General features: G+C 38.5%; 41 protein-coding genes, 2 pseudogenes and 1 other annotated feature (1 of these 44 running past the window's edge). Of the genes and pseudogenes, 30 read left to right on the forward strand and 13 right to left on the reverse strand.

What is annotated here, in order from left to right; genetic code table 11:
• Positions 1 to 80 precede the first annotated feature (80 nt).
• The 9 genes and pseudogenes from QOS06_RS03310 to QOS06_RS03350 form a co-directional block, all read left to right on the forward strand.
• Positions 81 to 332, forward strand: a pseudogene (locus QOS06_RS03310) (Zn-dependent alcohol dehydrogenase); the annotation flags it as partial.
• A gap of 305 nt (positions 333 to 637) precedes the next feature.
• Positions 638 to 1,324: a matrixin family metalloprotease gene (locus tag QOS06_RS03315; protein WP_283595488.1), complete on the forward strand. Its 687-nt coding sequence runs from the start codon at positions 638 to 640 to the stop codon at positions 1,322 to 1,324.
• A 59-nt stretch (positions 1,325 to 1,383) separates the two neighbouring features.
• Positions 1,384 to 1,633, forward strand: a binding site (T-box leader).
• A gap of 78 nt (positions 1,634 to 1,711) precedes the next feature.
• Positions 1,712 to 2,188, forward strand: a complete 477-nt coding sequence (locus tag QOS06_RS03320; RefSeq protein WP_003664767.1) for an S-ribosylhomocysteine lyase — start codon at positions 1,712 to 1,714, stop codon at positions 2,186 to 2,188.
• A gap of 115 nt (positions 2,189 to 2,303) precedes the next feature.
• Complete coding sequence (locus QOS06_RS03325) at positions 2,304 to 3,167, forward strand: MetQ/NlpA family ABC transporter substrate-binding protein (RefSeq protein WP_078010082.1); 864 nt, start codon at positions 2,304 to 2,306, stop codon at positions 3,165 to 3,167.
• 250 nt (positions 3,168 to 3,417) lie between these two features.
• Positions 3,418 to 3,543 carry a hypothetical protein gene (locus QOS06_RS03330; RefSeq protein WP_003664763.1) on the forward strand — a complete coding sequence of 42 codons (126 nt, stop codon included), beginning with the start codon at positions 3,418 to 3,420 and terminating at the stop codon, positions 3,541 to 3,543.
• Positions 3,544 to 3,737: 194 nt separating this feature from the next.
• Positions 3,738 to 17,870, forward strand: a complete 14,133-nt coding sequence (locus QOS06_RS03335) for an MBG domain-containing protein (RefSeq protein WP_283595490.1) — start codon at positions 3,738 to 3,740, stop codon at positions 17,868 to 17,870.
• 393 nt (positions 17,871 to 18,263) lie between these two features.
• Entirely contained in the window at positions 18,264 to 19,373 is a 1,110-nt protein-coding gene (locus QOS06_RS03340; RefSeq protein WP_085679085.1) for a PTS sugar transporter subunit IIC, read from the forward strand.
• Positions 19,374 to 19,632: 259 nt separating this feature from the next.
• Positions 19,633 to 20,190, forward strand: coding sequence for an elongation factor P (efp, locus tag QOS06_RS03345; RefSeq protein WP_003664757.1), 558 nt, complete (start codon positions 19,633 to 19,635; stop codon positions 20,188 to 20,190).
• A gap of 191 nt (positions 20,191 to 20,381) precedes the next feature.
• On the forward strand, positions 20,382 to 21,425 hold the full coding sequence (locus QOS06_RS03350) for a hypothetical protein (protein WP_085679082.1): 1,044 nt from the start codon (positions 20,382 to 20,384) through the stop codon (positions 21,423 to 21,425).
• 48 nt (positions 21,426 to 21,473) lie between these two features.
• On the opposite strand, the gene QOS06_RS03355 is transcribed toward QOS06_RS03350, so the two are convergent.
• From QOS06_RS03355 to QOS06_RS03370, 4 genes and pseudogenes are all read right to left on the reverse strand, one after another.
• Positions 21,474 to 21,938 carry a low molecular weight protein-tyrosine-phosphatase gene (locus QOS06_RS03355; protein WP_085679079.1) on the reverse strand — a complete coding sequence of 155 codons (465 nt, stop codon included), beginning with the start codon at positions 21,936 to 21,938 and terminating at the stop codon, positions 21,474 to 21,476.
• Positions 21,939 to 21,955: 17 nt separating this feature from the next.
• Positions 21,956 to 22,393 (reverse strand): zinc-binding dehydrogenase, encoded by a 438-nt coding sequence (locus tag QOS06_RS03360; RefSeq protein ID WP_085679076.1) that lies wholly within the window; start codon positions 22,391 to 22,393, stop codon positions 21,956 to 21,958.
• A 17-nt stretch (positions 22,394 to 22,410) separates the two neighbouring features.
• Positions 22,411 to 23,193 (reverse strand): annotated as a pseudogene (locus QOS06_RS03365) (type I phosphomannose isomerase catalytic subunit); the annotation flags it as partial.
• Positions 23,194 to 23,329: 136 nt separating this feature from the next.
• A complete protein-coding gene (locus QOS06_RS03370; protein ID WP_003671533.1) occupies positions 23,330 to 23,860 on the reverse strand; it encodes a GNAT family N-acetyltransferase in 531 nt (176 codons plus the stop codon).
• A 115-nt stretch (positions 23,861 to 23,975) separates the two neighbouring features.
• Here QOS06_RS03370 and QOS06_RS03375 point away from each other — a divergent pair, with 115 nt between their 5' ends.
• Positions 23,976 to 24,770, forward strand: coding sequence for a hypothetical protein (locus QOS06_RS03375; RefSeq protein WP_283595493.1), 795 nt, complete (start codon positions 23,976 to 23,978; stop codon positions 24,768 to 24,770).
• A gap of 382 nt (positions 24,771 to 25,152) precedes the next feature.
• Positions 25,153 to 25,548 carry a hypothetical protein gene (locus QOS06_RS03380; RefSeq protein ID WP_143449318.1) on the forward strand — a complete coding sequence of 132 codons (396 nt, stop codon included), beginning with the start codon at positions 25,153 to 25,155 and terminating at the stop codon, positions 25,546 to 25,548.
• Between the two features lie 86 nt (positions 25,549 to 25,634).
• Here the strand turns inward: QOS06_RS03380 and QOS06_RS03385 are convergent, their stop codons facing one another.
• Positions 25,635 to 26,345, reverse strand: a complete 711-nt coding sequence (locus QOS06_RS03385) for a winged helix-turn-helix transcriptional regulator (RefSeq protein ID WP_085679065.1) — start codon at positions 26,343 to 26,345, stop codon at positions 25,635 to 25,637.
• A gap of 125 nt (positions 26,346 to 26,470) precedes the next feature.
• Here QOS06_RS03385 and QOS06_RS03390 point away from each other — a divergent pair, with 125 nt between their 5' ends.
• From QOS06_RS03390 to QOS06_RS03425, 8 genes are all read left to right on the forward strand, one after another.
• Positions 26,471 to 27,343, forward strand: coding sequence for a phosphate ABC transporter substrate-binding protein (locus QOS06_RS03390; RefSeq protein WP_165929373.1), 873 nt, complete (start codon positions 26,471 to 26,473; stop codon positions 27,341 to 27,343).
• A 4-nt stretch (positions 27,344 to 27,347) separates the two neighbouring features.
• Positions 27,348 to 28,247: a phosphate ABC transporter permease subunit PstC gene (pstC, locus tag QOS06_RS03395; protein WP_085679059.1), complete on the forward strand. Its 900-nt coding sequence runs from the start codon at positions 27,348 to 27,350 to the stop codon at positions 28,245 to 28,247.
• Positions 28,247 to 29,128, forward strand: coding sequence for a phosphate ABC transporter permease PstA (pstA, locus tag QOS06_RS03400; RefSeq protein ID WP_085679056.1), 882 nt, complete (start codon positions 28,247 to 28,249; stop codon positions 29,126 to 29,128). The genes pstC and pstA overlap by 1 nt, the downstream gene beginning before the upstream one ends.
• Positions 29,129 to 29,138: 10 nt before the next feature.
• The gene (gene pstB / locus QOS06_RS03405) at positions 29,139 to 29,894 is read left to right on the forward strand and encodes a phosphate ABC transporter ATP-binding protein PstB (protein WP_085679053.1); all 756 of its coding nucleotides are present in this window, start codon (positions 29,139 to 29,141) and stop codon (positions 29,892 to 29,894) included.
• Positions 29,895 to 29,904: 10 nt separating this feature from the next.
• Positions 29,905 to 30,609, forward strand: a complete 705-nt coding sequence (gene phoU, locus QOS06_RS03410; protein WP_029507504.1) for a phosphate signaling complex protein PhoU — start codon at positions 29,905 to 29,907, stop codon at positions 30,607 to 30,609.
• Between the two features lie 1,169 nt (positions 30,610 to 31,778).
• Positions 31,779 to 32,642 (forward strand): efflux RND transporter permease subunit, encoded by an 864-nt coding sequence (locus QOS06_RS03415; RefSeq protein WP_085679050.1) that lies wholly within the window; start codon positions 31,779 to 31,781, stop codon positions 32,640 to 32,642.
• Positions 32,643 to 32,784: 142 nt separating this feature from the next.
• Positions 32,785 to 34,098, forward strand: a complete 1,314-nt coding sequence (locus QOS06_RS03420; protein ID WP_085679047.1) for a glycosyltransferase family 2 protein — start codon at positions 32,785 to 32,787, stop codon at positions 34,096 to 34,098.
• Positions 34,099 to 34,112: 14 nt separating this feature from the next.
• Complete coding sequence (locus tag QOS06_RS03425; RefSeq protein ID WP_085679044.1) at positions 34,113 to 35,252, forward strand: glycosyl hydrolase family 8; 1,140 nt, start codon at positions 34,113 to 34,115, stop codon at positions 35,250 to 35,252.
• Here the strand turns inward: QOS06_RS03425 and QOS06_RS03430 are convergent.
• Positions 35,249 to 36,010, reverse strand: a complete 762-nt coding sequence (locus tag QOS06_RS03430) for an NADPH-dependent oxidoreductase (RefSeq protein ID WP_283595497.1) — start codon at positions 36,008 to 36,010, stop codon at positions 35,249 to 35,251. The genes QOS06_RS03425 and QOS06_RS03430 overlap by 4 nt on opposite strands.
• A 77-nt stretch (positions 36,011 to 36,087) precedes the next feature.
• Complete coding sequence (locus tag QOS06_RS03435; RefSeq protein ID WP_085679041.1) at positions 36,088 to 37,860, reverse strand: oleate hydratase; 1,773 nt, start codon at positions 37,858 to 37,860, stop codon at positions 36,088 to 36,090.
• A gap of 154 nt (positions 37,861 to 38,014) precedes the next feature.
• On the opposite strand from QOS06_RS03435, the gene QOS06_RS03440 reads away from it, so the two are divergent.
• Genes QOS06_RS03440 through QOS06_RS03450 form a run of 3 tightly spaced genes read left to right on the forward strand, consistent with a single transcriptional unit; the run spans position 38,015 to position 40,583 of the window.
• Positions 38,015 to 39,358: a TrkH family potassium uptake protein gene (locus tag QOS06_RS03440; RefSeq protein ID WP_085679038.1), complete on the forward strand. Its 1,344-nt coding sequence runs from the start codon at positions 38,015 to 38,017 to the stop codon at positions 39,356 to 39,358.
• Positions 39,351 to 40,019 carry a potassium channel family protein gene (locus QOS06_RS03445; protein WP_085679035.1) on the forward strand — a complete coding sequence of 223 codons (669 nt, stop codon included), beginning with the start codon at positions 39,351 to 39,353 and terminating at the stop codon, positions 40,017 to 40,019. Before QOS06_RS03440 ends, QOS06_RS03445 begins: the two co-directional genes overlap by 8 nt.
• Before the next feature lie 18 nt (positions 40,020 to 40,037).
• On the forward strand, positions 40,038 to 40,583 hold the full coding sequence (locus QOS06_RS03450) for a class I SAM-dependent methyltransferase (RefSeq protein ID WP_085679030.1): 546 nt from the start codon (positions 40,038 to 40,040) through the stop codon (positions 40,581 to 40,583).
• Between the two features lie 268 nt (positions 40,584 to 40,851).
• Here the strand turns inward: QOS06_RS03450 and QOS06_RS03455 are convergent, their stop codons facing one another.
• Positions 40,852 to 42,156 (reverse strand): Nramp family divalent metal transporter, encoded by a 1,305-nt coding sequence (locus QOS06_RS03455; protein WP_085679027.1) that lies wholly within the window; start codon positions 42,154 to 42,156, stop codon positions 40,852 to 40,854.
• 2 nt (positions 42,157 to 42,158) lie between these two features.
• Entirely contained in the window at positions 42,159 to 43,091 is a 933-nt protein-coding gene (hemH, locus tag QOS06_RS03460) for a ferrochelatase (RefSeq protein ID WP_152719107.1), read from the reverse strand.
• A 449-nt stretch (positions 43,092 to 43,540) separates the two neighbouring features.
• On the opposite strand from hemH, the gene QOS06_RS03465 reads away from it, so the two are divergent.
• Both QOS06_RS03465 and QOS06_RS03470 read left to right on the forward strand, forming a co-directional pair.
• Entirely contained in the window at positions 43,541 to 44,455 is a 915-nt protein-coding gene (locus QOS06_RS03465; protein WP_085679021.1) for a PLP-dependent cysteine synthase family protein, read from the forward strand.
• A 194-nt stretch (positions 44,456 to 44,649) separates the two neighbouring features.
• Positions 44,650 to 45,189 (forward strand): flavodoxin family protein, encoded by a 540-nt coding sequence (locus QOS06_RS03470; RefSeq protein WP_085720086.1) that lies wholly within the window; start codon positions 44,650 to 44,652, stop codon positions 45,187 to 45,189.
• Between the two features lie 82 nt (positions 45,190 to 45,271).
• Here the strand turns inward: QOS06_RS03470 and QOS06_RS03475 are convergent, their stop codons facing one another.
• Positions 45,272 to 46,300: a YeiH family protein gene (locus QOS06_RS03475; RefSeq protein WP_085719326.1), complete on the reverse strand. Its 1,029-nt coding sequence runs from the start codon at positions 46,298 to 46,300 to the stop codon at positions 45,272 to 45,274.
• A 179-nt stretch (positions 46,301 to 46,479) separates the two neighbouring features.
• Between QOS06_RS03475 and QOS06_RS03480 the strand changes: the two genes are divergently transcribed.
• The gene (locus tag QOS06_RS03480) at positions 46,480 to 47,196 is read left to right on the forward strand and encodes an alpha/beta hydrolase (RefSeq protein ID WP_283595502.1); all 717 of its coding nucleotides are present in this window, start codon (positions 46,480 to 46,482) and stop codon (positions 47,194 to 47,196) included.
• A 207-nt stretch (positions 47,197 to 47,403) separates the two neighbouring features.
• Here QOS06_RS03480 and abc-f read toward each other — a convergent pair whose 3' ends face one another.
• Both abc-f and QOS06_RS03490 read right to left on the reverse strand, forming a co-directional pair.
• A complete protein-coding gene (gene abc-f / locus QOS06_RS03485) occupies positions 47,404 to 48,873 on the reverse strand; it encodes a ribosomal protection-like ABC-F family protein (RefSeq protein WP_152709213.1) in 1,470 nt (489 codons plus the stop codon).
• Positions 48,874 to 49,136: 263 nt separating this feature from the next.
• Positions 49,137 to 50,081: a Dyp-type peroxidase gene (locus tag QOS06_RS03490; protein ID WP_011953543.1), complete on the reverse strand. Its 945-nt coding sequence runs from the start codon at positions 50,079 to 50,081 to the stop codon at positions 49,137 to 49,139.
• 134 nt (positions 50,082 to 50,215) lie between these two features.
• Here QOS06_RS03490 and QOS06_RS03495 point away from each other — a divergent pair, with 134 nt between their 5' ends.
• From QOS06_RS03495 to gtfA, 4 genes are all read left to right on the forward strand, one after another.
• Positions 50,216 to 51,733 carry a YfcC family protein gene (locus tag QOS06_RS03495; protein ID WP_283595504.1) on the forward strand — a complete coding sequence of 506 codons (1,518 nt, stop codon included), beginning with the start codon at positions 50,216 to 50,218 and terminating at the stop codon, positions 51,731 to 51,733.
• A 12-nt stretch (positions 51,734 to 51,745) separates the two neighbouring features.
• Entirely contained in the window at positions 51,746 to 53,080 is a 1,335-nt protein-coding gene (locus tag QOS06_RS03500) for a dipeptidase (protein ID WP_003670741.1), read from the forward strand.
• Between the two features lie 296 nt (positions 53,081 to 53,376).
• On the forward strand, positions 53,377 to 54,594 hold the full coding sequence (locus tag QOS06_RS03505) for an MFS transporter (protein ID WP_228340886.1): 1,218 nt from the start codon (positions 53,377 to 53,379) through the stop codon (positions 54,592 to 54,594).
• A 26-nt stretch (positions 54,595 to 54,620) separates the two neighbouring features.
• Positions 54,621 to 56,078: a sucrose phosphorylase gene (gene gtfA / locus QOS06_RS03510; RefSeq protein WP_003668877.1), complete on the forward strand. Its 1,458-nt coding sequence runs from the start codon at positions 54,621 to 54,623 to the stop codon at positions 56,076 to 56,078.
• 151 nt (positions 56,079 to 56,229) lie between these two features.
• Here the strand turns inward: gtfA and QOS06_RS03515 are convergent, their stop codons facing one another.
• Positions 56,230 to 57,027 carry a serine hydrolase gene (locus tag QOS06_RS03515; protein WP_099979686.1) on the reverse strand — a complete coding sequence of 266 codons (798 nt, stop codon included), beginning with the start codon at positions 57,025 to 57,027 and terminating at the stop codon, positions 56,230 to 56,232.
• 193 nt (positions 57,028 to 57,220) lie between these two features.
• On the opposite strand from QOS06_RS03515, the gene QOS06_RS03520 reads away from it, so the two are divergent.
• Positions 57,221 to 57,671, forward strand: the 5' portion of a protein-coding gene (locus QOS06_RS03520) for a D-alanyl-D-alanine carboxypeptidase family protein (RefSeq protein ID WP_098046620.1). Its footprint extends 794 nt past the window's final position; 451 of the gene's 1,245 nt are visible here — the first part of the coding sequence; the start codon lies at positions 57,221 to 57,223; its stop codon lies off the right edge, out of view.

A 57,671-nucleotide genomic window follows, 5' to 3' on the forward strand; every position in this document is an offset into this window, starting at 1 on the left:
AGTCCTTGGCACGCTCGTGAATACTTCGCCCCAATTGGCCAGCCTTCCCGCGGCGCTCGACATAGCCATTCGGGTGCTGCTTACCTCATACCCCAAAGATGGACATGACGGTGCCATTCTACAACAACACTATTGTCGGCGGTGGTCCAGCATCAGTAACCACTTACGACAAGGACGTATTGTTGAAGGCTGTTCTTGATGGTGACATTAACCCTGGTAAGGTCTTTACTAAGAGTTTCGACCTTGACCAAATTCAAGAAGCTTATGAAGCAATGGATAAGCGTGAAGCAATCAAGTCTTACATTATTATGGATGGCTTTGAACGCGATTAATATTTAAAACTGATTGAAACAATAGGGGCCGGGTGAAAATTTTTGTTTTCTCTCAGCCTCAACTACTTTTATGAACAATAGAAAGATAACGTGGAAAATAACCACAAGGCTTGAGTCTAGGTACGAACGATAATCAGCTCGTGCCGTGCTAATCATCGTCCTAGCTTAGCCAATCGCCTTGTCGAGGAGGTTATTTCTCACTCTCTTTTGCATACTTACAAAAATTAAGGACAAGATAAACGCATGAAATCAATAAGCGTGCTAAAATACTGTGATAGAGAATAAGCGTAAACGGGATGATAAAAATGCGTCGATTTTTAGTAGCACTCTTAGTCGCGGGGATGGTTGGAATTAGCGATTATCATGTCCATGCTGATGTAGATGCGCCTTCCCAACCTTTCCAATCATCATTTTTTAGTCAGGATTCTTCTGATAGTAATGATTTTCAGTTTTCTAATGGCGGCCAACGACCAAATGCAGAACGGTTAAGAATCCCAGAAAATACACCGACACCTCTTGAAGGATTTAGGTGGAAGAAAAAGAATATTACTATTTACATGGAAACTGCTGATCCAAAATTAAAGTGGGCTTTTCGTGATGCGGTCAAAAAATGGAATAAGACGAAAGCAGTTCATATCCGCTGGACTAAGAACGAAGATAAGGCCAATATTATTACGGCTGATGGTGATCTAGCACGAAATAATACGGGAAACAATGGTGTTGGCTATACAACATCTGAACTCGGCTCAACCCGGACGGAATATGATCCGACTACGAATACCTTGCATAAGGCAACCTCAACTTTGGACCCTAATCAGTTAGACTATACTAATAAAGAGTTTCGAAGTGAGGTTGCACAACATGAACTGGGACATGCTCTTGGGTTAGCCCACGCTCCAGAGTATGAGCATAGTGTGATGATCCCACGAAACATCAAAAACGGAATAACTAAAAATGATGCTAAAACGTTAAGAACGTTATATCGGGAATAATTTTGAAATAGGTGTTGACAATTAGTAAGGATAAGGATATTATAATTACAATTAAATTAGAAATTGCTTAGAAAAGATGAGTAATTATTTAATGCCATTACAGAGAGCTAGGAAAGATGAGAACCAGTATGGTAACGAATAATGAAGATGGTCTTGGAGCAGACTGATGCTGTGAGCATACGTGTTAGCAGCAAGCGATTAGCACCCGTTACCATGCTGGAGTATTTTTATGTACTTCTTGCGGGTCTTATTGTGAGATAAGGCTAAATTAGGGTGGTATCACGTTAATGAATATTAAACGTCCCTAGGAATTGGTTGGATTGCCGTTCCTAGGGATTTTTTAGTTCCAAGATTCATTCTCATCAGGCAGAAAAGGAGAGATTTATTATGGCTAAAGTTGAAAGTTTTACATTAGATCACACAAAGGTTAAGGCACCTTACGTTCGTTTAATTACCGTTGAAGAAGGGGCAAAGGGAGATAAGATTAGCAACTATGATTTACGGTTAGTCCAACCAAATGAAAATGCAATTCCAACTGCTGGTTTACATACGATTGAACACTTACTTGCTGGCTTGCTTCGTGACCGTTTGGATGGCGTGATTGATTGTTCCCCATTTGGCTGCCGGACTGGTTTCCACTTAATTACGTGGGGTGAACACTCAACTACTGAAGTTGCCAAGGCCTTGAAGTCCTCACTTGAAGAAATTGCCTACAAGACTAAGTGGGAAGATGTTCAGGGAACAACGATTGAATCTTGCGGTAACTACCGTGATCATTCATTATTCTCTGCTAAGGAATGGTCAAAGAAGATTCTTGATGAAGGGATTTCAGATAAGCCATTTGAACGCCACGTGGTTGACTAATAATAATTTTGGTAAACGCTGACTAAGGATTTCTCGAGAATAACGACATGTCGGATCCCGTTGGCTATTGCGACTAGTTATGACGAATAGCAAAAACAAAAGTAAAGGGGTAGTTATGATGAGAAAGAAAAAGCATACCGGATGGTGGATTGTTGGTATTGTAGTAGTGATTTTAGTTGCAGCTGGACTTAGTGTGGGCGCTAATGGTGGTTTTACCCGCAACGATGAGATTACTGTTGGAACGATTGGCCCAGATGTCCAGGTTTGGCAACACATTGCAAATAGTAAACAGGCCAAAAGTGAAGGTTTGAAGATTAAGGTCAAGAGCTTTACTGATCCCGTAGCTTTAAACCGGGCGACTGCTAGTGGTGAAATTGACGTAAATGCTTTCCAATCATGGTCATATCTGCAAGCTTATAATAAGGAAAATAAGAAAGCACAATTAGCGGCGATTGGAACTACCTATTTAGAACCAATGGGCTTATATTCAGATAAGTATAAGAGTGTTAAAGACATTCCAGATGGTGCCACAGTTGCGATCGCTAATAACCCAGCAAACACGGCGCGTGGTCTCTTGCTCTTACAAAGTGCAGGCTTGATAAAATTGAAGCCGGGCTTTGGGGCAACAAGTGGAACCAATGAGATTGCGGCTAATCCAAAGAACCTTCAATTTAAAGAAATTGATGATACCACCGGACCACGAGTATTAAAGTCAACTGATTTAGTATTAATCGGTAATACGATTGCTTTAACTGGTCATTTAAACGTGTTGAAAGATTCTATTTATCACGAACAAGTTGATCAAAGCACGAAGGATAACATTAATGTTTTAGCAACTGCTAAGAAGAACCGTGATAATAAAGAATATAAGAAGTTAGTCAAGCTTTACCATAATAAGCAAATTCAACAATGGATTGCTAAAAAGTATCAAGGAACAAAGGTTAATGTTGATAAGCCATTAAATTATCTTGAAAATTAATAATAAAATTATAATTAGCTAAAAGATGACATTGTAGTAATTTAAAGCCCCTTTATTCGTAACTATCGAATGAAAGGGGCTTTTTACACGTTTATATTGATGAATTGAAGATTATTATGAAAATTAATAATTTTATTCAATATTAGGACAAAAGATTCTATTAAACAAATTAATAAGAAGCGAGTATAATTAAAGTGGTAGAAGCTTAGGTTTAACTACAAGGCATGATTTAAGTAAGGGAGCTAAAATTATGAAATGGGTAAGAAAACTTGCACAAAGCGTAGTAACGATTGTTTTACAAGCACTGGTTGCCCGACTCGTGTATCACTTATTTGCAAAGAAGCAACCGAAAGAAACAACGAAAAGCAATGACTAATGTATTGTGGTAGCGGATGGGATTAAGCGTAAAGCGACTATTCGTTTTTTTTTTATTAATTTTGTTTTTAACAATGCCAAGGATAAATTTTGTTGACCTTTAAATTAATAGGATGATAAAAAAATTAATTTAAAAGAATTTGTATTGGATTATAATTATAGATGGATAAATGATTAAGAGACGGGGGAGATCTTATGGGTAAAAATAATCCTTTACGGAGCATGACTCCAAAAAATAAGAATTATAAATTATACAAAGCAAAGAAACAGTGGATTACTGCCTGTGCTACTTTTATGCTGGCTTTTGGGGCAACGGCAGTAGTAAATGCTAGTGTCCAAGTAGATACGACTACCCCGGCAACAACTCAAGTAAGTGGCAGTACTGCAACTGTAGCTGCATCGGCGCAACCGCAAAGTTCCGTGCCTGAGAGTGCTCAACAATCTGGTGAAACGAAGAAAAATGTTGTAGCTAATACTTCTATAACCAGTGAACAAAATATTCCAGCTGCTCAGGCTACTGAAAATTCAAGTTCCGCTTCTTCTGTAAATAAAACTAATAGTAGAGTACCAAATTATGCTAACGTTGTTGTCCACTTAGTTCATAAAACACAAGACGTAACTAATACTGATCCAGCTGCACAAGAAACACGCACTGTTACCGTAAATTACGTTAAGACAAAAGTTAATGAAGACGGTACTTACACCGAGGATGGTAATGCCTTTACTTCTGCGGTTTTATATGTTTACTATACTAGGCAAGCTACAAAAGATTTGGTAACTGGAACTGTTACGTATGGTCCATGGCAATGGAATACTAAAAAAGGTGATAGTAATACACCTGGTTATCATGTAGTATCTGGTACTTGGACTAATTTACCGCAAGAATGGGCTAGAGTAACTGCTGATGTACCAACCTTAGATGGATATACAGCTTACACTGGTGGTCCTGCTACAAATACTAATAAAGTTCCAGCTAATCAATTTGTTTTCCCTACTTGGAATGGTAGTGATGGCGATACCAGCGATATTTCTAAAGGCTCAACTGCATATACTACGGCTGCACCTCTTTATGAAGCTCAACCTGTTCATACTATTTTCTATGTTCCAAATAAAACTGAAGCTAGAACAATAACCGCTAAATTTGTGTATGCAGGTGGTGATAAGAATGGCCAATCAGTTGCACCCGACGCGCAGATTCAAGTCTTCTTCAAACAAGTTGGGACTATTAATGCTTCAACCAATAAAGTGGTTTATGGAGGTTGGACTTGGGATAAGACGGTTGGTGATGAGAACAACTTAGGTTTCCATGTGATTTCTGGAAAGTGGAATATAGCACAAGATGGACAATGTACTGTTACTACTCCCGATGCTGGCAATGACTATGTAGTAGCAAACATAAATTCTACAGGCACATATACTACTGTAAATTTTGCTACTCCAAATTATTATTCCAATACAGTATTTACTACTAATAATGCTCCTCAATGGTATGTTCGTAACGAATTGACGACTTACTATGTACCTAAATCATTGACGCAAAAAACTATTAACCGTGTAATTAACCTCACGCCAGTTAACAAACCAGGAACTCCTTCAGTTACCCAAACTACGACACAATCAGCTACGATTACTAGACCTGTTAAAGTAAATGCTGATGATAGCGGAGTAGTATTTGATGGCTTTGATAGGAGTGGCTGGAATACAGGTAAGTGGGGACGCTACAACAATATACCGGTTCCTAATGGTTATACGAAAGTCATTAAACAAATAGTTACTCATCCTGATGGGACAACTACTGAAACAACATTAAATATTCCAAACAGGGGACCTATTCCAGCTCAAACTGTTACTATCGATACACTTCCGACTGTAATTAATATAACCTATACGGCAACTGCAACAGCATTTTTGGCAGGTACTAATGAGTCAACTTACACTGGCAGTCCAATCACTCTTGATGACCTTAATTATGGGAATGGTGACGATCGAATCCATGTTAGAATTACAGGGCCAACTCAGAATGTCTATAAGTTACAAGCTGGAGATGTTGAATTTTCATCTGATAATGGTCAAACTTGGACGACCGAAATGCCAACTAATACAGGCACCTATAAGTTACGTTGGTCGGAACCAGGTAAGCAGGATATTATAAAAGAATTTGGTAATAACAGTATTAAATGGGTAGATGCTCAGGGTAATTCAACCTTTACCAGTACTGCAACCTATATTATTAATCCTAAACCAATTACTAATGTTACTGTTTTAGGGGATCAAAGAAAAACTTACGATGGGCAAGGAGCTAGTGTAGATGGTGCTGGCTTAACAATTAGTGGTACTGGTAGTACACTAACAGCCAAAGGTCTTGTTGCTAGTGACTTTGATTGGTATACCTTTAAGGGCAATAAGCTTAACGCTATTCCAACTGATGTGGGTAGCTATGAAGCTCGGTTGAATTCTACTGGTCTTAAGAAGTTACAGACTATTAATTCAAATTACAGCTTTAATACTGCAAGTGGCACGATTAAGTACACTATTGATAAGGCAAAAGCTATTGCGACTATCGGCGGTAGTTATGAACGTGATTACAATGGTCAACCAATCAATGGTACAAGTATTTATAATCAGATTACTTGGGCAGGAAGAGATATAAGTAATAGCAAAGACTTTAATTTAAATCACAGTATTACTGCCAATGACTATGCTTGGTACACCAAGAGCGGCGACCAATATATCAAATTTCAAGGTCAACCAGTGAATGCAGGGGTTTACTATTTGATTTTGAACAATGACTCTATCACCACACTTGATAAAGAAAATCCTAACTATGATATTTCAAAAGTTGGAGCATTTGTTTACACAATCAATCAAGCTCAAGCGGGTTCTGTTACCTTTAATGCTAGTGTTCAAAAGACCTACGATGGTTCAGCTGTTTTAAACAATGCTAGTTTTAATACTGCGCCATCAATTGTAATTAAAGGTGTAGATGGCAAGCCGCTTGCAGGATTAAACAATTATACTTTTCAATCTGGCGACTTTGAATTTGTAGACTCAACAAGTAAAACTGTTTCAATCATCAATAAAAATGGTCAAATCTCTGGACCGATTAATGCTGGTACTTATACTATTCTATTAACCCAAGCTGGTCTTGATCGAATTGAACAAGCTAACCCTAATATTAACTTTGCCAATGTTAAGCTAGCTGATACGGGCAGCGGTACTTTGACAATTAGTAAATATGCTCCAAATCTTAATTTAAGGGGAAATGGCTCTAAAACATACGATGGTCAAGTAGTAACTTTCGCTGAATTAATTAAGCAAGATAAAGACAATACGATTGCAATTAAATTAACTGTGCCAAAACAAGGTGGTGGAACCACTGAAGTAACCTATACTTTCAATCCTAATATGGATTACACAGGGGATTATGACTGGTACAGCAATGGCATTAAAATTAACGCGCCAAAGAATGTCGGTACTTATGTTATCCAACTTAAAGTTAATCAAGTAAGGACTACTCTTGAGGATTTGGTAAACCAAGATCCTAACTACAGCTACTTGAAAGGTAACTTGGATTTTAATAATGCACAAGTTACTGGACAAGCATCCTACACGATTAACAAAAAGCCACTCACTGTTTATCTAGACGGCCAATCATCATCTGTTTATACAGGCAGCGGTGCTGAAATGCCTCTGCAAGACTTAATTAAGCATTTAGAAGCTAATGGTCTTGTAAATGGTGAAACTCTAAACACTAATACCTTTGATAAGGCTGACTTCCAATGGTACGTCAAGAATGCTGATGGAACTTATTCTGTCTTCACTGGTAAGGATGCACAAGGCAATCCAGTTCAAACTCCAATCAATGTTGGTACTTACTACATTGGTATCTTGCCAGAAACATCAACCAATAGTGGTATTGATACTTTGCAGCGTGATAATACCAACTATGATGTAACTATTGACTATAATAAGTATTATCAATTTGATATTACTCCCGCTAAAGGCACAATTACTCTTAGTGGTGGACAAACTGATACTTATAATGGTCAAGCACATAACATTACAGGTTACACATTGACAATCAGTGGTATTGGTTTGCCTAGTGGTCAGACAGTAACACTTAAAGTCGGTGATCTTGAATATTATGTTGACGGCCAATGGACAACTAGTGTTCCAAAGAATGTCGGCACTTACCAAGTTCGCTTAAGTGATAGTATATTCACCGAATTGAAGCGTTCTTACACTAACTTCTCATGGACAAGTGATAATGTAACGAACAACGCTAAGGCTTATGTTATTAATCCAACTCAAGTTCATATATCGTTTACTGGTGAGCCTAAGCACGTTACTTATAATGGACAAGGTGTTTCGGTTAATTATAGCAGTGATGCTATGAAGGGCTACTTCAATATGGCTGGTCTTGTTAATGGCGATAAGCTGATGTACCCAACTTTATCCAGTGATCAATTTGAATGGGTAAATTCAGCTGGTAATGTAATGACTACTGTTCCAGTTAATGTGGGCACTTACACATTGCGCCTTAAGACCACTAGTGACATGGACAAGCTTAACTCAAACTATAGTTTTGTCTTTGCTAAAGATAGTGCTGGTAACGATATCAACGGTTGGCAATGGATTATTGATAAGGCGACGGCAATAATTACCTTTACTACTGGTAACCAAAATACGCCATGGACTGGTAAGCCAACTGTTCTTGATCCAGCTAATTTTGCTGTTACAATTTCAACTAACAATGGTCAAATATTGACTGCTAGTGGATTAGAAGTTAGTGACTTCCAATTCTATGACCAAAACAGTCAAGCAATTGCTACCCCAACTGCTGTCGGTAATTACACTATTAAGTTGAAACAAAGTGGCTTGGATAAGATTGAAAAAGATACGGCCAATTATACTTGGACTAATAACACAAATGGTAGTTATGAAATTACCAAGGTTCAAGTTTCTATCAAGCTAAATGGTGAAAGTTCAATGGTTTACAATGGGAGAGCAGCTAATTTCCCAGTTAATAGTGATGGATCAGTAAATGGTATTACAGTTACATTAAGCAATGGTAAAACTTACGCTCTTAAGCCAGGTGACTTAGCCTTTGTTAATGGCAACGGTGAATACATTAATGCTCCAGTAAATGCTGGTGATTATAAGGTAACTTTGTCACAAGTAGGTTTAAGTAATATAAATAAGATTGATGGCGAAAATTACCAATACACTCTTGATAAGACAGCTAATATGGCTAACTTCACCATTGAGAAAGCAGATGCAACAATTGTTCTTAATGGTACCGGTACGCATGTTTACGACGGTCAAGCCGCTTCAACTGGTGAAGGTAGTTACACTATTCAATTACCAGGTCAGACTACTTCAACAAATGTAACTGCAGCTAACTTAGCCTTTGTTACGGGGGCCCCAACTAATGCTGGAACTTATTCTATCGCGTTAAGTGATGCTTATAAGAAGCAATTACAAGACATTTATGGCAATAACTACAATTTAACGTTTACTAATGGAAGCTTTATAGTTACTCCAAAGACTATTAATTTAATTTTGAATGGTTATTCATCTCAAATATATAATGGTCAACCAGCCAAAGTATCTGATATTTCAAATTTAACCTTAACTTGGGGTGACCATACTACAACTACTGCTCCTGGTGATGTTAAGTTCACTTTATCAGCTGATGATTTAGAAGTAGTTGATAAGAATGGTCAAACACCAACAGCAGCTAATTCTACCAATCAAGAAAATAATCCATATTATGTTCAACTAAAGAATTCAATTTTGAATCAATTGAATGATCAAAATAAGAATTACAAGTTTGTAATTGGCGACACTTATGCTCGTTACACGATCTATGCTGAGGAATCTAATGTTACTTTTACTGGTAAGCAGTTTGTCAACTATGGCTCAAATCCAATGCCAGCACTTGATCCAAGTAATTACACTTTAACTTGGACTGATATAGCTGGTAATAAACATAATATTGAGATAACTGCGAATGATTTGACTATTGAAGTGCCCAATGGTGTTCCAACTGATCAGAACGGATTACCATTAAATGCTGGCCAATATGTAGTTAAGGTAAAGCAAAGTGTAATTGATAACTCTAATGTTCAACCTTCTGACTACAAGTTATCAAATGATCCAAACACTAACGCTTGGTATGTTGTAAAACACCGTCAAGTTTCATTTACTATCAATGGAACACCAAGTTCTACTTACAATGGTCAAGCGGTTTCACTCAAAGATGGAAATTATTCAATTAGCTTTGGACCAGTTTCTGGTAACCAAAATAGTGGTGTTCTTAGTGACGATCAAAATGCATTTGATAGTATTAAGTGGGATGCAAGTGACTTTGAGTTCGTTAATGGCGCACCAACTACTGCTGGTACTTATCAAGTGCGGCTTAGTTCTGCAGGACTTAAGAAACTTCAAGAGTTTGCAAATGGAGCTACAGGTAGCAATTATGATTTCAGCTCTGATGTTACAGTGGATAATGGCCAATTTACTGCCAGTTCAGTGACCGCTAACTACACTGTAAACAAGAACGAGTTGACAGTATCTTTGATTAATAAAGATGGTAAGGTTCCTAGTTCTGTTATTGGTAAGTATGACTTAAGTGCGGGCAGTTATACATTGACAATCACACCTGCTGAAACTATTTATGGTACAGATGGTAAACCGCTAACTTTAACTTATAATTTGAAAAATACTGATTTAGCTTACAAGAATGGTACACCATCTAATATTGGTACGTATGATGTTCAATTGACTGCCGCAGCTATTAGTGATTTGGAACAAAAATTTGGTACAGAAAACTACACTTATAAGTTATCTCCAAGTGCTACACATGAAATCACTAAGGGTACTGGTACGATTACCTTATCTGGTGGTCAAACTGAGACTTATACTGGACAACCAGCAGTCTTAAAACATGACAAGTACTTTGTCACAGTAACAACAAATATTTATAGTGATAGTTCATACTTGAATGCTGGGGATATGCAATTCCTAGTCTTCTATACTAAGAATGTGGATGGAAGCTACATTGAATTAGCAAACAAGCCAACTGATGTCGGTACTTACTATGTTGGATTGAATGAATACATGATTAAGCAGATTGAAGATACAACTGGTAATAATGGTGATAATTACAATTGGAGTCAAAATTATGCGACTTATGTAATTACCGCTGCTAAGGGCACTGCTACGGGTTCGTTTACTAACAGTAGCACATACAACGCACAGCCAATTGGCAAACAAGATATTACAGTTAATGTCGATTATCCAGGTGCTAAGGGCAAAACTTACTCTTTGCAAGAGGGTGACTATGAGTATGTAAATGAAGCAGGGGCTGTAGTTGTTGATCCTACTGATGCAGGAACTTACACTATTCGTTTAACAACTGTTGGTGAAAATCACATCAAGCAACTTGGTAACGTAATAGACGCTCAAGGAAACATCACGAAGCAAAATATAAATTGGACTGTTAACTTTGCAGGTTCATATACCATCAATGCAGTCCGGATGACAGTTACTGTCAATGGCACTCAAAATGAAAATTACAATGGTAAGGCTAAGACGATCAACATCGGTGGATCTAACGGCGTTAACGTAACAATAAGTGCAGACGGTTTGACTGTACCAACTATTCCAACAACAGGTGTCAATGCGTTAACAGCTAATGACTTTACTATTAAGAATGCTCAAGGCCAGGTAGTAACTGATCCAACTAATGCCGGAACTTACAAGATTTATTTAAATAACAAGGGTCTTGAAAAACTTGGTAAATTGTCAATAAACTTTACTGTTCCAGAATGTTTGGAACAATCAGCTGATTTAATTATTGCGCGTCAAAATGTCAATATTACTGAAGGCTCAGCTGGTAAAACATTTGATGCACAATCAGCTGCCTTGACAGAAGAACAGTTTGCTCAATATAAGAAAGCAATTACTGATGCTGGTTATAGTGTAGATGGCTTGACTATCGATGGTATCGACTGGTGGTTCGATGATACTGTAGATTACGGTACACAGGGTAATCAAACTAACCCAATTAAAGATATCGGTACTTATAACTTAAGATTAAATGCTAAGGGCCAAAAAGAACTTGATAATGCCAACCCTAACTACAAACTTAAAGTCGGTGACTTCCAGTACACGATTTATCCAGAAGTAGTTCATATTGAAGTCGACGGTACTCAGAATGCTGATTGGGATAACCAGGGTGTAGCAATTGATCCAACTAAATTTGTACCTAAGTTTGTTGTTTATGGTGGTAAAAATGGGGATCAATTAATTACCAATCCTGTTCGTGATGATGGTCAGCCTTTGACTCTACCAGCAGGTGTTCACTTAGTTCCTAGTGATTATGAATTTGTTGATGATAATGGTAATGTCATTACATCATTTAAGCGTCAAGATGGCACTACTTTAACTAATCCATTTAAGGTTGGAACTTACCATGTTCGCTTAACTGAAAATGGCTGGAAGAAGCTAGCAACACAGTCAACTGATAACGTGAAGTATCAATACGACAATAGTACTGGTACGCTTAATATCAACCAAATTACACCTGAAATTAAACTTAATGGTGCAAATTGGAAAATTTATGATGATCAACCAGTAAGTTTTGATGAACTAGTTTCTAAAGATCCAACTACCAATCAACCATTGATTTATGTTGGTGTATCTGCTAATGGGCATACTATTAACTTACCTTTGGATCCTGGCACTTATAATTGGAAAAGTAATGGTCAATTATTGAAGACGGCACCAAGCCAAGTGGGTACTTACACCATTACTTTGAATAAAGACAAAGTAATAACGTACTTAAACAATTGGATGGCTAATAACTCTGATTATCAGGGTGCAATGAAGATTTTAGCTGACAATTTTGGGGGTAGTGCTTTATTTGAAATTAAGGCACGCAATATTGCTAAGCTCGAAGCAGATCCTGCTAGTGGTAGTCAAACTTATACTGGACAGGCTGTGCAAATTGACTTGTCTACTATAGTTGGTAGTCTTAAGGCAACAGACAGTGATGGTAAAGTTTGGAAGCTTAATACTGACACCTTGACTTTGGATGATTACACTATTACTGATTCAAATGGCAAGATAGTTACAGGTTTCCCAGTCAATGTTGGTACGTATACATTTAAGATAAATGAAAAGGGAATCGCTGCTTTAGCTTCTGCTAATCCTGACCTCGCAATTCCTAATGAAATTAATGGCTACAGTTATACTTATACAATCAATCAAGCCAATGCAATTGGAAAGTTAACTGGTTCTAATTCTGGAGCCTATACTGGGAAGCCAGTCACAACTGCTCAAGTCAACAGTAATGGTCAAATTATGGTAACTGTCGACTATCCAGGTGTTGCTATTAGTAATAAGACTTATACTCTTAAAGCTGGTGACTATACTTGGAGTACAGAAAATGGTTTTGCTCCGACTGATGCTGGTAAGTACACCATTACGTTAACCAAGGATGGTATTGCAAATATTGAAAATTATATTCGTGCTTTCGCTGGTACAGGTCAAGACGGTAAATCAAATGTAGCATTTGCTGAGAACGCCATTATTGGTTCAGCTACTTTTGAAATTGTTCCTAAGTCAATTACTGATGTCACTATTTCTGGTAATGATCAAGAAAAGACTTACGATGGTCAGGCTGCTAGTTTAGATGTAAATGACTTAACGATTAGCGCTACTGATCTTGTTACTGATAGCCCATTATCAATGAAAGACATTACTGCCAGTGATTTTGATTGGTATGATGTCCAAGGTAAGAAGCTAGATGCGATTCCAACTGATGCTGGCACGTATGAAGCACGTTTGAAACCTTCTGCTCTGCAGGCATTGCAAAAGGATAATCCTAACTACAGCTTTAATACGGCAGGTGGCACGATTAAGTACACAATTAATCAAAAAGCAGCTACTGATACTTTAGGCGGAAATGGTAATAAGGTTTACAATGGTCAAGAAACTACGGTTAGTGATGTTCTTAATTCAATTACTTGGACGCCAAGTGGGTTAGTTGATGGCCAAAGCTTAGATCTTTCTAATTTAACCGCTGATGACTACGCTTGGTACACCAAGAATGCAGACGGTGCTTACACTGAAATGACTGGCTTACCAACTAATGCTGGCACTTACTACTTGAAGCTTAAGGATAACTCAATTGCCAAGATTCAGGCTGCTAACCCTAACTACAGTTTTGCCACTGGTGCAATTGACGGTGAGTATACTTATATTATTAGTCAAGCTAATGCTGTGATTACTTTGCCAAATACTAGTGATCAAACTATTACTTGGACTGGTAATCCGGCAACAATTAATCCAGCTAACTTTATTCCAGAAATCACTACTGATAATCCAAATGAAAAGACCATTGCTTTGCCGAGTGATTTGCAATTAACGGCAAGCGATTACGAGTTCTTGCAAGATGAAAAAGTGATTTCTGCACCAAGTGAAGTTGGCACTTATCAAGTTCACTTGAGCCAAACTGGTTGGCAAAAAGTTCAAAATGCAATTGCTGGAAATGCCAACTATACTTGGACTTACCAAGGCGCGGGTAATTATCATATCGAAAAGGCAACTGCAACCATTACTCTTGACGGTTCAGCTTCAACAACTTACACAGGTAACCAAGTAGTAATTCCAACTACTGATGGCGTTGTTAACGGCATTAGTGTGAAATTATCAAATGGTCAAACTTATGGCTTGAAGTCTGAAGATCTTGAATTTGTAGATGACCAAGGTAATCAAATTCCTGTTCCAACTAATGCAGGTAGTTACAGGGTAAGATTAACCGAGGCAGCCTTAGGTCAAATTCGAAAGCTTGAAAATAACCATTATAACTATACTTACAATAATGATGCGGTAGACTTTATAGTTGAAAAAGCTACCGCAGATGTAACTACTTCAGGCTCCTACGATGTGGTTTACAACGGCCAAACTCCAGAAATTAATGTTGATAAGATTACTAACACTATTTCTACGAACAATGGTGTAAATCTTACCGCCCCAACTCTATCTGCTGGCGACTATGAGTGGGTTGATAAAGATGGAAAAGTAATTGCTAACCCAGTAAATGTTGGTACTTACTACTTGAAGCTTAAAGATTCTAGTCAAAGTAAGATTGCTACTAATAATAATTACACATGGAACTTCAATGGTTTAGCTAGTGTCACAATTAATAAGGCAAATGCAACTATCAGTTTTGGTGGTAGTCAAGAAACTACTTATACAGGAAGCGTAGTAGCCGTAAATCCTGGTAACTATGAAGTTAAACTTTCTAATGGTCAAACTTACCAATTAACTGACAAAGATATTCAAGTTATTGGTAGTCCAATAAATATAGGCACTTATAAAGTTGAGCTAAGTCAAGCGGGCATTGATGCCATCAAAGCAACTGACAGTAACTACAACTACAGCTATGACGGTAGCCAGGGATTATTAGCAATTATTCCTGCGAAGGCGACGGCAACGCTAAGTGGTTCTCAAACTACGCAAGACTTAGAACTTGATCCTAGTCACTACACGGTGGTGGTAAATGGTCAAACGATTACAAGGTTGACGACAAGTGACTTTATCTTTAGTAAAGATGGTCATCCAGCTCAATTAACTGAAGCCGGAACTTATGATGTTGAGCTTAGTGGGGATGCAATCAATCAGATTCGGAATGAAAATCCAAATTACGATATTACCTTTAGTTCAACAGCGACATTTACTTTGGAAAATAGTAGCCAAACTATTAACTATGTGGATGCTGATGGGAAGGTAATTAGTGCATCCTCAGTTGGTGGAAAGCTTAAAGGAAACCAAGTTGAATTTACTCCTCAATTCCCTGTTGGTTGGGTAGCAAGTGATCCAAGCAGTGTGCCAAGTGAAATTACGCTTGAAAATGGAATTACTACTATCAAGATTAAGCATGGCATAACCAATGTTGATCATACTAATCCAGTTCCAGACGGTGAAAAGACACCAACCGGAAAAGTAATTGATGGGGCACATGAAAATGATTTGAACCAGACGATTACGAGAACGATTGTTGTAACTAAGCCAGATGGTCAAAAGCAGACGATCCCTCAAGCAGCTAAGATTTACCGTAACGCTACTTACGATGATGTTACTGGTGACGTAATTTATGGTGAATGGTCAACGGCTAAATGGGATGCATATACTCCAGAAAATATTCCTGGTTACACGGTAAGTGAAAGCATCGTGCCAGCTGTTGAAGTGAAGAACGGTCAACAAGATGAGACTGTCAATATCACTTACATCGCTAATGAACAAACAGGTAAAATTTCATACCAAGATGCAGCTGGCAAGGAAATTGGATCAACAACAATCACTGGTAAGACAGGTGAAACCATAACTATTACTCCAGAAATCCCCGCCGGCTGGCAATTAGTTTCCGGTCAAGAAATTCCAAAGACTGTTACTGTAACTTCAAACGGAATTCCAACGATAATAGTTAAGGTTGAACATGGGACGGTTGTTGTTACTCCAGAAACTCCTGCGACTGACATTCCGACTGGTAAAGTTCCAGGTGATCCATCCAAGAACTACCCGATAATGGAACAACTAACAGTTACCCCAACGCGGACGATCAATATTAAATATCCAAGCGGTGAAGAACAGTTGATTCCACAAAAAGTTACATTTACCCGGACAGCGATCTTTGATGAAGTAACAGGTGAAATTAAATACACTGAATGGCTTCCTCAAGGCACTGCGCAATGGGCTAGTTATCAACCTACAACTGTTACGGGCTATGTACCTAGTCAAAAGATTGTGCCAGCAATGACGGTAAATCCTGAGACACCAAATGAAACGGTTGACATCACGTACGATAAGATTCCGGAACCACAGGAAGGCCAAGAAATTATTAGTTACCAAGATGCAAATGGTCAAGTAATCCATACACAAACTGTTACTGGTGAAGAAGACAGTGATGTTTCCTTCAAGCCAGAAGTTCCGACTAATTGGCAACCAACTGGCGACCTTCCTCATTCAGTAAAGATTACTGGCGGGACAACTGTGATCGTGATTGAGCCAGTTACTGTGCCAGTTCAAGAGCATAAGACGGTAACGCGGATAATCGTTGAGCACCTGCCAAGTGGTGATAAACAAACCGTGCAAACAGTTGTCTTAACCGGAACTGGGACTAAGAATTTAGTCACTGGCGAAGTTACTGACGTTAAATGGGATCATGGTAAATTTGCGGCCTTTACTCCTGCAACCGTACCAGGGTACACGACAAATATGCGGATTGTTCCTGAGATAGATGTCACAGCAGCTAGTGGTGACAGTATTGTCGAAATTAACTACATTCCTAACGAACAGACCGGATTTATCATTTACCGTGACGAAAATGGTAATGAAATTACACGAACTGCGCTTCAAGGTAAAACAGGTGAGGCAGTTGCGATTAATCCAGTTCTGCCAGCAGGTTGGGAACTTGTCCCCGGCCAATCAATTCCAGCAACAGTCATGACTACTCCTGATGGAATTCCAGATGTTGTCATTTTGATCAAACATCAAATGATTACTGTAAAACCGGGAGAAAAAGCTCCAACAGGAAAAGTTCCTGGTAATCCATCAACTACTTACGAAAAGATGGAATCCTTAACTAAAGAGATAACACGAACTATTACTGTTAAGCTGTCGGATGGACAACGCCAGATAATTACACAGACTGTTAAATTTACCAGGACGGCAACATTTGACGCGGTTACTGGCAAGGCAACTTATAGTGCTTGGCAAGTTGATGGCAGTAATGAATGGCCAGCATATCCGGCTCCAGAAATTAATGGCTATACCGCTAGTCAGGTCTCTATTCCAGCTGAATTGGTTATCCCTAGTGACGAAAATCAGAGTATTGAGATTGAATACACTAAGAATAATCAACCAGTAGAACCTGATAAGCCGGTAACGCCAATCACGCCTGATCAGCCAACGGCACCGACTAATCCTGATCAACCGGTAACACCAACTCAACCGGCACAACCGACTGAACCATCAGTACCGGCTAAACCAATAGCACCAACAAATAATGGTGATAAGGTAATGTCTGGTAATCAATTACCAACTGAACCGGTTGAACAAGAAAAACAACAGGTTTCAAATCAACACTTTATCTCACACCAATTAACTCAGACTTCATCAAAAGAAAAGTCAAAAGCTAATATTCTTCCGCAAACTGGTAATGATCAAAATAGTGGTTCTATATTAGGATTCGCATTTGTTGCTCTGGCAAGTATCCTTGGTTTAACTGGTTTGAAGAAGAAAAAACGAGAAAAGTAATTAAAAATATATAAAGCTAAACAAGCTCCTCATTATTCTCTAAATAGTGGGGGGTTGTTTATATATCGATAAAATAACGAAGAATATAAACGATTTTTTAATATAATAAAAATTGATTTTAATGATTAAATAAAGGATTGATTTCTTTACCTAGTGATATATTAAGAACGAAATACTTAACAATTAACAAATGATAAAATTATCATTTTTTAATGAAACTTTAATATATTTTTATGAAAAGGTTTCCTTTTAATGTGATTGAGAATGAAATGTTTATTAAATAAGAGATTTTATTAACATTAGAATATAATTAGAAATATAATTGACTTTTAATTCTGAGTCGATTAAACTAACAACAATCATTAAACAAAAATAAATTATAAGGAGGCGTTAATGATGGAAAATCGAGTTAGCAATTCTAAAGCTAATGCAACTTATCAAAATTCATCAAAGGTCAAGGAAGTGGCCTATCGAATTTTTGCGGCGGTGGCTAATGCTATTTTGGTCGTTCTAGGAGGAGGATTATTAACTCAAACAATTGGTAACTTGACAGGTATCCATGTCCTTACCCTAATTGGTGGTGAGGCTCAAGCATTATTAGCGCCTGCTATTGGGGTTGCGGTTGCTTCACAGATGAACACAAATACATTAGTTACATTTGCATCAATGGTAGCGGCTACCGTTGGATCAAATGGTGTTCATTTTACTGATACGGCGGTTAAAGGAATGACTGCAACAGGGCAAGTAACTGCGGCGGCAGCGGGAGCACCGGTTCTTACTACTGGCCAACCTGTTTCTGCTGTTTTAGCGGCGCTTGTTGCTGTTCTTGTCGGTAAGTATTTAACCGGAAAGACGCCACTTGATATGGTTCTTGTTCCATTTGGTGCGTTAGCCGTGGGGATCAGTTTTGGTCTAGTCGTTGCGGCAGTTGTTACGCCGGCGCTTCTTGCTGTGTCCGCCTACATTGCGCATTCGATGCAAGTTTCACCAGTTTTAGGATCAATGGTAATTTCCGTTGTGTGGGCCCTATTTCTGATGACGCCTGCCTCTTCTGCAGCCTTGGCCGTTGCGTTGATGCTTGATCCGATCTCTTCGGCGGCTGCCTTGATCGGTACTACTGCTCAATTTGTTGGTTTTACTGCGATGTCATTTCGGCAAAATAACCTTGGCGCAAATATCGCCCAAGGACTTGTTACCCCTAAAGTTCAATTTCCCAATCTCCTCATCAATCCTTATCTTTTAGTTCCAACGGTTGTTTCGGCAGCTGTTTGTGCACCAATTGCAACAGTTCTGTTTGATTTCCGTTCAACATCGACCTTAGGAGGATTGGGACTAAACTCCTTGATTGCACCAATTGCTTACTTATCACGCGGCTGGGCTCAGTTCAGCACATACATGGTTTTCGGCGTGGTAGTACCCGCTGTTCTTTCAATTGCTCTTTACCTTGTTCTTAAGCGCGCTGGATTCATCGGTGAAAAGCAATTACATCTTGAGCTAGTTTAGAAGTATCGATCAAAGAAAAAAGCTGTTTGTCTATTGAAAACTATGAAATAGGCAGACAGTTTTTTATTGATAAAACATCCTAACAACTGCTATTGTTGTGATTAGGGAATGTGATACAATAGACAGTGAATGTAAATTATAGATGGTAACTATCTATGATTAACGGCACGGAACGAAGCCGAAGATTAAGGCTTGCTTTAAAGCAAAGTCCCATTAATCGGTAAAAGAGTTCAGTTTTATATGAAGGAGTTTTTATACTATGATTCAAACAATTGATTTGAAAAAAGGTATGGTTTTTGAACGTGACGGTAAGTTATTAAAGGTTCTTCAAATCAACCACCACAAGCCTGGTAAGGGTAACACTTTAATGCAAATGGACATCCAAGATCTCCGTTCAGGTTCAATTGTCCACACTACTATGCGTCCATCTGAAAAGGTTGAACAAGTTAACGTTGACAAGCGTTCTGCTCAATACCTTTATGATGAAGGTGACTCAGCCGTATTTATGGACCTTGAAAGCTACGAACAATACAGTTTAAACCATGACTTGCTTGGTGACGACAAGAACTACCTTGTTGAAAACATGAAGGTTATCTTAAACTTTGTTAACGGCGACATCATTGGTGTTGAATTACCAACTACTGTTGAATTAACTGTTGCTGAAACTGAACCAATGATTAAGGGTGCTACTATCGATGGTGGTGGTAAGCCTGCTACGATGGAAACTGGTTTAGTTGTTAACGTTCCTGCATTTATCAAGAACGGTGACAAGTTAATCATCAACACTACTGATGGTAGCTACAAGTCACGGGCTTAGTTAAATATGGAAGTGGGAAATAACCCCCTCGACAAGGCGGTGGACTAAGCTAGGACGGCGATTATCGTCCGTACTTAGACTTGAGCCTTGTGGTTATTTTCCATGTTATCTTACTATTGTTCATAAAAACAGTTGAGGCTGGAGAAAACAAAAATTTTCTCCAGCCTCATTTTTTTAAGGAGTATATTAATATGAATAAGAAAATAGGATTTTTAATGGTTACGGGGATGGGCCTATTATTAGCTGGTTGTGGAAATCAGGCTAACAATAAAGCGGCTAATTCTTCATCTGCCTCAAGCAGTAGTTTATTAGTGGCTAAAAGTAATGTGAAAGTTAATAGTGATAACATGAGCCCCCAAGAAGCTGTTAGTTTGATTAGTACGTATTGTGGCCTTCGTTATGGTGGGAATTGGGCTGCCATGGCTAAAGAAGCGCAAAAAGAGGGATTGCAGGTAAATCTTTACCCAAGTTCTAAATACCAATTGAGTGATGGAGGACAAGGAGTAGCTTATGATGTGACTGCTGGTGGAAAGTCGCAGGGCTTGGTTTACACTGTTAATAACGATGATGTAAACATCTACCAAAATGTCAAGGAAAATCAAAAGAGTACTAAACTCGCCACAATCTCAAAGTCAGAAATGGCCAATTATGTTAATCAAGAAGGTCAGGGAAAGCTCGTTAATGACTTAGCTGCTAAGGCACAGGTAGTCGATAAGCGCAGTGGGGATAGCAATTCCTCAGCAAGCACCAGTAATTCTGGCAATGATCATAAGTATGGCCGCAGTGGTACTATTGATGTTCCAAGTGAAATGCAGGGAACATGGTATTCAGCAGATAATGATGCTGATTCAACAATAACATTTGGTCCTCATACCTTTACCTACAGTGGCGAGAATAGCAGTACAACAACTCAACTCTTTAAACAGGATTCTGAGTGGGGTGAAGACGAGGATAACTATACTAACGAAGAAATCCAAAACGCTACTAAGAACTGGGGGAAAGCCAGCTTCTTTAACATGGATGGATCACGATGGTTAAATATCCGTGGTTGGGTTCAAAATGCCGGTGACGGTTCATCATATACTGTTAAGACCGAAACAATCGATGGAAAGCAGGTTAAAGTTCTTGTATCAGCCGGGGGTGCCGGAAATTGGGTAGATGCTGTTTACTACCAATCAAAGGATATGGCGCAACAAAACGCTGATAAGAAGTTTGACGATCTTAATTACCAATAAAAAGAAAAAACACGGCTGAAATTTTCAGGCGTGTTTTTTGATAACCAGTTATTTAATTTCCTTCTTTAGCTTAGCAAGCCAATTGGGGAGGGCTTCACTTAAGCTATCATAGGTATCTTGGAATCGATGAGTAATCCAGGGGTCAACGATATAGCAATTTTCTTTTTCTGGGGTAGCTTCAAAGATTCCATGAACCTTATTTTCTAACCCAGCTGGTGCCGTATCTTTTGCGTCCCGGACATTCATCTGATCCATTGCGATAATATAATCGGCATCATAATAATCCCTGTCCTGCAATTGACGGGCAATCATTCCGTCGTCTTTAATGTGATATTTATTGAGAATGGCTTTTGTTCGACTATCAGCAGGTGAACCTTCTGCAATGTTACTTGTTCCGGCTGAATCAATAGTAATTTGATCAGCAAGACCAGCTTCTGCAACCATTTTTTTGAACATTGCTTCCGTCATTGGTGAGCGGCAAATATTACCAAGGCAAACAAAAATTACTTTCATAAAAACACTCCACCTAATTATTTAGCTAATTCAGGATCAATTTTGATGATTGGCTTAATAACCTTTCCGTTGGTTGAGTCAGCGATAACTTGGTTGATATCAGCGAAATCGTAATACTTAACAAGCTTATCAAGGGGGAACTTGCCTTGCTTGTAGTACTTAACTAGTTGAGGAATAAACTCTTGGGGATTGCTATCTCCTTCGACAACCCCAGAGATTTTCTTAGATTCTGATAAGATATCATTCATTAAGTTTAAGGTAATATCGCCGCCAACTCCTAAGAGGACACATTCTCCAGCGGTGGCAAGACTATCAATTGCTGACTTAATTACACCGGTGTTTCCGGTAGTATCGATTGCATAAGTTACACCACGCGGAACGATTTCCTTAATTGCTTTGACGGGATCTTCAGCCGTGTTATTAATTGTTTCAGTAGCGCCCAATTCCTTTACCAGGTCAAGCTGGTTTAATCATTGATCTCCCACTTGTAGACGGTAAAGAATGGTGAGTCAGGTTGAGAAATTAAAGTAGTAATTATTGAACTATCATCATGGACGATGCGGGGGTTAATTTGTGGCTCAGTAAATGGCACTGTTGTCACGTCTTTTGCTTGTTTTAAATGAAGCTGGCGTAGCTGACCTGTTTTTTATCTCGACGGTCATAGTCGTAGATCCGATAAGTGGTATCAGAACTTTGCTGGGTTTCTAAGACGATAATTCCCTTATTTAAGGCATGGATAGTTCCGCTTGGCACATAGACAAAGTCCCCCGTTTTTACTGGCCTTTTACTAAAGAGTTTTGCCCATTGGTGATTATCGATCATCTTAATAAGTTCATCGCGTGTTTTTGTGGTATGGCCGTATGTTAAATAAGCCCCTGGTTCTGCATGAATGACATACCAACACTCTGTTTTGCCTAGCTCGTGCTCATGTTCATGTTCTTCGGCGTAAGCATCATCAGGGTGAACTTGAATTGATAAACTAGCATTAGCATCAAGAATCTTTGTTAATAATGGAAAAACAGAAGAGCGGGGATTGCCAAATAGCTCGGGATGTTGCTGATAAACTTTTGGCAATAGTTGGCCTTCGTATTGACCATTTATGATGATATTCGGACCATGAGGATGTCCAGAAATTGCCCAGCACTCCCCAATTGTCCCTTCTGGAATTTGGTAACTGAAATCAGTTGCAAGGTGTCGCCCCTCCAAAAAAAATTTTCTCATGAAAGACTGGATTTAAAAATAATGGTTCTACCAATGTTATCACTCCTTTATGTATTCGCTTATATAAATTGTAACACTTTTGTAAACCTTATTTTCTTGACAGTAAAAAAGGCTGTTGAAAAAGCAAAAAAGCTTTTTTCAACAGCCTCAAACTAGTAAAATTGAAACATTTATTGAATCAACCAACCAAGCGGCCATGAGAACCACTCGAAGGCCTTATCAATCTTTCGTTGGTTGATTTTTTTATTGGTTGCTAAAACTTGGAATGTGACTTTTTCCTCTTTGAAAAGTTTTGGAGTTGGGAAAAAGCCATTGCGCCGATAAAATTTAAGTCGTCGTAACCGCTGCTGATTATTTGCCGCTTGGGGATTAGGCTGCTCAACGTCCAAGGCTAGCGAATCCTCAGGGTAAAGGCGACGAAGTTCATTAATAATCCGTGTCCCGTATCCTTGAGAACGGATTTGATCATTAACTGCGAGGTACAAAATATAATGCATACCGTGACTGTGAATAACGTAAGCAAATCCAACAAACTGTTCCTGGTCATAGAAGGCCATGAAGTCAGCGCGTTGATACTTACTCTTGATGAGCAACCACGTCCACGGTTCTCGCTCGTATTTCGGGAATGCGCGCATATATAATTGTTTAACTTGTTTGTATTCTTTTAAACTCAACCTCACGGGCTGTATGTCTAAATCCAAATAATATCACTCCTTGTAATTAAATATTTTACCAGAAAAGGATTAAATAGACAATTTGAAATCGAACATTTGTTTTGATATAGTAATACAGTATTTTAAGAAAAGGGATGAGAGGATGGATAAAATTATTGCGTTGACTCGTCAACAGCGAGAAGCTATTTTACAACATTTAACGGCCAATCAGGTGCAGGCGTTGAGTGAGTTTACACGTTATGCGATGCTATCGCGTTTTCATACTCATCACTATCTTAAACAGACTGATTGGGAGTTTCAGGGAATGGTAATTGATCCTTGGTATCAGCGACAACATGATCATCCTGGCGACAACCTCTATTGTGATTGTGGTCGGCGTTTAAAGAATCAATTTATCTTACGTTCACGGACAACTGGTCGGCAACTATTTTTGGGCATCTCTCACTTCCAGCAGCATGCAAGCATTCCCCACAAAGTCGCGAGGGAGATCCAGGCAGGCATTAATGAAATTAACCTGTATATGGATAGTATTCTTTTGGCTTATCAAGCTGGTCGGCGTTTTCCAAAAAAGATATTCCAGTTTGTTGTTGCCCAGCAGGGATTTAAGAACCACGAAGGGACGATCCTTTACCAGCGATGCAACTTATTTAGTCAGGTTGACCTTCCACTCCACCAACGCGATTATCAAGATCTGCAAACCTTATATCACCAATTAAAACAAGGAGTTACCCACCGTCTTACCAAAGAAGAGATTACACAATTACGAGATGATATTGCAACGGATTGGCGACAGGTCGACCAGCAGATTACGATGTTTAATTATCTTCTTCGTCAACACGGCCTCACAGTTCAAGATCTTCACCGGATTAAGAGCAATTCAATTAACTATGCTTTACAGCGCCGGAAAACTCGTTTCATGATTCATGATTATAAGTAGTTTAAGGATGTGACTTTGACGAAGGCGCGGAGCCAGTTAGCGATTAAATTACGGCAATTATCATTCTATCTGCAAATATTCCAGCCAAATGAGTTAGCAAAAGTACAGTGTGAACAAGCGCAACAAATATTGATCGCTCATAAGATGAGTAGTCCTAAATCACATTTTTTTGGAATAAAAGAGGCACAAATTTTACTAAAAAGTAAATATACAATATAATGTTATTGATAGCGATTTCATTGTATAAATTGACTTTATTTATAAAAGTGTCTTTAAGATTAATAATCTGATAAATAAATAGGGGGGTTCTTTTGAGATTGCTTTTTCCTCATGTTATAATTTGTGATGAATATTACAATATTTTGTACGCGAGAGTGGGTTAATGATGAATCAAGAAACTAATCATGGCATTACTTATTCTTTAAGCCTTTTGCACAATAGTGATTACTCTAAAGCTATTTTCTGGCTAGGAATAAAACCGTTAGACTTTGATGAATTACATGAATTGTTGACTAATATTTATGATAATCAATTGATAACCATAATTGAGGAACTGCAAACCAAATATTTGATCAGTCCGATTAAAGAAGCTGGTTGCTTTGTTCTCACGGAAGGTGGTCAAGAATTTGCCCGTCTCGTTATGTCTTTGGGAGTATGGGGACGTCAACAAATGGATGAAAACGGTGGCAATGATAGCGCTCAAGTTGTTCTCCCTGATTCTTCCATGGATCAAACAGAACTATTAAAGTATCGAAATACGGTTGAACAGTATATTTAGTTTTACTAAACTCTACACGTATAAAAAATAAATCAAATTAATTACACTAATCATAACCACCCGTTTGACGGGTGGTTATGATTATTTTAAACAAATTTATAGCCAAATCCCCGTACTGTGAGAAGATGAGTAGGGTGTTGAGAGTCATCTTCAAGTTTATCTCGGAGGTGACTGATGTGAATGTCAACGATCCGTGAAGTATCAAGAATATCATACCCCCAGACCCCATTAACGAGTTGATCCCGATTTAATACCTGTCCTTTATGATCAACTAAGTAAGAAAGTAATTGAAATTCCTTGGGTGTTAAAGCAATTGTTTTATCATTTTTAGTAACAGTATAGGTTTCTTGATTAATTTCCCATGATCCAGTAGTTATTACTGGGTCATTTTTGGTTGTATTATCATCAGCTAATGAATGCATCTGTGGATAGTGGTAAGTCCACAAGCGTTGCTGAATTAAGGGGCGAAAAACACTGGGAAGGAGAGGAAATGCAATCACATCATCAACATGTGCCCGGTATAATTTCCGTTGAATGCGTTCCGTAAGGCGAGAAACAAAAACGGTAATTGGTCCTTGAACTTGCGACCGAATGAGGGTCATGGTAGCAATCGTGGTGTCTAAGCTTACTTCCGTCATATCCCACCAAATTCCGCTAATTTGATTTTTTTCTAAGGCTACTACTAAGCCAGTCGGAGTAGTCACGAGCTCATAGGTCCAGTGTTCTTTTTTACAAATAGCTTGTAACTGTTGGACGAGATCGTCTTGCTGGCTCATTAGCAAAAATTTATTGGTCATAATACTTTCTCCAAAATTTACATAACCTTTACGTTACAAAGATTAAAAATTTACATCGACTTGCTATTCTCTATTTGTACCATACGAAATATATGAAAACAACTAATAAACAGGTAGGAATAGTAATGAAAAAAACGATTATCGGGGTTGTCATCGTCGCAATAGTTTGTTGGTTAGGTGGGTCATGGGTACTCGCTAAGCAACAACCATCACAAGAAAAAATTACCATTGTCGGCTCAACAGCTCTTCAACCATTAGCTGAAGCAGTTGCAAATGATTACCGGACTAAGCATCCCCAAACCAGCATTATTGTGCAGGGTGGGGGTTCAGGAACCGGCCTTAGTCAGGTACAAGCAGGAGCAGTAAATATCGGATCTGCTGATATCTTTGCTGACCAGCAAGATGGAATTAATGCCAATAAATTAGATGATAATATTGTTGCTGTTTCGGGAATAGTACCAATTGTTAATGAAGAACTTGGCATTAAGAATTTAACAATGAAACAGCTTCAACAAATTTTTACTGGTCAAATTACGAATTGGCAAGAAGTTGGCGGACCTGATTTGCCAATTACAGTTATTAATCGTGCTCATGGGAGTGGAACACGGGTTGCGTTTGAACAGACGGTATTGAAACCGGGGATGCAGGCAGTAAATGCTCAAGAACAAGATTCAAACGGGACAGTCAAAGAAATTATTAGAAATACACCAGGGGCAATTAGCTATATTGCATTTGCTTATCTTAATGACCAAGTTCAGTCAGTTAGCCTTGATGGAGTAGCGCCAACTGCTGATAACATTACGACTAATAAGTGGCCATTATGGTCATATGAGCACATGTATACGCAAAAACAGCCATCCCAATCAACTGCAAATTTCATTAAGTATATGCAAAGCGAGAAAGTTCAAAAGACGCTTGTAACAGAAGCTCACTATATTAGCATTCATGATATGAAAGTTGAAAAAACACCAACTGGGAAAGTAACTGAAAGGAAATAGTACGATGGAAGACTTACGACAACGTTTGACACAGCCCTCGGTTGAAAGTAAGCAGGAAGCCTCAGGGAAAGTAATTAGTTATCTTGCAATTACTTTAATTGGGGGACTAGTGGCAACGATCTTAATCTTTTTAACTTGGAAAGGAATTGCCCTCTTTACTGGCAATCACTATTCATTGTGGGATTTTCTAAGTGGGATTAAATGGCGGCCAAGTGATCATGTATTCGGGGCCTTACCGATGATCGCTACTTCTTTTAGCGTTACTCTTTTGTCAGGAGTAATTGCTTTGCCGCTTGCCTTAGTAGTAGCTATTGCAATCACAGAGATTTTGCCATCAACCGCATATAAGCTTCTTCAACCGACCATTGAATTATTAGTCGGAATTCCATCCGTCGTATATGGCTATGTCGGTTTAACAGTAATCGTTCCCTTCTTACGTCGCTTTTTCGGCGGCACTGGCTTTGGAATTCTCGCTGCTACTTGTGTATTGTTTTTGATGATTTTACCAACAATGACCTCGATGACAATTGATAGTTTTAGGGCGGTTCCTAAACAATATCGCAATGCGTCTGCAGGGCTGGGGGCAACTCGCTGGCAGACGATTTCGCGGGTGATTATTCCGAGTGCTAAAAGCGGGATTTTAACTGCAATGGTATTCGGGATGGCTCGGGCATTTGGTGAGGCCTTAGCAGTCCAAATGGTAATTGGAAACACGACGGTAATGCCAACGGGATTGATGCATTCAGCGGCAACCTTGACTAGTGTTTTGACTACCGGAATTGGAAACACAGTCATGGGGACGATCTCAAACAATGCACTCTGGTCCTTAGCTTTAATTCTATTAGTAATGTCCTTGGCCTTCAATCTTTTAATGCGGCTCGTTAGCCGGAAAGGGGTAAAATAATGCGTCCAGAAAAAGTAGATCGGTTGGCAACCGTGATTATTTTAACTTTAACCGGTTTAGTGGGGTTAGTTTTATTTGCCTTGTTAGCGTACCTATTACTATCAGGAATTCCCCATATTTCTTGGCATTTCTTAACGTCAAGCGCTGAATCATTTAGAAGTGGTGGGGGGATTCGTGATCAATTATTTAATTCTCTTTACCTGGTTGTTTTAACATTAATCGTTTCGATTCCTTTAGCATTGTGTGCTGCCATTTACTTAAGTGAGTATGCACCAGATAATCGGTGGACAAACTTATTACGCTTGGCGATTGAAGTTTTAAGTTCATTGCCATCAGTAGTAGTGGGATTATTTGGTTACTTAGTCTTTGTTTTGCAATGGGGGTTAGACTTCTCCTTACTTGCGGGGGCACTAGCATTAACAATTTTGAACTTGCCGATTTTAACGCGGGCATGTGAAGACGCCCTTTGCCAAGTTCCTTATCTTCAACGCCAGGCCGGATTGGGATTAGGAATGTCAAAGTGGCGCGTAACAACTAAAATTGTTTTACCGGCTGCTTTACCGGGAATTATTACTGGAACGATCCTAAGTGCTGGCCGTATCTTTGGGGAAGCTGCTGCCTTAATCTACACGGCCGGGCAGAGTTCACCGGCAATTAGCTATACCGATTGGAACCCATTTAGTCCTACCAGTTTCTTAAATCCATTACGACCAGCCGAAACTTTAGCTGTCCATATCTGGAAAGTTAACAGTGAGGGATTGGTTCCAGATGCCCGTGCTGTTTCAAATGGTTCAGCAGCGGTTTTGATTCTAACAATTTTAATCTTTAACCTATTAGCTAGATATATTGGTTATTTAATTAAGCGACGACTTGCAAAGTGAGGATAAAAGAATGGAAAATTCAGTTGCTCTTGAAGTGAAAAATTTACAAGTATTATATGGTGACAAACACGTTGTTCATGATGTTTCAATGAAATTTCCGGCCAATAAGATTACGGCAATGATTGGGGCTTCTGGTTCAGGAAAGTCAACATTGTTACGAAGTCTTAACCGGATGAACGATGACTTAGCAACGGTCAAAGGTGAAATTAATTTTCATGACTTGAATATTAACCAGCCTAAAGTTAATGTTTACCGGATTCGTCAACAAATTGGCATGGTCTTTCAACAACCGACACCGTTCCCCTTATCAATCTATGAGAATGTTATTTATGGATTACGGCTTGCCGGAGTAAAGGATCGGCAAATCCTTGATCAACGAGTAGAGGAGAGTTTGCGTCAGGCTGCTTTGTGGGAAGAAGTCAAAGATCACTTAAAAGAAAGTGCGCTCGCCTTATCAGGAGGCCAGCAACAACGGCTTTGTATCGCGCGGACGCTGGCAGTTCAACCAGAAATTATCTTGATGGATGAACCAACAAGTGCTCTTGACCCAGTTTCGACTTCGCAAATTGAAGATACTTTAGTACAATTAAAAGAGAAATTTACGATTATTATGGTTACCCATAATATGCAGCAAGCATCACGTTCAGCAGACTGGACAGCTTTTATGCACCAAGGAAAATTAATTGAATTTAACCAGACGACAGATATCTTTATGAATCCTCAACAACAACAAACGGCGGATTACCTTAGCGGAAAATTTGGTTAGGAGTGAAAACATGGGAGCAATTTTTGACGATGAATTAAAACGGCTGCGGAGCCACTTCATGGAAATGGGAATTGACGCTAGTGAGCAGATCTATCAAGCAACAAAGGCATTTACGGATCATGATGCGGACTTAGCAGATAAGGTTTTAACAACTGATACAAAGATTAACGATGAAGAAATTCATTTGGAAAAACAGGCGTTGAAGCTAATGGCATTGCAAAACCCGGTTGCAACCGACTTTCGGAAAATTATCAGTATCTTAAAAGCTAGTACTGATATCGAAAGATTAGGAGACTATTCCACCCATATTGCCCGCGCTGCGATTACCTTAAGTAAATTTGAACATCATGAAGACATCGAACAGCCAATTGAACAGATGATGATGATTGTTCGCAAAATGCTTGAACGAATCCTTGATGCTTATGTCTATACTGATGAGCAGGTTGCCTATGAGGTTGCTAACGAGGACTTGAAAGTTGATTTACTTTATGTGAAATTACAAAAAGAAATCATGAAAGCACTGGTTAAAGGTGGCGAAGATGTAAAAGCCTATGAAAGCTATTTGGCCGTTATCCGGAATTTAGAACGCGCTGGAGACCATATTGTTAACTTAGCAGAATGGATTATTTACAGTGGATCGGGGAAACTGGTCGAATTGAATCCAGGAAAGGCTGACCCAACGTTAGTCCGTCGGAAATTAACTGGAAATCAGTAATCAAATAAAAAGCAATCTCGAGGTCAAAGGATGACGCTGAGGTTGCTTTTTGATTAGAAAGCTTAAATATAGAGATTGCTTTGTAATTGCGTATTAATGAATATTCTATTTTTGGATCAAACAACAGCGCTTCTAAGAATAATGAGAAACGCTAAAAGAGAATTACTAGGTTAAAAGTATTAGTGATATGAATCCAAGCAATTTAATCAATTTGATAAAGGAAGAAAAGTAGCTATAAAGTAAATTAAATAATTCAAATGATACCCCTAAACTTAGCTAACAAAGTAAAAAAACTCTGCTCCTTTCTATAAAAATTGATAAATAAAATCCAATGAAATAGTAGTTTATAAATGGCTATAAAATCATCGCTGCTGACCGTATGGGGTGTGATCAGGAATAATAAATTCATTTCTTTTAAACAAATTTATCAAAATTTATTTATCACCCTTATCTTAGCTTTTTTTAACACCAATCACATAAAAATATTTATTTTTATAAATTATAATATAACGAACTAGATATAATGAAAATTATTAAATAAAAGCAATGATATTATCTATAAAATACCGAGGAGAATTTTAATCAGAGACAGACAAGGTAATTTATTATTTCTAAATTTAATTAGAAATAATGTGATATTGTGATGATAATCACTGCTGGAAAATAAGATAAATAGTAGACAAATAAGAAATTGTTGCGAAAAACATTTAATCATCCTAAATCTTAGTTAACATTTTCACAACAGGTGTGCTATAATACTTATAAACAAGAAATCCACTTGGTTTTTAAGTTAGATAAAAGACTCTTCATTGAAACAATGCATCCCTTTATCCAATTAACATCAGCAACATTATGTTTCATCGATGAGTTTACTAAATTAAAAGCCTGATTTTTCCTGCACAGTTAAATCAGGCTTTTTTGTTTACCTTAATTATTGTGCTTTTGCTTATCAACGTACAAAAATAAAACATATCTAATATGAATGTCTATAAATTTAAATATAGAAAAGAGTAATTTTTTCAAGGGAATTTACTTGTTATAAAATGATAAATTATTTTTACAAACAAAGCATAACTCCTTATTTACCAAGCTTTTAAACTAGTGAAATCTAAAAAAGGTGTGCTAAGATATTAGTTGCTAATTTATAGGAAGAAAGGGAGAACATTCTTATGATTCGGCGACATGTTGTAGAATCGGGGCTTATTGCGCTTTGTGTAATATTGACTGCAATTGTGTTAATGATGTGGTGGGCATCCCAATACGCCCATTTTATTACGACGGCCATGATGATTATGATCATTTTGGGCTTAATGGTAGGGAGCTTAGTACCAAATATTATTTTAACCTGGCTTGCAATCGGCCTAACAACGATTGGTAGTGCCATTTTATTGCTAGGTTATGTGGTAATGGATAATTCGATCAAAATAATGCTACTGTTTGCCTTTCCAATTACCGCAAGTTTAGCTTACTTTAGTCGTTATATTATTGGAGAATGGGGATGGCTTGACCGTAATCGCGCAGAGATAGAAAGCTATGCGACCCACTATAATCAAATAGTAAAACTTCAGACGGCATATAATGCTAATAAGATTTATAAAAAGGAACTTCAATTCATTATTAAAGAACAAATTGCTGATTTGTGGATTGATGTTACAGCGATTCACTGGGTTCATAATCACCAAATACGGCAATTTCATCATAATGATTACAACTATGCTCTTCAGAAAATTGCGAAAGTCTTAAAACGGCGACGATTACCATCTGAAGCCTTGTACTATTTAGAAGATGGTACTTTTTTAATTTTGTCATATCATTTACCAGATATTATATTTGCTTATCAGAACCAAAGCACGCGTGCAGGACTTGATGAATTACAAATTAATAGTTCAAAACCTCAGTTTAAATGGGGACATTTGAAGGTTGATGATATCAATGCGACTTCATTTAAGAATCTGGAAAGTGTAATGCGTCATATTGAAAGAGATATGGAAACAGACCTTGTCGTTGAGTACCTAAGAGGGGTTCAGAGATAATGGTAAGGATTTTCTTTTGGTTAGCGCTCGTGATTACCCTGATCTTTTTTGTTCAGGCATTAATATTTGCGGTTCTTCAGTGGGTGATTTATTTTCGCGTTGAACAGACAACACTAAATGTAAAAAGGGAAAGGAAAAAGCAATGACCGAGTTTGTAATGATTGTGACCCTGATCTCAATTTGGAGTTCGCTATTAATGTCATCTATTACATTAGGTGGGGCAGTTCACTTTTGGCTTGAACATAGTAGAAAAATTGTGGATATTATCCCATTAAAACGATATCCATTAATTACGATTGTTGTTCCCGCTCATAACGAAGCAGTAGTTATTGCGCAGACGACCCAAGCAATCCTTGAATTAAACTATCCAGCAGATAAGGTCGAATTATTAATCTTTGCGGATAATTGCAATGATCAAACTGCTCAACGGGCCCGAACAGTGTTACAGCTTCCAAAATATAAATATGAGAAAAGAAAAGCAAAGGTGATAGAACGTCATGGTAGCGGAGGGAAGGCCGGTGTCTTAAACGATGCCCTTAAAATGGCTCATGGTGAATATATTGGTGTTTACGATGCCGATGCAATGCCGGAAAAAAACGCCCTCTATTTCTTAGTACGAAAAATCCTCGAAAATCCAACACGGTACGTTGCAGCATTTGGCCGGAATAAGACACGCAATGCCGAACAAAACTTTTTAACGAAGTGCATTAATCAAGAAATTGTTGTTACCCAACGGATCCAGCACTGTGCAATTTGGCATTTATTTAAGATTGGCCGGATTCCAGGAACTAACTTTATCATTCAAAGTAAATATGTCCGTTCAATCGGGGGCTGGGCAAATGGAGCCTTAACAGAAGATACTGATATTTCATTTAAGATTATGCAAAGTGGAAAACTAATCGCGTTAGCTTATAATTCGGAAGCTTTTCAACAGGAACCAGAACGTCTGCATGATTATTATTATCAGCGTCTACGGTGGGCAAAGGGAAACTACCAAGTTGTCCTTAAAAATTTTAAGTATCTCTTTAGAAAGAGCAATTGGCGAGTAAAGTTAGAAACATTTTATTATTCCTGTACTTTTTTCTGGTTTAATGCAGCAATCGTCCTTTCTGATGCAATCTTTTTAGCGAACGTAGGTTTTTGGATTGTTCATCTTTTCAATCCACAGGTAATGATTCCCTTTACATTCGGGGAAAGTAACATCCTAATCGCCCAACTTTTGCTTTTTAATTGGTTATTAATGATAATCTTGTATATTTTACAAATTACAACAGCAGCAGCTACGCAATTTGGGCAAGCGACGAATAAGCAAATCTGGTTAGCGCTTGCTTCATACTTTACCTATTCGCAATTATTTATAATTGTTTCGATTCATGCGGTAATCTCAGTTGCACTTGATCGACTATTACGGCGTGACGGGACAAAATGGGTAAAGACTAAGCGGTTTGCTGACTAATAAGGGGATTAGTTATGAAACGTCCAGTATATATTTGGCTTCTTACGCTCGTTGTTGCAGTTATTTATATTGCAACGCTCGCGTTTGTAAGAATAAAGAATCCTGAACATATTCAATACGAAGCTTATCGGCGGTGGCAGGAGACATATTTGGTCCGCAAAAATAATAAGCAAACGTATGTTAATACCAGCAACGACCAAAAACATCCTGTTGCATTATCGGAAGGACAAGGCTACGGGCTGCAAGTAGTATCTCGCGCTGCTGAAAAGGGCTGGGCAAGTGAAAATGACTTTGATAAGTTACTTAACTATTACCTTGCACATCGCGATTATGTTGGAAAACACCATGACCAGCTAACTTACTTAATGTCCTGGCGTCAGTCTTATAATAAAGAAGGTCAATGGGTTGATGATCATAATAGTGCGACTGATGGTGATCTTTACATTGCTGCGGCTCTTCACCGGGCTGCAAAAGTTTGGCCACAAAAAGCACCTTATTATCATAAGCTAGAGCAACAGATTGCCACTGATATTATGAAATATGAATATAACCCAACCACGCACATGTTAACAGTGGGTGATTGGGTTACGAAGGATTCTAAGTTTTATTATTTATTGCGAACTTCAGATGTAATGCCGACAGTTTTTGATCATTTATACGATTGTACTCACGATTCAAGGTGGCAGATGATCAAAAATAATATGCTTGACCGTCTGACTGCATTAAGTAAACAGCACCGAACAGGACTAGTACCTGACTTTGCCTGGGCTCGACCAGGGAGTACCAAGCCAGTGGGGCCGAATACGGTTGCTGGAAAATATGATGGAGACTATAGTGCGAATGCTTGTCGGGTTCCAATGATGTTGGCAAAAAGCAATGATCCACGAGCTCAGAAAGTCTTAAATAAAATGATGAGGTTCTTCAGTGAACAGCATTATATTACGGCTGGCTATTCATTAAACGGTCACCGATTGGTTAAATATCAATCAAATAGTTTCAGTGCGCCGATTTTTTATGCGGTTAGCTGCAATCGTAATGAAGGGTATGATAATCTGTTTGCTAGCCAGAAACATATCTTCAGTAAACCCTTAACAGAGAAAAATTATTATGATGCGACCTTAACGACATTAGCTGCTCTTGAGGGGATGAACTAATCAATTCCTTCATCAGTGCAAAGACCTTGTCGGTGTAACACCTTCATAATTTCATCGCGCTTGGTATAGTGGCGATCGAGTTTAGCCCCCGCAATCTGGTTGGTGAAGGAATCAATTCGTCGGTTGGCATCACGAAGGTCATAGTAGGTAGTAACCTCTTGATCATAATCGCTTAGGTCACTGAGCTTGATCTCTTTTGGATAGTCATTATCAAATGCGATAAATTTTAATGGCAGGCGGGGCTTTAGTTGAGGTTCTTGGTCAGGTATACCGATTTGTAAGCCTAAAACTGGGAAGGTCATTTTAGGGAGATTAAGGACTTCGATGATTTTTTGCGTATCATTTTTGATTGAACCAAGGGGAACGACGCCAAGACCCATACTCTCGGCAGCAGTAATCATGTTTTGGGCAGCCATGATTGCATCATCAAGGCCTTGGAAGAAAATATCAGCGGTATGTAAACGGCCATCATCCTTGCCCTTTTGCTGTCGTATTTGTTGGTTACGATAAAGATCAACTAACAAAATGAACAGGTCACCGTTTGCGCCGACATACGGTTGCTTACTAATTTCTCTGATTGCGGCCCGTTTATCTGGATCAGTAATGTGCATAATTGACATCTGCTGCATAAACATACTGGTTGGCGTATGACTAGCAACAGAGTAAAGAGTATTCAATTGTTCTGCTGAAAGGTTTGTGGGCTTAAAGGCCCGAATTGTACGATGGTTTAATTGGTGCTTAATTGTTTCATTGGTCATAAAAAAGACTCCTTTATATTAAATTGAAGGGAGTGGGACAAAAGTAGAGATACCTAATGCCTCACTCCCCTAGTTTTTTAAAGTAAATGTTGTTCTTCCATTAATTCGCCAATCCAATTCTTCTTGATTTTCTTGAGCAGTGGTTTCTTAACAATCTTTGGAATTGGCAAGTCCATTTCTTCAAGCGGCTTTTTATCGTTCATATAGTACATTGCTCGCATTAATTCGCGAATATCATAGATCGAATTAAAGACTTCTGGTACCCCGCGATCAACGTTGAGGAGGCTATAAACAGCTTCCATTGCCGTCCGGACTGAATATTCAGTTGTAAAGACGGTATCCCGAGTTGGCGATTCGGCAAAGTTACCAATAAAGGCTAAGTTAGCGGACCCCTCAGGAATAACATCAGGACGATCGCCTTTTACCCGTGGCATAAAGTAGCTAGTAACGAATGGCATATAAACAGGGACGGTATTAACCGACTCTTCTTTTGCTAAATCGTCAATTAAAGCTTCTGGAACACCGAGATGGTAGAGCCATTCTTTAGTAATTTCTTCCCCAGTACAATCAACAATTCGTTTCTTGATGTAATTACCTTCTGTATCAGAATAGAGACCATAAATCCACACAATGGTTTCATTTGGCTTTTGACTCTTAAAATGAGGTTGCCGGTGGATGGTCCAACTCATCATCCAATTAGAATCAGTGACGGTGATAATTCCACCAGTGTTTACCTTTCCATCATGAAGGTCACGCTTAGTTAGTCGTTCAATGTATGGTTCAATTTGTGGATTCTTAACGGTCGCAGTTGCAGAAATGAACCAACTGCGGTTAGGAATGTTTTTACAAAAGACATCCGGGTGACCGAATGCTGGCGATTGTTTAGCAAGGTTTTCCCATAATTTCCAGCTGCCGCCAAGGGCTCGGGTTGGTTGTGCTACCTGGTGATGACTCCCATAATTTGAACTTTCCGTGATTGAACCATTAGTAACAAATACCAGATCATCGTCAGTTAAGTTGATGGCTTTATCTTCGCCGCCTTGCTTAAGAATAATCTTTTTAGCGTGCTTTTCACCATTCTTGGTATCAACCAGGACGTTTTGGACTTGGGTATCGTATTCAAACTTAACACCATGATCTTTAAGGTATGCAAGCAATGGTTTAGTCATTGATTCATACTGGTTGTACTTATTGAATTTAAGAGCAGTAAAGTCAGGCAAGCCGTCAATGTGGTGGATAAATCGCATTGCGTATCGCCGCATTTCTGCTAACGAATGCCACTTCTCAAAAGCAAACATGGTTGACCAATAAATCCAGAAGTTACTCTTGAAAAAGTCCTCAGAGAAGTAATCACCGATCGTTAAGTCGCCGAGCTGGTCTTCAGGTGTAAGGATCAGTTTCATCAATTCCTTAGTTGACTTACCGAGAAGGTATTTGCCGTCAGTTGGAACCTCATTGCCCCGTTTATAAGTTAAGCGACAATTTGAACTATTTGGATCATCCTTATCTAGCCAATAATATTCATCAAGATAAGATGCACCAGGGATTTCCAAGGATGGAATTGAACGATACATATCCCACATACATTCAAAGTGGTTTTCCATCTCACGGCCACCACGAGTGACAAAGCCAACATCGGGGCGATCTTGACCATCTAAGGAACCACCAGCGATTGGTAACTCTTCAAAAATATGGATGTTTTCGCCTGGCATTTGGGCGTCACGAATTAGGAAGACAGCCGCAGAAAGACCTGCTAAACCAGCGCCAACAATGTAAGCATGTTTTTTATCCACTCCCGCCGGCTTACGGGGACGAGCAAATGCTTCATAATTTCCGTTTGAATAGTACATAAAAGGATCTCCTTTCAGGAAAAGCAATCAGGTAATCTACAGTTATATTGTAGCGCTTTCTCGAGATGATTTCCCGGGAAATAAAATAATGGTTTAGAATTTAACAAAAACGCTTATAATTAGTTGAGTAATATTGATATGAGGAAGGATAAAAGTGATTGAAATAAATAAACATAAATATACATTTCCCAAAATTCTTACATTTGGGTTCTTAATTGTTATTTTTATGGGAACGATTTTACTCTCCTTGCCGTTTGCAACACGACCAGGAGAAACGACAAATTTTATGACTGCTTTCTTCACTTCAACGAGTGCAACCTGCGTAACTGGATTAACTCTTGTTAGTACAGCTCATCACTGGACATTATTTGGCCAGATTGTGATTGCAATCTTGATGGAAGTGGGAGGCTTAGGTTTTATGACGTTTGCAGTCATGATGTCGTTACTGATCCGGCAACGAATGCGAATGTCAACACGATTATTAACTCAAGAAGCCCTTAATCTTGACCACTTATCCCAATTGAACGTGGTTTACCTTATTATTCGGCTTTCAGTACTTATCCAATTAGCGGGTGGAATATTTTTATTTTTTGACTTTTATCCGCGTTACGGACTCGGTAAGGGAATATGGTTTAGTATTTTTCATTCAATCTCAGCCTTTTGTAATGCCGGCTTTGACTTGTTCGATAATAGTATGGCAAATTATGCTAATGACCCTTATATGCTATGTGTGCTTGCTGTTTTGATTGTTGCCGGATCATTAGGATTTTTAGTATGGAAAGATATCCTCAATTATCCTAAATATCACCGGCTATCCTTGCATACTCAGTTAGCGTTACGTACTGGAGCAGTTTTATTCGTTGTTTCCGCGGTTGTTTACTTTATTACCGAGAAAAACTTAGCACAATTAAGTGATAAATTAAGTTTTCCCAACCGTATTCTCAATACTATTTTTATGGCAATCACGCCACGAACTGCCGGTTTAATTACTTTTCCTTATACTGATTTAAGTGCTGCCGGCCTCGCGTTTACGGTTATTTTGATGTTTATCGGAGGAACGCCGGGGTCAACTGCTGGTGGGGTTAAAACCACAACAATCGGTCTATTAACGATTCAGAGTTTTACAACTTTGCGTGGACAGCGAGACACGACATTTGCTCATCGCCGGTTTACCCAAGAAAATATTTATCGTGCTTTGACATTACTGTTTGTTGCTTTATTTATTTTGCTTGTATCAATTTTGGTGCTTGTTGAAACACAGGATTTGCCAAAACATGATTCGTTGGCGTATGTTACTTTTGAGGCAGTGGCAGCCTTTGGGACAACTGGAATATCGTTGGGAATTACAACCCACCTTAATTTATTAGGTCAATTTATTATGATGTTTTTAATGTTTGTGGGCCGGGTAGGAATTTATACTGTAATGTTCTCAATCCTAAATGCAAGTACAGCAGCGAAGAATTATCGTTATCCAGAGGAGAGTGTGTTAATTGGCTAAAAAAGAAAGTTATGCTGTTATTGGAATTGGACAATTTGGGGCCTCGATATGTGAAGCTTTAGTTCAAGCTGGTCAAGAAGTATTGGCGATTGATTCTAGTGAAGAAGTGGTAAATGAATTTGCGGGGTCAGTTATGCGGGCGGTAATTGCGGATGCGCAAGATGAGGATGCTCTGTGTGACCTTGATATCGGTAGTTTTGATCATGTGTATATTTCAATCGGAAAAAATGTTGAAGCAAGTATCATGGCCACGCTAATTGCTAAAGAACTCGGGGCACCAGATGTAATCTGTCGGGCTGAAAATGTTAATCATGCGCGCGTTTTGGAACGAATTGGCGCTGATATGGTTGTTCGTCCAGAGCATGATTTAGCTAAGCGGCTTATTTTTCAACAACTAAATCCAAGCGTCGTTGATTATGTCACCTTGAGTAAGGAAATAACTTTGGCAGAAGTAAATATTAATAATCCAAAGTTCTTTAATAAGACCTTAGACGAACTGGATTTTCGTAATCGTTATAATGTCAATGTGATTATCATTGTTAGTAAGGATGATGAAGTTAATCAAATGCCGCAAGCTAATGACGTTATTCAACCGCACGATAAAATCACAGTTGTTGGGCAGTTAAAGGATATTCGGAAGCTAAACGATATTGTTAGTTAAAATAATGGGTGAAGAGAATTGATAGTCGTGATTGGGATCGTAATTGTTATAGTTGTTGGAATTATTGGATGGTTGATCTGGCAAAGGCAACAAGTCTGGAAAAAGATAAGTACTGATTTATCGATATGCGGGGATGTTCAAATCCTTGACATGAGCATTGGTAATGGAAAAACGTTTACTAACCTTGCCAAGCAATTGACTGCTCCCGGTAAAATTATGGGAATAGTTAAAAATGAAAAGCAAGCACAGCAAGTGAAAGAACTGATCAAAGAAGAGGCAGTAGCTGATCGCGCGAAAGTAGAATTGACTGATAACACTAATTTGCCTTTCACTGATCATCAGTTTGACTATGTTCTGATTAGTAATTTACAGCAGGTAAAACCGGCAATTACGCAAGGACGTGTTTTGCAAGAGGCGATAAGGGTCCTCGCTTTTAAGGGAACCATCGTGATTACTGCTACTACTGTACAACGCTATCGTCAACTACTGGAATATTATCGGTTTAAAGACATTAAAGTTAAACAAATAGGTGGACAGCGCGTGATGATTGCACGACGAAACTAAAATAAAGAAGCAGGGTTTGAACATAAATATCGTTCAGCCCTGCTTCTTTAATTCAGTTGTAAAATGAGATTGATAAAAGCGTCACACCAAAGATAAAATATTTTTAATATCAAATTACTATCCCAAAAGTAAATAGTGCCCAGTCTTTTATTGCATCAAAAATTACAACAAAATTTATTATTATCTTACAATATTTGATTAGTTTTTTAAACACTGATAATTGAAAATAAGGGTATCTATCTATTGGGTTTATAATGATAAACAAAAATTATACCAACACCAGCAAGTTTAATCCAGTGACCAAACTAGCCAAAACATATCCAAGGACGGTTTGCCATGGTGAATTGACATGTGGTCCCATCAGTTTCTTATTGCCCGTCAAAGCAACAAGGGGATAGAGCGTAAATGGCAAGGCGATACTGAGGACGATTTGCGCATAAATGATGAGTTGTTCAAATTGTTCTTCGTTGAAATTAATCATGAAGCCGATAATTAAGATTGGTACTAAGGTTACGGCCCGCGTAAGGAGACGCCTTTTCCAGAGTGGGAGGCGAATGTTGATAAATCCTTCCATGACAATTTGTCCAGCCAAGGTACTAGTGATGGAGGAGATTAAACCAGTTACCAAAAGGGCAAAGGCAAACAACCAACTCATTAATGGGCTTGCTAGAGCACCAACGATATGGGGATTCTTTAGCCCGAAAAAGACATCCTCAAGACTACCGAGACTTGCCGCATGAAAGAAGAGGGTTCCGCCTAGTACAAGCAGAAGGGCGTTGACGATGAAGGCTGCAAAAAGGTGAATTAATGAATCCCAGTTAGCAAAACGGAGCGTTTCTTTGACTTGCTTTGGATCATGCTCATCATAGCGTCGACTTTGCGCCAGGGAGGAATGAAGATAAATATTATGGGGCATAATCGTGGCGCCGACAATCCCTAAACTAATTAGCAACTCACTGTGATTAGTAAAAATAGTGGAACGGGGAATAAATCCGTCCATGATCGCGGAAAATTCAGGGTGGGCCCGACATACTTCAATCGCAAAGATGGCACCGACAACCAGAATAGCAGTTAAAACGATAAATTCAATTCGGCGAATCCCAAAGTGGAGGAAGAAAAGGACTACTAAAACGTCCGCAATTGTTAATAGCACCCCGACAAGCAATGGCAGCTTGAATAACATATTTAAGGCAACAGCAGTTCCAACGACTCCGGTTAAGTCCGTTGCCATCATCGCTATTTCATTAAATAACCACAGGGCAATCCGCAGGGGAGTAGGTAAACGCCGCGCAATTGCTTGGGCGAGGTCGGTTCGGGTGGTAACGCCAAGTTTGATTGCTAAAGATTGCATATACATAGCGATTAAAATGGCAGTAAAAAGGACTACTAATAGCTGATAGCGGTATTGGCTACCACCAGCAAGCGACGTTAACCAATTACCTGGATCCATATAACCAACGGCGACTAAAGCACCGGGACCACTATAAGCGAGAAATTTCTGCCAAAATGCACTTTGATAGACATTTGGTACATCAACACTCCCATTGATTTCGTCTAAACTTTTCCGTTCCATTTTTATCCCTTTCGTTGCACAAGATCAGTAATAAACTGAGCAAATTCTGGTGAGTCATTGAGCGAAGGGACCATTACAAGGTTATTTCCGCCATTTTCACGAAAGACTTGATAGTTCTGCACTTGATCTTCTTCTAATGTTTCTAAACAGTCCGCTACAAATGATGGAGCAACGACTAACACATCACGATGACCGAGTTGTGCCTCATTAAGCAGCGTATTCCGGAGGTAAGGTTTTAACCATGGCATTGGGCCAAACTTAGATTGGTAAGCCATCTTAATTTGCTTTTCAGGAATGTCCAGCCGTTTAATCAGTTCCGCGGTGGCCGCTTCTGTTTCATCACGATAAGGATCACCATGATTAACCATGGCTGTCGGAATTCCATGATACGAAATGAGTAATTTGTCATATTTCCCTTTATCCCATGCCGTTTGGATTTGCTTAGCCAATAAGTCTAAATAATCTTCTTCTGCCGAGAAACGATCAATTATTTTCGCTTCTGGATCAGCATCCTTTACCTTCTCAATAACCGTTTGGGTTGTACTTTTAGTGAAAAAAGGGAAGAGAGGGAGAACCGTAATATTTTGACATTCCTTTTTCATTTCGACAATTGTGTCACTAATTTTAGGCTTGCCATAGGTCATTGCCATTTTGACAATCCACTCCGGCATCAATTTCTGGACCTTAGCAACCAACCGTTCTGTGTAGACAATCAATGGAGACCCATCTTTTGTCCAACAATTACGATAAAAAGTCGCTGATCGCCATGACCGAGTTGGAAGAATAATTCCGCGAAGGAGTGGTTGCCATAGTGCTGGTGGCATTTCGATAACATTCCGATCGCTGAGAAATTCTTTCAAATAACGCTTAACGTCGGGAGTTGTTGGCGTATCGGGTGAACCGAGATTGACTAATAATAGTCCGTTCTTTTTCATGTGTAGCGCTCCTGTTTTATAAAATGATTCTTTTTTATTTTACACCTGTCTATGTAAATTTTCTTGACAACTTACTTTTAACTAGTTATTATTACTGTAATTTGAAATACGAGGAAATTACCAATGGAAAACAATTATTTTGTTAACGCAAATATTTGTTGTTGTGAATCGCGTCTTATGCGACTCACTTTTTGGTATACTCATTTTTAATTGAATTACTATCAAGTTGATAACACATAAGGCGAGGCTGAGAAAAAACTTTTGTTTTTTCAACAGCCTCGTTTTTTATAGGTATATTGTTACGATATCGTGGAAATTAACCACAAGGCTCGAGGCTAAGTTCGAACGATAATCAGCCCGTGCCGTGCTAATCACCATTCTATCCTTAGCCCACCGCCTTGTCGAGGAGGTTAATTCCCACTTACTTTTCTGAGGAAGAAGGAACTATTATGTTAGTTGAAAATACTTATGATTTGATTGGTCACACCCCCTTGATGCACTTGCCGATGAAGACTCCGAATGACGTTAATATTTATGCTAAGCTCGAAATGTTTAACCCAGGCGGCAGTATCAAGGATCGTTTGGGGATGGCGCTAATCCAGCGAGGAATGGAAGAAGGAAAAATAAAAGATACAACGACAATCATCGAGCCAACTGCCGGAAATACAGGGATTGGAGTCGCTTTAGCAGCACTAAAATACCATTTACCAGTTAAATTAGTGGTACCAGAAAAGTTTAGTTTTGAAAAGCAAACATTAATGCGTGCGTTGGGAGCCGAAGTGATTAATACTCCGAGTGAAGAAGGGATCAAAGGAGCAATTGCGGCCGCCAAAGAATTAGCTGCTGAAATCGGGGATGCTTACGTGCCTTTACAATTCCAGAATCCAGCGAATGCTGATGTTTATCAACGCACCTTGGGACCGGAAATTTTAGCTGATCTTGCTAATAAACCGCTGGCGGCCTTTGTAGCTGGTGCAGGAAGTGGTGGCACTTTTGCGGGAATTCAAAAGGCGCTCCAAGATGCTTACCCAGAATTAAAAGGCTATATTGTTGAACCAGCCGGATCGATTTTAAATGGGGGTCCAGCCCATAGTCACCGTACAGAAGGAATTGGAGTGGAGTTTATTCCACCGTTTTTCAAGGACTTAGATTATACCGGGGTAAAAACAATCAGTGATGAGGATGCATTCTATTATGTTCGCTGGGTTGCTAAAAATCTCGGCCTCTTTATTGGTAGCTCTAGTGGGGCTGCGCTTGCGGCAAGTTTAGAAGTTGCTAAAGAATTGCCACACGGGGCTAATTTAGTCACGGTATTTCCTGATTCAAGCGAGCGCTACCTTAGTGAACATATTTATGAGGAATAGGCATGAATATCTTTCATTTCATTACGGATCGTTCATACATTAAGGAAGAACAAAAACGAGAGCGTACTAAGTTAAATTGGTTGAAAATCTTTAGTTGGCCTCGTTAATTCATTTTAGTTATCTATTAATATTCAATGTTTCTATTTCTAATTTAGTCGAACTATCACTATAATTAAATAAGAAAGGACGGGATCATGATGAAGATTATTGTATTAACAGGAAGTCCCCATCATCCAGGAACTTCTGAGCAATTAGCAGATGCCTTTGTTAAGGGCGCAACTGAAGCAGGAAATGAAGTTTATCGCTTTGATGCTGGACGCCGGACCGATGAATTTTCGATGATTAAATTGGAAGACAATCATCCCGGACAAGAAGTTGCGATTGAACCGAATGATGTTATTACTAATGAAGTAATGCCTAAGCTGTTAGCGGCAGACATGGTAGTCTTGGTTAGTTCGCTATATTATTACGGGATCAATGCAGCGCTAAAAGCAGTGATTGATCGTTTCTACAACTATAACCATGAACTTCACGGCGGAAAGAAAGCTATTACTTTAGTAAGTGGTTATGGTCAAGAAGATGCCTTTGCTTCACTTAACTTATATTTTAAGCAATTGCTTGAATATATGCGTTGGGATAAAGTAGGAGAGGTGCTCGCAGCTGATTCTTGGAATAATCAAAAACTAGCTAAACATGTTGAAGAAGCTTACCAGCTGGGAAAGACGGTTAAATAGAAGAATATAAATAAAAAGCGTTAAATTGGAGGAATGGCTATATGCCACTAAAATAAATCCTCAATTTAACGCTTTTAATAACTTAGAAGAATATTTTACTCATAATAATCATAAATACCAATAAACAGGTTGAGCTAATCACAGCCGCACCCAAAACGGCCCCTCCACGTTTAAAAATAACCTTAAAGTTTACTGAAACACCTAATGCAGCCATTGCCATTCCTAAAAAGATATAGGCTGCTTGAACAAGTGCATCAAGAAAGGCTGGTGAGAATGGAAGAAAGGTTCCTAACACACTAGTTAAAATAAAACCACCAAGGAACCAAGGAATTGGTAATTTCTTTGGTTCTTTAGTATGTTCTTCTTCACTTTCAACTATAAGGCGGTGTTGATACCAGTAACCAACAATTAAAGCGACTGGCGCTAAGAGAAGAACCCGTGAAAGTTTCATAATAAGGGCGTTATCTAAACTTGCTTCACCAAAAGCTCCCCCGGCTGCAACGGCATGAGCAATTTCATGTAATGAACCACCGGCAACAATTCCAAACTGTGGATCAGTAAGCCCGAGGAGTGGCTTGATTCCAATTTCAACTAAAGTAAAAACTGTCCCCATTACACAAACAACAGCAACAGCTAATACTTCATTTTCTCGTTTGCGCTCCTCGTTGTCAGTTTCAATTTGTGGTGAAACCCCCATTACAGCAGCCGCTCCACAAATACCACAGCCACAAGCAGAAAGGATAGCTAATTCATCTTCTGCACCAAACTTTCGACTAAGCCAATAAGTGAGGACAATCGTTCCGGTAACCCCAATAGCCGCAACCAAAATAGTCTTAACCCCAGCGGCAGCAAGTTTTTCTAGGTTTAAGCGGAAACCAAGAAGAATAATACCAAGCCGTAAAAATTTGTTAGAAATAAATCCGATGCCGCCTTGAGCCTCATTCCGCAAGCTAGCAGGAGTCAACTGCATGGCAATACCTAATAATAAAGCAATAACCAATGCTCCAATCAGGTTGACATAAGGTAGTTTTGCTAAAAGCACCCCAGCAACAGAACAAATTAAGGTCATAATAGCAGCAATCCAGAATGACTTAGTCTTCATAATACTCATTAGATTTTCTAACCCCCAAATAATAATTGATACCTTATCACTTTAACAAATGTATCATGATAAACAAGGGGAAATTTGTGAATTAATAACAATTTTTTACCTGTATCGTTTATTGCATATTGAGGTTATACTATTATTTGTAATTTTAACATTTAGCAAAATCAAAATGAGGTGAGAAAATGGAAATTAAAAGTGTTAACTTAGATCAACCATATTCGTCTCTAGATATTTATCATAGTAATACTGATAAAACTTTACCCGGCCTTGTTATTTTGCCAGGAGGCAGTTATAACAAGATTATGGAACGAGATTCTGAGCGGGTGGCATTAACGTTTGCAACCCATGCATGGCAAACATTTGTTATGCGGTATCCAGTAGTTGAACATAAAAATTATGAAGAAGCCAAAATAGCAGTTCACCAAGCATTTGAATATATTGTTAACCATGCAAATGAATTAGATGTTGACGTTGATCGACTGGGAATTATTGGCTTTTCTGCAGGAGGCCAAATTGCCGCTGCATATAGTAACGAAAAACTAACACACGCTAAATTTGCCGCATTAGGATATCCTGTTATTCAACCCTTGATTGATGAACGCATGGGGGTTACAACAGAAAATGTAGCGGAATTGGTAAATCCACAAACACCACCAACCTTTATGTGGGGATCGGCAAAAGATGAATTAACTCCCTTTGTTGATCACCTCCAAGTATATGCAGATGCGTTAATCAAGTATGATGTTCCATATGAATTACATGAGTTTGGCACTGGGGGACATGGAATCGCATTAGCTAACGAATATACTGGTATTGTCAATAATGATCGGGTAGATAATCATATGGGAAAGTGGTTCCCACTATTTCTTGAGTGGTTAACTGAATTGAATTTAATTTAGCTAAAAATTATGGGAGCGAGACAGAAGTCACTCGTGACTTCGTTTTCGAGCCCCCGCAAGCAACAATAGGCCTTCAACGTTCGACTTTGCCGGACGATGAAGGCCATTGTTGTACTGCGCTGTTCGTATTTTGTGGAAGTGACCTAACTTGTGTCACAGCTCCTTTTTTACATTAAGTTGGTAAATTTGATTATTTCCCAGGAAATATTAAATTTCAATTTTCTTTGTGGCAGTTTGCTTAATGAAATTTTGATCATGTTCAACAATTAGCATTGGTGGTCGCTTTTCTTGAATTAACTGAATTAGTTGTTGCTGATTATAGGTATCAAGATAATTTAGCGGCTCATCCCATAAATAAAGGTGAGCGGGCTCAGCTAATGACCGTGCTAGTTCAACCTTCTTTTGTTGTCCCATACTCATTTCTTCAATCGGAACATTAAAAGTAGCACGTTCCATCCCTAATTTACGAAGAAGGTTAAGAAATTGATCGTAGTTAATTTTAGAAGAAGATGCAAAACTACGTAAACTTCCATGATTATCAGAATAATCTTGACGTACTGTGCTGATTTTAAGGGCACTGCTAAAAAGTATATCTCCGCTTTGCTTACCACTGAATGTCCCGATGATTGCATTAATAATACTAGATTTTCCAGTACCATTATTCCCACAGAGCAGGACCTGCTCATTTTTTTCAATGGTTGCAGTGATATTAGAACAGAGTTGTTTAGTTGGATACGATAACGTTAGATCATTAATGCTTAACAATAGTTGATGATTAGTGGGGAGGACATTAATTGTTAGCGGAACAACATTTTCAATCTCTTTTAAAAGTCCTTTTCGTTCCTCGATTGCGGTGTCTAAGCGTCCTTTCATTATGGTTGCTTTTTTCATCATTTTTGCAGCTTTGGCACCAATAAAGCCTTTATCCGCATGAGAATTATTCTTCTTTTCATTTTCTGCTTGTTGAGCCCATTGAGATTTTGCCTGACGTGTTTGCTTTAAATGATGAATATCTTTTAATAAATTTTCGTTTTTCTTGATGGCCGTAGAATCTCGTTGCTCCTTATGAACGAAATAATCACTGTAATTACCACGGGTTAAAACAAGCTGGTGTTGTTCAATCACTAATGAATGGTCAATGACTTTATCGAGAAAATCTCGGTCATGGCTAGTGATAATGAAGCCGTTTTTTTTCGCTTTTAGATATTGAGCAATTTGTTTTCGACCATCCTGATCAAGGTGATTAGTCGGTTCGTCAAGCAGGGGGAAATATCCATCCTGGGCAAAAAGGGTTGCTAGCATCACATGTGTTTGTTCGCCACCACTAAGACTACTGAAAGGTTGCCATAGTAATTCTGTGGGAGTTGCCATCAAATTTAATTCTCGTTCGATTTGCCATTGCTCACCTTGATAGCCACTTCTCATAAGGACATTCATTGTGTAATCATTCGGTTCACGAATTACTAATGGATAATAGTTAAACTTAAGATTGGTTTGAATACTTCCTTGAAAGGAAAGTTGCTTTTGCAAGATTTTGAGTAGTGTGGTTTTGCCCCGACCGTTTCGTCCAAGAAGACCAAGTTTCCAATCGCTGCTAATATTAAGATCACAATGATTAAAAAGCGGTTCTTGTCCCGGATAAGCAAAAGTTAAATTATTTATCGTGATTGGTTCCATTAAAAAACCACCCTTTCGTTACTCGCAGAAAAGGTAACGAAAAAAAGCCCACCACTACAGGTAGACTTTTAAACTAATGGTATTGGCCCATTAGTTCTCATTTATTGATCAATCATTGAAAAATAATTCTACCCGTAGTACCTTTCTGCGTGAATCCACAGTTCCAGATACATTAAATTGTGTAGAATTAAAATTTCAATGGATGATCCCTCCTAAAATTTGCTGCTAATAATATAGCAATTTGCCTTCAACTTGTCAATCAACTAATTTAATTCGCCTTCAGCAATTTGATCCAACATTGGACGCGAAGGAATAAAGAAGAGTTGACCACCTAAAATATCAGAGAAAGTTAGGAGATAATCGTTTTGCTCAAGCATATTTTCAAGCATCTTCTTAGTTACAGTCCAATGCCGTGAATAACCAATAAAGAAAGTTCCAGTATTATCAGCGGCAGGGTCTGAATATGGAACATTCATGCGCACAATCTTCTGTTCAATACCATCAATTTCCGCTTGGGAAGCGACATTATGAGCATTCTTAAACTTCTCTTTTTCGCTTAATTCTAAGTCAGAAAACTTCTTTCGTCCAACAGCTTTTTCTTGCGTTTCAGTAGTTAGCTTATTCCAAATGTCCATGTTATGCCGCCATTTTTGTGCAAAGGCATATGAACCATTTTCAAACGTAGGATCCTCATCACCAATAATTGCGTATTCAGCAGCATCCTGAGGTTCCGGATTTTCAGTTCCATCAATAAAGCCAATAATGGCCCGGCCTTCAAAATAGCGAAAGCCCTTTGTTTCATCAACAACATTAGTAATATCTCTAATAAAGAGCATTACTTGAGCCATGAATTCATAAACTGCAGCCTCATCGTTTGCACGAATATGGAGGAAAATATCTCCTTTTGCGGCAGGCATTTTGTATTTTGGCCCGGTTAATGTTTGGTAAGTTTCTAATTCTTTGGGTTTAGGGGCATTTGGGAAAAGATAGTCCCATGCGTCGTTGCTAAAGCCTAAAGAAACTTTAAGATTACCCTTATTATCCCGAATTCGCAGTGATCGAGTAATTGCTTGGAACCGTTCAACAAATTCTTGAATTGCTTCTTGTTCCTTTGCTTGATTTTCTCGTTTTAATTCTAATACAGTAAATTGGACATGTTCACCGGCGTCTTTCCAAACGTCTTGTGCTTTATTAGGATTCATTACCATTAGCTTCAGCCTCCTTAAAATTATTACAAGGCAATTATAGCATTCTTTAAGGATAATTTTTAGATTGAGTTGAAGCCGCTTTCAAACCGAATTAAAATAAAATTGATACTAATTTTACAAAAGAGGCGGTTATTGTGCAGGAAACACAAACGAAGAAAAAACATCATTTTCATATGCCCTCTGCGTTTACAATTTTATTTTTAATTATTATTTTAATTGCAATTTTAACGTGGATTATACCAGCAGGGACATATGAGACGGATAAAGCTGGAAATATTATTTCTGGCACATATAAGGCGGTGACAAATAAACCCCAGGGAATTTGGGATGTCTTTATGGCACCCGTTATCGGGATGGTCGGTGACAAAAAGACAGATGGAGCCATCTCAGTATCACTATTTATTCTTGTTATTGGTGGATTCTTGGGAGTGGTTAATAAGACAAATGCATTAAACGAAGGAATCGGTTCAATCGTTCGCCAGTATAAGGGACGAGAAAAACAATTGATTCCAATTTTAATGCTTCTGTTTGCTCTTGGTGGATCAACATATGGAATGGGGGAAGAAACGATTGCATTCTATCCTCTCTTGATCCCCGTGATGATGGGTGTTGGCTTTGATTCAATTGTAGCGGTTGCGATTGCTTTAGTGGGAAGTCAAGTTGGTTGTTTAGCATCAACTGTTAACCCGTTTGCCACAGGAGTAGCTTCTCAAACGTTAAATATTTCTCCTGGTGATGGTTTAGTTTCCCGGGTAATCCTTTTAATTATTACGATAACGATTAGTATTATTTATGTTTACCACTATGCATCGGTAATTGAAAAAGATCCAACTAAATCATTGGTTTACAATCAACGAGCAGAAGATGAAAAGCACTTTTTAGTCAAGGCTGATCCTAATGACGATCATAAGATGACCGGTCGTCAAAAGACAGTTATTTGGCTATTCGGAATTACTTTTGTTGTGATGATTCTAGGACTAATTCCATGGTCAAACCTTAATAGCCATTGGACATTTTTTGATAAATTTACAAAGTGGTTGGTTAATATTCCATTCCTAGGCGACTTATTAGGGCATGATATGGCACCCCTTGGAACATGGTACTTCAATGAAATTACCATGCTCTTCCTCTTTATGTCGGTCTTGATTATGGCTGTTTACCATATGAAGGAAAGCGAATTTATTGATGCTTTCATGTCAGGAATGGGAGATTTCTTAAGCGTTGCAATTATTGTGGCAGTTGCACGGGGAATTCAAGTAATAATGAATAATGGGATGATCACTGGAACAGTTCTTCACTGGGGAGAATTGGGCCTTCATGGATTATCACAAACGATCTTTATTATTTTGACTTACATTTTCTATATCCCAATGTCATTCTTAATTCCATCAACGTCTGGGTTAGCTGCGGCAACGATGGGAATTATCGGACCAATGGGACATTTTGCGCATGTTTCTGGTAGCCTTGTTATTACTGCTTATCAAGCAGCTTCGGGTTGGGTTAACCTTATTACCCCAACTTCGGGAGTTGTTATGGGAGCATTAGCAATTGCGCATATTAATGTCGGCATTTGGTGGAAGTGGATGCTGAAATTAATGATTTATCTCTTTGTTGCTACTTGCTTGTTCTTAGGAATTGCTGCCTTGCTCTAGGAGGGGATTTAAATGGATAAAATTATTACAGAAGATGAACAAAAAGCTGCTGTTAAAACTTTAGAACGACTAATTTCTGTTCCATCATATAATCAACCAGTAGAAGAAGGCGCACCATTTGGCAAAGGAATTCGTAACGCCCTCGATGAAATGATGAAGATTTGTGATGAATTAGGTTTTAAGACCTATGAAGATCCAGACGGGTACTATAGCTATGCAGAAGTTGGTAGTGGGGACAAAATTTTTGGTGTAATTTGTCATCTTGATACGGTTCCTGCCGGCGATTTAGGCAAATGGAAACATAATCCATTTAAAGGCACAGTAATCAATGATGCAGTTTATGGACGAGGGTCACAAGATGATAAAGGTCCAGGAATTGCAGCTTTATATGCTGTTAAAGCATTGATGGATCAAGGTTATCACTTCAATCAACGAATTCGTTTTATTTATGGAACTGATGAAGAAATTCTATGGCGTGGAATTGCTGAATATAATAAAAAGGAAGCGCCAATTGATAGTGGAATTTCTCCTGATGCTGAATTTCCATTAATTTATGCTGAAAAGGGGTTGCAACAATCTTATCTCGTTGGTCCAGGAACAGATCAACTAAAGATTAACTTGAAAAATGCGTTTAATGCGGTCCCTGATAGTGCAGTGTACGATGGCCCAAAGCAGGATGAAGTGAAGGCGGCTTTAGATAAGCATGGCTTTGAATATACAAGTGACGACAATTCGATTACTGTTATTGGTAAGTCTGTTCATGCGATGATGGCACCGGAAGGAACGAATGCTGTTTTACGGTTAGCGATTGCGCTTGATGATGTTTTTGATTTTAAGCCACTTGATTTTATTGGCAAATTATTTAAGGAAGATGCAACGGGGAGCAATGTTCTCGGTGATGTTCGCGATGAGTCTGGACAATTAACTTTCAATATTTCTAGTCTTGAGATTAATGAAAATGAAACAAGAATGCAGATTGATTTACGAATTCCCGTAACGATCGATCGCGATAATTTACTAGCAAAACTAAGTAAACAGGTGGCAGCTTATGATTTGAAGTATGTTCATTTTGATTATTTAGCACCCCTGTACGTTCCAAAAGACAGTAAATTAGTGCAAACTTTGATGAAAGTTTATAAAGAACAAACTGGGGATGTTGATGCTGAACCACAAATTTCTGGTGGGGCAACATTTGCTCGAACCATGAATAATTGTGTTGCCTTTGGCGGAATGTTACCAACAACTCCCGATTATATGCATCAAGCTAATGAACAGTGGCCATTGCCAGACATGTATAAAGCGATGGAAATCTATGCGCAGGCAATCAAGAAGCTTTGTGTGGATTAAGTAAAAAAGAGTAAAACGATGAATTAGTCATTGCTTTACTCTTTTTTAATAAAAAAATTATAAAAATATAATGTATAGTTGTTCACAAATCGTTCAAAAAAGAGCTAAAATAGCGTTCTCATCCGTTTTCATCTATTTTCATTTAAAGTGCGTTATAATAACAATGTAATTGATTACAATTTTTTGTAATAAATCTTTGTTAAACGTTTGACATTTTAAAAAGTTCATTGTATATTATTGATGTACAAAAATGATAAACGTTTGTCAAATACCTATAGAAAGAGTACCTACTAATTATGAATAACAAAAATTCTCTTGTTACCAAATTGGCATTCCTGTCAGTTTCATTCATGGTTACGAGTGCTTATGCCATTCAAGGTTCTTTACCGCAATTAAAGGCGGCACTCGGAATCTCACAGACACAGTCAGAATATTTAGTTACAACTCCATCATTTGCTGTAATGATTTTTGTTGTCCTTTCACCATTACTTCAACAATGGTTCAATATTTCTGATAAAAAGATTATTATGGCCGGGGTTACAATTGTTGGTCTTGCCGGAATTGTTCCTATGTTTGCGAATGACTACACTGCGATTTTGATTTCCCGGTTAGTTTTAGGAGCAGGATTTGGTTTATATAACTCTCAAGCAATTTCGATGATTTCAGTTTGGTATGAAGGTACAACCCGAGCTCAAATGCTTGGTTGGCGTGCTGCGGCTGAACAAATCGGTCAAGCTTGTACCCTTGCAATTGCCGGATTAATTCTTAGTTATGCAGGTTGGCATGCATCATTTGCCGTTTATCTTCTTGCTTTCGTTGTTCTTTTCTTCTTTGCAGTTCGTGTTCCTGACGATAGCAAAGCACAAGATAATAACGTTGCAGAAGACGATCTTGCTGAAGAATTAACTGAAGTGGAAGAACCAATTAAAAAGATTAGTCCAGTAGTTTACCTCCTTGTTCTCTTTGCCTTCCTCTTAGTTGTAGATTATGTTGGAATGGAAAATCGTTTCCCTGGCCTAACCGTTGCAATTAAGGGAAGTAGCTATACTGGTTCATCAATGTTCCTTTCCTTAATGTTAATTGGGGCAACGCTTGGTGGTTTATTCTACGGATCAATTAATAAAGTGTTAGGTTTTAACACTGTTTACCTTGGTCTCGGGTTAATGGCCATTTCAAACTTCTTATTTGCCTTCGCAAACGGCAACTTTGCAATGTTAGTAATTGGTTTGCTTTTAATCGGCTTCCCACTACAATTAGTTTCTCCGTTGATTTTTAACTTGTTGCCGGATTTAGCTCCTGCTAAGCGTCAACCATTAGTAACTTCAATGGTACTGATTGGTTTTAACTTTGGAGCTTTCTTCTCACCAACAATTGCTGAATGGATGAATCGGTTAGTTGGTCGCCCAATGAGTGGCCTTGATCTTGCCGCACCATTCCCAATCTACGGGGTAATGCTAATAGTTATTGCCTTAATTATTTTCTTTGCAACTCGTCATTCTAAACAAGTTAACTAAATTTAAAATTATTGGAGGATATCATTATGCCAATCAAAAATGAAGCAATGTTAATTACTTACTCTGACTCAATGGGTAAAAATATTAAAGAAACTCATGAAGTATTAAAGAACTATATCGGTGATGCAATCGGCGGTGTTCACTTACTTCCATTCTTCCCATCAACTGGTGACCGTGGTTTCGCACCATACCGTTACGATGTTGTTGATTCTGCTTTTGGTAACTGGGATGATGTTGAAGCATTAGGTGAAGACTACTACTTAATGTTTGACTTCATGATTAACCATATTTCCAAGAAGTCTGAAATGTACCAAGACTTCAAGAAGAAGCACGATGATTCTAAGTACAACGACTTCTTTATTCGTTGGGAAAAGTTCTGGGAAAAAGCTGGTAAGAACCGTCCAACTCAAGAAGATGTTGACTTAATTTACAAGCGAAAGGATAAGGCTCCTAAGCAAGAAATTACCTTTGATGATGGTACTACTGAAAACTTATGGAACACTTTCGGTGAAGAACAAATTGATATTAATGTTAAGAGTAAGGTAGCTAACGAATTCTTCAAGGAAACATTAATTGACATGGTTAAGCACGGTGCAGATATGATTCGTCTTGATGCCTTTGCTTACGCTATTAAGAAAGTTGGTACTAATGATTTCTTCGTTGAACCTGAAATCTGGGATCTCTTAAATGAAGTTCAAGATATTTTGGCTCCTTACAAGGCCATCATCCTTCCTGAAATTCACGAACACTACACTATTCCACAAAAGATTTCACAACATGACTTCTTCATCTATGACTTTACCTTACCAATGACTACTCTTTATACCCTTTACTCTGGTAAGACTAACCGCCTTGCTAAGTGGTTAAAGATGTCACCAATGAAGCAATTTACTACTCTTGATACTCATGATGGTATTGGGGTTGTTGATGCTAAGGATATCTTAACTGATGATGAAATCGAATATGCATCCAATGAATTATACAAGGTTGGTGCTAACGTTAAGCGGAAATACTCAAGTGCTGAATACAACAACTTGGATATTTACCAAATTAACTCTACTTACTACTCTGCATTAGGTGACGATGACAAAGCTTACTTGCTTTCTCGTGCATTCCAAGTATTTGCACCTGGTATTCCAATGGTTTACTATGTTGGTTTACTTGCTGGTTCAAATGACCTTGAATTACTTGAAAAGACTAAGGAAGGTCGGAACATCAACCGTCACTACTACACTAAAGAAGAAGTTGCACAAGAAGTTCAACGTCCAGTAGTTAAGAACCTCTTAGACTTACTTGCATGGCGGAATAAATTTGCAGCCTTTGATCTTGATGGTTCAATTGAAGTGGAAACACCAACTGAAACAACTATCAAGGTTACGCGAAAAGATAAGGATGGCAAGAATGTGGCTGTTCTTGATGCTGATGCTGCTAACAAGACTTTCACTATTACAGCTAATGGTGAAAAAGTGATGGAACAAAAATAGTCATCAAATTAATTAGTAATCTCTCTCAAAACAAAATAGGTAGTATTCCTTTCCAAAACGCTTTATCTCTCTCAATAAACTACCTATAAAAATGGGGCTGGAAGAAAATTTGAAGTTTTCTTCCAGCCCCTATTTTGTTTATCATTTCAATTTAGTCTAATATTGGCTTTGTTACACGAGCAAGTTGTTCAATTACTTGTTGTCCCGCGGCCATTGATTGATTTTTATCAGTATAAACTGCAATTGTGTAGTCTTTTCCGTTGCTATTTTTTACGTAGCCAATACTATTGACGATCCATTCATCTTTACCGTAATTTAGCCAACCATTTTTTAATGCAAAATTATCGCTACTTGCTGAGATCCCCCAGGCTTGGTCACTTTCAACATTACCCATTAAATCACGAATTTCACTTCTTTCGTCATCAGATAAAACTTTAGACTTATAGAAAATATTATTTAATAGTTTAACTTGATCTTTTGGAGTAGTAACAGTTAATCCCCAACTGCTATTAGCCTGAGATTGGGTCATGCCAAATTTTTCAAAAGTTTGTTGGAGACCGTTTTTTCCGCCAAGATAATCTTCAAATAATTCGCTAGTTGAATCATTGTCACTCTGCTCAATCATTTTAGTGGCAAGTGATTTTTGATGGCTTGTAAGGGGACTTTGTTGTTTAGCAAGAATCCCTGCTAAAATACTAACCTTTACTGTACTAGCAGTTCGAAACTTATGCTGGGGTGCATTACTAGAAGTATAAATTTGGTGGGTCTTTGGTGAATATACCGCAATACTGACATTATTATTGGAAGTGAAGATGATTTTATTCCATGCGGATTTTAGGCGGGCACTTGTCGAGCTGAAGTGCCGAACACCCATAATAATAAGCAGAATAGCAATAATAATTAAGATAAGCCTGCGCGGTTTACGACGATGACGTTGCGATCTTTGCATTTTTTAACCGACCCTTTCTGATTAAAATTAGCATACTTATTAATAATACAGATAATTTTTGAAAGTTAAAAGGTGCAACTTCTTAATTTAATGAAAAATAAGGATTTCATTTGAATTGTTACCAAATCGTTACACCTTTTTTAGACAGAATAGGATATGATAGTTAGATGTGTAAAGGAGAGAAATTGTTATAATGAAAAAAGTTAAATCTTTTTTTGCCAAATTATTATTAATGACGGCAATAATTAGTATCTGTTTAAATGGCTTGGGGATGTTCGCAAAAGTTCATGCTGATACTGCGGCTTTTCAGATGGATGCACGAGCAGCTTATGCGATTGATGCAGAAAGTGGCCAGGTTCTATACCAAAAAAATGCAACTAAACGCTATCCAATTGCATCTGTAATTAAAATCTTAACTTTAGGAGTAATTTTACAAGATATTCGAAACCATCATTTAAAATGGGATCAAAAGATTAAGATTACACCAGCAGTTGCCAAGATGGCGGATGATTGGCACTTTTCAAATGTCCCATTAATGAATGGGGAAGAATACACAGTCCGTCAGTTAGTTGATTCGATGATGCTCGTATCTGCTGATGGAAGTACAGAAGCATTGGCATTAGCTGACGCGGGCAGTACAGAAG

The sequence above is a fragment of the Limosilactobacillus sp. DJ3M12 genome (genome assembly GCF_947381695.1).
Classification (GTDB): domain Bacteria; phylum Bacillota; class Bacilli; order Lactobacillales; family Lactobacillaceae; genus Limosilactobacillus; species Limosilactobacillus kinnaridis.

Bases quoted from the DNA above. Each gene is read 5' to 3' on its own strand.
- QOS06_RS03315 (WP_283595488.1), top strand. From the start codon at position 638: ATGCGTCGATTTTTAGTAGCACTCTTAGTCGCGGGGATGGTTGGAATT.
- QOS06_RS03320 (WP_003664767.1), top strand. From the start codon at position 1,712: ATGGCTAAAGTTGAAAGTTTTACATTAGATCACACAAAGGTTAAGGCA.
- QOS06_RS03325 (WP_078010082.1), top strand. From the start codon at position 2,304: ATGATGAGAAAGAAAAAGCATACCGGATGGTGGATTGTTGGTATTGTA.
- QOS06_RS03330 (WP_003664763.1), top strand. From the start codon at position 3,418: ATGAAATGGGTAAGAAAACTTGCACAAAGCGTAGTAACGATTGTTTTA.
- QOS06_RS03335 (WP_283595490.1), top strand. From the start codon at position 3,738: ATGGGTAAAAATAATCCTTTACGGAGCATGACTCCAAAAAATAAGAAT.
- QOS06_RS03340 (WP_085679085.1), top strand. From the start codon at position 18,264: ATGATGGAAAATCGAGTTAGCAATTCTAAAGCTAATGCAACTTATCAA.
- efp (WP_003664757.1), top strand. From the start codon at position 19,633: ATGATTCAAACAATTGATTTGAAAAAAGGTATGGTTTTTGAACGTGAC.
- QOS06_RS03350 (WP_085679082.1), top strand. From the start codon at position 20,382: ATGAATAAGAAAATAGGATTTTTAATGGTTACGGGGATGGGCCTATTA.
- QOS06_RS03355 (WP_085679079.1), bottom strand. From the start codon at position 21,938: ATGAAAGTAATTTTTGTTTGCCTTGGTAATATTTGCCGCTCACCAATG.
- QOS06_RS03375 (WP_283595493.1), top strand. From the start codon at position 23,976: ATGGATAAAATTATTGCGTTGACTCGTCAACAGCGAGAAGCTATTTTA.
- QOS06_RS03380 (WP_143449318.1), top strand. From the start codon at position 25,153: ATGATGAATCAAGAAACTAATCATGGCATTACTTATTCTTTAAGCCTT.
- QOS06_RS03385 (WP_085679065.1), bottom strand. From the start codon at position 26,345: ATGACCAATAAATTTTTGCTAATGAGCCAGCAAGACGATCTCGTCCAA.
- QOS06_RS03390 (WP_165929373.1), top strand. From the start codon at position 26,471: ATGAAAAAAACGATTATCGGGGTTGTCATCGTCGCAATAGTTTGTTGG.
- pstC (WP_085679059.1), top strand. From the start codon at position 27,348: ATGGAAGACTTACGACAACGTTTGACACAGCCCTCGGTTGAAAGTAAG.
- pstA (WP_085679056.1), top strand. From the start codon at position 28,247: ATGCGTCCAGAAAAAGTAGATCGGTTGGCAACCGTGATTATTTTAACT.
- pstB (WP_085679053.1), top strand. From the start codon at position 29,139: ATGGAAAATTCAGTTGCTCTTGAAGTGAAAAATTTACAAGTATTATAT.
- phoU (WP_029507504.1), top strand. From the start codon at position 29,905: ATGGGAGCAATTTTTGACGATGAATTAAAACGGCTGCGGAGCCACTTC.
- QOS06_RS03415 (WP_085679050.1), top strand. From the start codon at position 31,779: ATGATTCGGCGACATGTTGTAGAATCGGGGCTTATTGCGCTTTGTGTA.
- QOS06_RS03420 (WP_085679047.1), top strand. From the start codon at position 32,785: ATGACCGAGTTTGTAATGATTGTGACCCTGATCTCAATTTGGAGTTCG.
- QOS06_RS03425 (WP_085679044.1), top strand. From the start codon at position 34,113: ATGAAACGTCCAGTATATATTTGGCTTCTTACGCTCGTTGTTGCAGTT.
- QOS06_RS03430 (WP_283595497.1), bottom strand. From the start codon at position 36,010: ATGACCAATGAAACAATTAAGCACCAATTAAACCATCGTACAATTCGG.
- QOS06_RS03435 (WP_085679041.1), bottom strand. From the start codon at position 37,860: ATGTACTATTCAAACGGAAATTATGAAGCATTTGCTCGTCCCCGTAAG.
- QOS06_RS03455 (WP_085679027.1), bottom strand. From the start codon at position 42,156: ATGGAACGGAAAAGTTTAGACGAAATCAATGGGAGTGTTGATGTACCA.
- hemH (WP_152719107.1), bottom strand. From the start codon at position 43,091: ATGAAAAAGAACGGACTATTATTAGTCAATCTCGGTTCACCCGATACG.
- QOS06_RS03465 (WP_085679021.1), top strand. From the start codon at position 43,541: ATGTTAGTTGAAAATACTTATGATTTGATTGGTCACACCCCCTTGATG.
- QOS06_RS03470 (WP_085720086.1), top strand. From the start codon at position 44,650: ATGATGAAGATTATTGTATTAACAGGAAGTCCCCATCATCCAGGAACT.
- QOS06_RS03475 (WP_085719326.1), bottom strand. From the start codon at position 46,300: ATGAGTATTATGAAGACTAAGTCATTCTGGATTGCTGCTATTATGACC.
- QOS06_RS03480 (WP_283595502.1), top strand. From the start codon at position 46,480: ATGGAAATTAAAAGTGTTAACTTAGATCAACCATATTCGTCTCTAGAT.
- abc-f (WP_152709213.1), bottom strand. From the start codon at position 48,873: ATGGAACCAATCACGATAAATAATTTAACTTTTGCTTATCCGGGACAA.
- QOS06_RS03490 (WP_011953543.1), bottom strand. From the start codon at position 50,081: ATGGTAATGAATCCTAATAAAGCACAAGACGTTTGGAAAGACGCCGGT.
- QOS06_RS03500 (WP_003670741.1), top strand. From the start codon at position 51,746: ATGGATAAAATTATTACAGAAGATGAACAAAAAGCTGCTGTTAAAACT.
- QOS06_RS03505 (WP_228340886.1), top strand. From the start codon at position 53,377: ATGAATAACAAAAATTCTCTTGTTACCAAATTGGCATTCCTGTCAGTT.
- gtfA (WP_003668877.1), top strand. From the start codon at position 54,621: ATGCCAATCAAAAATGAAGCAATGTTAATTACTTACTCTGACTCAATG.
- QOS06_RS03515 (WP_099979686.1), bottom strand. From the start codon at position 57,027: ATGCAAAGATCGCAACGTCATCGTCGTAAACCGCGCAGGCTTATCTTA.